The 44,847-nt window shown below is 57.5% G+C and carries 44 protein-coding genes and 2 pseudogenes; 23 read left to right on the forward strand and 23 right to left on the reverse strand.

What is annotated here, in order from left to right; genetic code table 11:
* Nucleotides 1–100: 100 nt before the first annotated feature.
* On the forward strand, nt 101–2,620 hold the full coding sequence (gene ligD, locus QCE73_RS36975) for a DNA ligase D (protein ID WP_309885795.1): 2,520 nt from the start codon (nt 101–103) through the stop codon (nt 2,618–2,620).
* A gap of 39 nt (nt 2,621–2,659) precedes the next feature.
* Here the strand turns inward: ligD and QCE73_RS36980 are convergent, their stop codons facing one another.
* A complete protein-coding gene (locus tag QCE73_RS36980) occupies nt 2,660–2,869 on the reverse strand; it encodes a dodecin (RefSeq protein WP_309885796.1) in 210 nt (69 codons plus the stop codon).
* A 299-nt stretch (nt 2,870–3,168) separates the two neighbouring features.
* Between QCE73_RS36980 and QCE73_RS36985 the strand changes: the two genes are divergently transcribed.
* Together QCE73_RS36985 and QCE73_RS36990 are read left to right on the forward strand one after the other, a co-directional pair.
* The gene (locus QCE73_RS36985) at nt 3,169–3,501 is read left to right on the forward strand and encodes a hypothetical protein (protein WP_309885797.1); all 333 of its coding nucleotides are present in this window, start codon (nt 3,169–3,171) and stop codon (nt 3,499–3,501) included.
* 620 nt (nt 3,502–4,121) lie between these two features.
* A complete protein-coding gene (locus QCE73_RS36990; RefSeq protein ID WP_309885798.1) occupies nt 4,122–4,592 on the forward strand; it encodes a GNAT family N-acetyltransferase in 471 nt (156 codons plus the stop codon).
* 394 nt (nt 4,593–4,986) lie between these two features.
* Here the strand turns inward: QCE73_RS36990 and QCE73_RS36995 are convergent, their stop codons facing one another.
* The 4 genes from QCE73_RS36995 to imuA (QCE73_RS37010) all read right to left on the reverse strand — a co-directional run bounded on the left by QCE73_RS36995 (nt 4,987) and on the right by imuA (QCE73_RS37010) (nt 10,774).
* Nucleotides 4,987–5,244, reverse strand: a complete 258-nt coding sequence (locus QCE73_RS36995; protein WP_309885799.1) for a hypothetical protein — start codon at nt 5,242–5,244, stop codon at nt 4,987–4,989.
* Between the two features lie 267 nt (nt 5,245–5,511).
* Entirely contained in the window at nt 5,512–8,661 is a 3,150-nt protein-coding gene (locus QCE73_RS37000) for an error-prone DNA polymerase (RefSeq protein WP_309885800.1), read from the reverse strand.
* Between the two features lie 12 nt (nt 8,662–8,673).
* Nucleotides 8,674–10,137: a DNA polymerase Y family protein gene (locus QCE73_RS37005; protein ID WP_309885801.1), complete on the reverse strand. Its 1,464-nt coding sequence runs from the start codon at nt 10,135–10,137 to the stop codon at nt 8,674–8,676.
* Nucleotides 10,061–10,774 (reverse strand): translesion DNA synthesis-associated protein ImuA, encoded by a 714-nt coding sequence (gene imuA / locus QCE73_RS37010; RefSeq protein ID WP_309885802.1) that lies wholly within the window; start codon nt 10,772–10,774, stop codon nt 10,061–10,063. Before imuA (QCE73_RS37010) ends, QCE73_RS37005 begins: the two co-directional genes overlap by 77 nt.
* A gap of 153 nt (nt 10,775–10,927) precedes the next feature.
* Here imuA (QCE73_RS37010) and QCE73_RS37015 point away from each other — a divergent pair, with 153 nt between their 5' ends.
* The 4 genes from QCE73_RS37015 (at nt 10,928) to QCE73_RS37030 (ending at nt 12,983) form a co-directional block, all read left to right on the forward strand.
* On the forward strand, nt 10,928–11,146 hold the full coding sequence (locus QCE73_RS37015; protein ID WP_309885803.1) for a type II toxin-antitoxin system PrlF family antitoxin: 219 nt from the start codon (nt 10,928–10,930) through the stop codon (nt 11,144–11,146).
* Nucleotides 11,134–11,499, forward strand: coding sequence for a hypothetical protein (locus tag QCE73_RS37020; RefSeq protein WP_404989870.1), 366 nt, complete (start codon nt 11,134–11,136; stop codon nt 11,497–11,499). The genes QCE73_RS37015 and QCE73_RS37020 overlap by 13 nt, the downstream gene beginning before the upstream one ends.
* Before the next feature lie 37 nt (nt 11,500–11,536).
* Nucleotides 11,537–12,496 carry an SOS response-associated peptidase family protein gene (locus tag QCE73_RS37025; protein ID WP_309885804.1) on the forward strand — a complete coding sequence of 320 codons (960 nt, stop codon included), beginning with the start codon at nt 11,537–11,539 and terminating at the stop codon, nt 12,494–12,496.
* A 214-nt stretch (nt 12,497–12,710) separates the two neighbouring features.
* Complete coding sequence (locus QCE73_RS37030; protein WP_062253099.1) at nt 12,711–12,983, forward strand: hypothetical protein; 273 nt, start codon at nt 12,711–12,713, stop codon at nt 12,981–12,983.
* Nucleotides 12,984–13,155: 172 nt separating this feature from the next.
* Here QCE73_RS37030 and QCE73_RS37035 read toward each other — a convergent pair whose 3' ends face one another.
* The gene (locus QCE73_RS37035) at nt 13,156–13,347 is read right to left on the reverse strand and encodes a hypothetical protein (protein WP_035505908.1); all 192 of its coding nucleotides are present in this window, start codon (nt 13,345–13,347) and stop codon (nt 13,156–13,158) included.
* A 425-nt stretch (nt 13,348–13,772) separates the two neighbouring features.
* Between QCE73_RS37035 and QCE73_RS37040 the strand changes: the two genes are divergently transcribed.
* From QCE73_RS37040 to QCE73_RS37050, 3 genes are all read left to right on the forward strand, one after another.
* On the forward strand, nt 13,773–14,276 hold the full coding sequence (locus tag QCE73_RS37040; RefSeq protein ID WP_309885805.1) for a hypothetical protein: 504 nt from the start codon (nt 13,773–13,775) through the stop codon (nt 14,274–14,276).
* A gap of 741 nt (nt 14,277–15,017) precedes the next feature.
* Nucleotides 15,018–15,362, forward strand: a complete 345-nt coding sequence (locus QCE73_RS37045; protein ID WP_309885806.1) for a hypothetical protein — start codon at nt 15,018–15,020, stop codon at nt 15,360–15,362.
* 290 nt (nt 15,363–15,652) lie between these two features.
* On the forward strand, nt 15,653–16,075 hold the full coding sequence (locus QCE73_RS37050; RefSeq protein ID WP_309885807.1) for an HU family DNA-binding protein: 423 nt from the start codon (nt 15,653–15,655) through the stop codon (nt 16,073–16,075).
* A 234-nt stretch (nt 16,076–16,309) separates the two neighbouring features.
* On the opposite strand, the gene QCE73_RS37055 is transcribed toward QCE73_RS37050, so the two are convergent.
* Both QCE73_RS37055 and QCE73_RS37060 read right to left on the reverse strand, forming a co-directional pair.
* Nucleotides 16,310–17,092, reverse strand: a complete 783-nt coding sequence (locus tag QCE73_RS37055; RefSeq protein WP_309885808.1) for a MotA/TolQ/ExbB proton channel family protein — start codon at nt 17,090–17,092, stop codon at nt 16,310–16,312.
* Between the two features lie 518 nt (nt 17,093–17,610).
* Nucleotides 17,611–17,943: a hypothetical protein gene (locus QCE73_RS37060; protein WP_309885809.1), complete on the reverse strand. Its 333-nt coding sequence runs from the start codon at nt 17,941–17,943 to the stop codon at nt 17,611–17,613.
* Nucleotides 17,944–19,718: 1,775 nt separating this feature from the next.
* Between QCE73_RS37060 and QCE73_RS37065 the strand changes: the two are divergent.
* From QCE73_RS37065 to QCE73_RS37090, 6 genes and pseudogenes are all read left to right on the forward strand, one after another.
* Nucleotides 19,719–19,853 (forward strand): annotated as a pseudogene (locus QCE73_RS37065) (DNA-binding protein); the annotation flags it as partial.
* 116 nt (nt 19,854–19,969) lie between these two features.
* Nucleotides 19,970–20,473, forward strand: coding sequence for a hypothetical protein (locus QCE73_RS37070; RefSeq protein WP_309885810.1), 504 nt, complete (start codon nt 19,970–19,972; stop codon nt 20,471–20,473).
* 1,399 nt (nt 20,474–21,872) lie between these two features.
* Nucleotides 21,873–22,430: a hypothetical protein gene (locus tag QCE73_RS37075; RefSeq protein WP_309885811.1), complete on the forward strand. Its 558-nt coding sequence runs from the start codon at nt 21,873–21,875 to the stop codon at nt 22,428–22,430.
* Between the two features lie 266 nt (nt 22,431–22,696).
* Nucleotides 22,697–23,143, forward strand: coding sequence for a hypothetical protein (locus QCE73_RS37080; protein ID WP_309885812.1), 447 nt, complete (start codon nt 22,697–22,699; stop codon nt 23,141–23,143).
* An 868-nt stretch (nt 23,144–24,011) separates the two neighbouring features.
* Nucleotides 24,012–25,124 (forward strand): hypothetical protein, encoded by a 1,113-nt coding sequence (locus QCE73_RS37085; protein WP_309885813.1) that lies wholly within the window; start codon nt 24,012–24,014, stop codon nt 25,122–25,124.
* 274 nt (nt 25,125–25,398) lie between these two features.
* Nucleotides 25,399–25,516 (forward strand): annotated as a pseudogene (locus QCE73_RS37090) (DNA-binding protein); the annotation flags it as partial.
* 197 nt (nt 25,517–25,713) lie between these two features.
* On the opposite strand, the gene QCE73_RS37095 reads toward QCE73_RS37090, so the two are convergent.
* The 4 genes from QCE73_RS37095 to QCE73_RS37110 all read right to left on the reverse strand — a co-directional run bounded on the left by QCE73_RS37095 (nt 25,714) and on the right by QCE73_RS37110 (nt 28,561).
* Nucleotides 25,714–26,574: a uracil-DNA glycosylase gene (locus QCE73_RS37095; protein WP_309885814.1), complete on the reverse strand. Its 861-nt coding sequence runs from the start codon at nt 26,572–26,574 to the stop codon at nt 25,714–25,716.
* A gap of 501 nt (nt 26,575–27,075) precedes the next feature.
* The gene (locus tag QCE73_RS37100; RefSeq protein ID WP_309885815.1) at nt 27,076–27,810 is read right to left on the reverse strand and encodes a hypothetical protein; all 735 of its coding nucleotides are present in this window, start codon (nt 27,808–27,810) and stop codon (nt 27,076–27,078) included.
* Nucleotides 27,811–27,821: 11 nt separating this feature from the next.
* Nucleotides 27,822–28,124 (reverse strand): cyclic-phosphate processing receiver domain-containing protein, encoded by a 303-nt coding sequence (locus tag QCE73_RS37105; RefSeq protein ID WP_309885816.1) that lies wholly within the window; start codon nt 28,122–28,124, stop codon nt 27,822–27,824.
* Complete coding sequence (locus QCE73_RS37110; protein ID WP_309885817.1) at nt 28,121–28,561, reverse strand: hypothetical protein; 441 nt, start codon at nt 28,559–28,561, stop codon at nt 28,121–28,123. Before QCE73_RS37110 ends, QCE73_RS37105 begins: the two co-directional genes overlap by 4 nt.
* 708 nt (nt 28,562–29,269) lie before the next feature.
* Between QCE73_RS37110 and QCE73_RS37115 the strand changes: the two genes are divergently transcribed.
* The 3 genes from QCE73_RS37115 to QCE73_RS37125 all read left to right on the forward strand — a co-directional run bounded on the left by QCE73_RS37115 (nt 29,270) and on the right by QCE73_RS37125 (nt 32,017).
* On the forward strand, nt 29,270–30,574 hold the full coding sequence (locus QCE73_RS37115; RefSeq protein ID WP_309885818.1) for a hypothetical protein: 1,305 nt from the start codon (nt 29,270–29,272) through the stop codon (nt 30,572–30,574).
* Between the two features lie 205 nt (nt 30,575–30,779).
* On the forward strand, nt 30,780–31,241 hold the full coding sequence (locus QCE73_RS37120) for a response regulator (protein WP_309885819.1): 462 nt from the start codon (nt 30,780–30,782) through the stop codon (nt 31,239–31,241).
* 302 nt (nt 31,242–31,543) lie between these two features.
* Nucleotides 31,544–32,017, forward strand: coding sequence for a response regulator (locus tag QCE73_RS37125; protein WP_309885820.1), 474 nt, complete (start codon nt 31,544–31,546; stop codon nt 32,015–32,017).
* Between the two features lie 36 nt (nt 32,018–32,053).
* On the opposite strand, the gene QCE73_RS37130 is transcribed toward QCE73_RS37125, so the two are convergent.
* From QCE73_RS37130 to imuA (QCE73_RS37140), 3 genes are all read right to left on the reverse strand, one after another.
* Nucleotides 32,054–32,443 carry a response regulator gene (locus QCE73_RS37130; RefSeq protein ID WP_309885821.1) on the reverse strand — a complete coding sequence of 130 codons (390 nt, stop codon included), beginning with the start codon at nt 32,441–32,443 and terminating at the stop codon, nt 32,054–32,056.
* Nucleotides 32,444–33,169: 726 nt separating this feature from the next.
* Nucleotides 33,170–33,364, reverse strand: coding sequence for a hypothetical protein (locus QCE73_RS37135; RefSeq protein WP_309885822.1), 195 nt, complete (start codon nt 33,362–33,364; stop codon nt 33,170–33,172).
* A 324-nt stretch (nt 33,365–33,688) separates the two neighbouring features.
* On the reverse strand, nt 33,689–34,405 hold the full coding sequence (gene imuA / locus QCE73_RS37140; RefSeq protein WP_309885823.1) for a translesion DNA synthesis-associated protein ImuA: 717 nt from the start codon (nt 34,403–34,405) through the stop codon (nt 33,689–33,691).
* Between the two features lie 448 nt (nt 34,406–34,853).
* Here imuA (QCE73_RS37140) and QCE73_RS37145 point away from each other — a divergent pair, with 448 nt between their 5' ends.
* The 3 genes from QCE73_RS37145 (at nt 34,854) to QCE73_RS37155 (ending at nt 36,532) form a co-directional block, all read left to right on the forward strand.
* Nucleotides 34,854–35,204: a hypothetical protein gene (locus QCE73_RS37145; protein ID WP_309885824.1), complete on the forward strand. Its 351-nt coding sequence runs from the start codon at nt 34,854–34,856 to the stop codon at nt 35,202–35,204.
* Between the two features lie 280 nt (nt 35,205–35,484).
* Nucleotides 35,485–35,907: an HU family DNA-binding protein gene (locus QCE73_RS37150; RefSeq protein ID WP_309885825.1), complete on the forward strand. Its 423-nt coding sequence runs from the start codon at nt 35,485–35,487 to the stop codon at nt 35,905–35,907.
* Nucleotides 35,908–36,028: 121 nt separating this feature from the next.
* Nucleotides 36,029–36,532, forward strand: a complete 504-nt coding sequence (locus QCE73_RS37155) for a hypothetical protein (RefSeq protein ID WP_309885826.1) — start codon at nt 36,029–36,031, stop codon at nt 36,530–36,532.
* 292 nt (nt 36,533–36,824) lie between these two features.
* On the opposite strand, the gene QCE73_RS37160 is transcribed toward QCE73_RS37155, so the two are convergent.
* The 8 genes from QCE73_RS37160 to QCE73_RS37195 all read right to left on the reverse strand — a co-directional run bounded on the left by QCE73_RS37160 (nt 36,825) and on the right by QCE73_RS37195 (nt 43,500).
* The gene (locus tag QCE73_RS37160) at nt 36,825–37,001 is read right to left on the reverse strand and encodes a hypothetical protein (RefSeq protein ID WP_309885827.1); all 177 of its coding nucleotides are present in this window, start codon (nt 36,999–37,001) and stop codon (nt 36,825–36,827) included.
* Nucleotides 37,002–37,532: 531 nt separating this feature from the next.
* The gene (locus QCE73_RS37165; protein ID WP_029672599.1) at nt 37,533–38,441 is read right to left on the reverse strand and encodes a LysR substrate-binding domain-containing protein; all 909 of its coding nucleotides are present in this window, start codon (nt 38,439–38,441) and stop codon (nt 37,533–37,535) included.
* A gap of 98 nt (nt 38,442–38,539) precedes the next feature.
* The gene (gene iolG, locus QCE73_RS37170) at nt 38,540–39,532 is read right to left on the reverse strand and encodes an inositol 2-dehydrogenase (RefSeq protein ID WP_309885828.1); all 993 of its coding nucleotides are present in this window, start codon (nt 39,530–39,532) and stop codon (nt 38,540–38,542) included.
* 415 nt (nt 39,533–39,947) lie between these two features.
* Nucleotides 39,948–40,751, reverse strand: a complete 804-nt coding sequence (locus QCE73_RS37175; protein WP_029672619.1) for an SDR family oxidoreductase — start codon at nt 40,749–40,751, stop codon at nt 39,948–39,950.
* 146 nt (nt 40,752–40,897) lie between these two features.
* The gene (locus QCE73_RS37180; protein WP_029672618.1) at nt 40,898–41,182 is read right to left on the reverse strand and encodes a YciI family protein; all 285 of its coding nucleotides are present in this window, start codon (nt 41,180–41,182) and stop codon (nt 40,898–40,900) included.
* A 26-nt stretch (nt 41,183–41,208) separates the two neighbouring features.
* The gene (locus QCE73_RS37185) at nt 41,209–42,285 is read right to left on the reverse strand and encodes a maleylacetate reductase (RefSeq protein ID WP_238294199.1); all 1,077 of its coding nucleotides are present in this window, start codon (nt 42,283–42,285) and stop codon (nt 41,209–41,211) included.
* The gene (locus QCE73_RS37190) at nt 42,272–42,622 is read right to left on the reverse strand and encodes a Dabb family protein (protein WP_238294198.1); all 351 of its coding nucleotides are present in this window, start codon (nt 42,620–42,622) and stop codon (nt 42,272–42,274) included. The genes QCE73_RS37185 and QCE73_RS37190 overlap by 14 nt, the downstream gene beginning before the upstream one ends.
* Nucleotides 42,619–43,500 (reverse strand): intradiol ring-cleavage dioxygenase, encoded by an 882-nt coding sequence (locus QCE73_RS37195; RefSeq protein ID WP_238294196.1) that lies wholly within the window; start codon nt 43,498–43,500, stop codon nt 42,619–42,621. Before QCE73_RS37195 ends, QCE73_RS37190 begins: the two co-directional genes overlap by 4 nt.
* A 293-nt stretch (nt 43,501–43,793) precedes the next feature.
* Here QCE73_RS37195 and QCE73_RS37200 point away from each other — a divergent pair, with 293 nt between their 5' ends.
* On the forward strand, nt 43,794–44,717 hold the full coding sequence (locus tag QCE73_RS37200) for a LysR family transcriptional regulator (RefSeq protein WP_309885829.1): 924 nt from the start codon (nt 43,794–43,796) through the stop codon (nt 44,715–44,717).
* The last annotated feature ends 130 nt before the right edge of the window (nt 44,718–44,847 follow it).

Below are 44,847 nucleotides of genomic sequence, written 5' to 3' on the forward strand. Positions count from 1 at the left end.
ATGGAGAAGCGACAACTATGAACTAGCCAGCGACAATTACACCCGTCGACCGGCCAGAATAGTTGTCGCTGACCGGCCGTGCCGCTTGACGCTGTCTACGATGGTTTCATCCAGCAAAACTGCAGCGGCGACGTCACTCAAGCGCTATCGCGATAAGCGCGACTTTGGCGCCACACCTGAGCCGTCTGCATCGAAGGAGTATGTGGCAAACAGAACGCCGACTCAGGGCAGCAGCTTTGTTGTGCAGAAGCATTGGGCCAGTCGCCTCCACTATGACTTCCGGCTCGAACACAACGGCGTGCTGCTGTCATGGGCTGTTCCCAAAGGGCCGTGCTTCGACCCTGCGAAGAAGCAGATGGCGGTGCACGTTGAAGACCACCCTATCGATTACGCGAGCTTCGAGGGAACCATCCCTCCCAAGCAATATGGCGCAGGCACGGTCATTGTGTGGGACCGTGGGACGTGGGAGCCGGTCGGAGATGCTGACAAGGGTATGGAAGCAGGAAAATTGATTTTTCGTCTGCACGGTGAAAAACTCGCCGGCTTGTGGGAGCTGGTGCGGATATCAAAGCCTGGAGACAAGGCCGACCAGTGGATGATGTTCAAGAAACGCGATGAGTGGTCGCGTCCGCTCGCCGAATACGACGTCATCAAGGCACTCCCCGACAGTGTCATCGCGAATCCCCTTGGACCTGTCGAAGAACGCGAACCGCGCACTCCCCGAAGTCCGCGCGCCGAAGCTCCGGAGATTGACCTCTCAGCTGCGGTGACGGCGTCACTGCCGGCCAAGCTTGAACCGCAACTTGCGACGCTCGCGCCCTCACTGCCAGCAGGCGGCGAGTGGATAGTGGAGTCCAAGCTCGATGGGTACCGCCTGTTAGCGCGAGTCGAAAAGAAGAGAGTGAAGCTCCTTACCCGCAACGGTCATGATTGGACGACTCGATTCCCGCTTCTCGTTGCCGAGCTTAAAACGCTCCAGCTATCCAGCGCATGGCTGGATGGCGAAATCGTCGTGTTAAAAAACGGGATTCCAAGTTTCTCCGCGCTTCAGAACGCGGTTGATGGGCAATCGAACAAGGACATCCTCTACTTCCTTTTCGACGTGATGTTCCTTGACGGCAAGGACCTCCGCAAAGTGCCGCTGTGGTCAAGGCGTGCGTTGCTTGAACCTCTTGTTGAAAACACAGGAGAGCGGCTGCTGTACAGCCAGGACTTTGACGCTCCGCCAGCGCAGATATTCGAAGCTGCGACAGGCCTTGGTTTGGAAGGACTGATGCTCAAGCGGCGCAATGCAGTCTATGAGTCGGGGCGTACGCAAACTTGGCTGAAAGCGAAAGCTCGGCTGAGACAGGAACTCGTCATCTGTGGCATGACCGCGCGTGGCGGCAACGACGGAGAGGTCGGTAGCTTGCTGCTCGGCTATTACGTGGGAAGCAAGCTTCATGACGCAGGGAGTGTCGGAACCGGTTGGGATTCGAAGACTGCGCGGAACCTCTGGAAGCAACTTACGCCGCTCGAAGTCGACGCAACACCCTTCAACACGCCCCTCAAGAAACCGGGTCGATGGTCAAAGCGCGCAGCGGGGAGTGAGAGATGGGTAAAGCCTATCCTAGTCGCGGAGGTCGAGTTCACTGAGTGGACCGCCGATGAAGTGATTCGTCAAGCGTCGTTCATAGGCTTGCGTCTCGATAAGGACGCTCGTGGCGTAGTCCGAGAAGGCGGAACGACGCAGGCCTCTGAGCCTTTTCCTCAACTGAAGATAACGCACCCTGAGCGCGTAATTGACGCATCAGCGTCGGTCACGAAGGCCGACCTTGTCCGGTTCTACGCCAGCGTCGCAGAGCGGATATTGCCCCACCTGAAAGACAGGCCCGTTGCCCTCGTGCGCGCGCCTGATGGTGTCGCCGGCCATCTGTTCTTCCAGAAGCACGCTGAACGCACCGCGATGCCCGGGCTTAAAGCGCACGACCGAGAATTGTGGCCAAATCATCCACCGTTGCTGACGGTCGACACCGTCGACGCGCTGCTGTCCGCCGCGCAGATGAATACCGTCGAATTTCATACATGGAACTCGGTAGTCCGGCGCCTCGATGCGCCCGACCGGGTCATCTTCGACCTCGACCCGGGCGAAGGCGTTAAATGGAGTCACGTCCAGGAAGCCGCTCAACTTGTCCGCTTGCTGCTATCGGAGTTGGGCTTGCAAGCGTGGTTGAAGACAAGCGGCGGTAAGGGCCTACATGTGGTCGTGCCGCTTGCTCCGCGGTTGGACTATGCGACAGTCAAGGCATTCTCAAAGACATTCGTTGCGCATCTCGCGAAGACGATTCCCGAACGCTTCTCTGCGATTTCTGGACCGTCGAATCGGCTTGGAAGAATCTATGTCGACTACTTGCGCAACGGGAAGGGGCAGACAACTGCTGCTGCCTTCTCTGCTCGCGCTCGACCAGGCATGGGCGTCTCGATGCCAGTTGCTTGGGAACAACTTGCTGACCTCAAGAACGGCGCTCAGTGGACCGTGCAAACGGCGCGCGAGTATCTGAGCTTCCAATCTAGCGACCCATGGGCCGAATACTGGTCGACAAAACAGTCGCTGACCCAAGCGATGAAGCGACTGCCGTAGACTTGTTTCAGCTGGTCGCTTCGTACCTACGACGGCACGTCAGTTGTCCACGCGAAACCCTGCTTTCAGGGTTACCTGCCAATGCGCAATCCTGCCACCTTCCACATGACCTCGCGTTTCCGTCACCTGAAACCACTCAATGTTCTTCACGGTCACCGATGCTTTCTCAAGCGCAACCTCGACTGCTTTATCGGATGACTCGGGTGAAGAGCCGGTGATTTCGAGCAGTTTGTAAATATGGTCAGACATACGAACTCCCAAGACAATATCTGTCTTCAATAGTTGATGGTTGGTGGTGAAATCGACGTGAATCCGGGCTCTCGCGCTTCGGCGCGTGTGCTCGGAGGTACTTTCACGTGCTCGCCTGGTTTGTATGCAGTGTCGCCGGCCGCGGTCGCTCCTCGCGTAGATGATGAGCGCTTGACAGCAACTACCGTACCTTTGCTGCGGGGGTTGGATTCGGATTCATGCAGAGTGGCCCCTGACGTTCCTATAAAAGCGGTCGCGGCACCGCCAGGTGCCTCGAGTTTGCCGTAGCAGATGCCGTGATGTCGAGCGACAAAAGAAGGCGCAAGCGCGCCACGACGAGCAGCATGCAAACGTCCTGCCGAGGCGAACGCGTCTTAATCGACGATTTGTACTTCCATTCCTTGGCGCAGCCGGGCCGCGAGCCAGACGGCCTCTTCCTCATCCTTCGCGAATGTGATGAATTGGTCGCCCGGCCGTTCGGCGTGAGGCAACGCGATGCTCCAGACGCCACTGCTTTCTTTGCGGACAACGACGCATGGGAAGGCTTGCTGATTTTTTATGGCCATCGTGCGCCCTCGAAAGCGCCAAACGCCGTCGCGATGTTTGACGGGTCTGCCAGTAATTTGGCCTAATCGGAAGGAAGGACGGATTTTCTTTCGCGACCCGGGCCCGTAGTGCATCTGCCTCGGAAAAAGCGCCAGAGCTCCTGTCGCTGCTCACCGAACTTGCCGCGCTTACAAGAAGGAAGTAAGTGCGGAAGACTGTAGTCGCCGGGCACGTTTCAACGCGATAGGTCTCGGGCTAAAGACAGCAACCGATGCTCCCGGCATTGCGAGGAGATTCGATGCGCAGCCGCCGATATCGCAAGTGCGAATGACTTGCAACGTCGTGCGCGCCCTAAGTGTTCGCACGATTTCTACGCTCTTGACCTGGATGCCGGCTCCGTGTGTTCATTGTTGCACGCAAAACCTCGCCCATACGAGTTTAAAAATCATTTCCATACTTTCCGACCACGACCGGTGTATTTGACCGAAAAGTCTAAAAGCAAATGCTTGGATTCGGCCATTGTGCTCGCATGGTTACCGCATTGAATTCGACCGGCCGAAAGAGGCGTTGTCCGGCCCAGTTCGACTCGCACTCGGAGTCACGTCAGGCGCCGTCCGAACAAGAGAAACCTGAAATTCTCCTGCTGACAGGTGTCTGTGGCTCTCTTCTTGCTGTTTGACGGGAACAACCGCCACTGGACATTCGTATGACATCTGCTTCCCTCACTGTGCTCGTTCAACGAGAAGGCATATGGTCCTACGACGGCCGTGTGCTACTCGACGAAATGGCAGCAATGCAAGCCCTCTATTCGGGCGCCAGCGCAAAGTCACGCTTCTCGCAAAGTGAAATAAGCTCCGCCCGAGGGCGTTTTCTTATTGCTCGAACCGTGAAGGGTGAGGCTATTGGTTGTGGGGCATACAGGCGGCTCGATTTCGGTGTCGCTGAGCTCGTCTGCATATATAGTCGAATGCCAAACGCTGGCATCGGAAGAGCTGTGTTGGCGGGATTGGAGTCGAATGCCGCAGAAGCCGGCTACCATACTCTCATGGTCGAAATGTCGAGAACGAACCGGTCGGGGAAGCGGTTCTTCTGGCGCACGGGATTCGAGCCGGCTATTTCCACCAGCGCGGACCTCGACCCGGAGCAGCGCCTTTTTCTCGGGAAAAACGTGGTGTAGCCACGCTAGCTTCCCGTGCAGCAGTTTCAGGCACAGGTCCTCGACCAATCGAACCAGCAAGGGTCGGCTAACGGCCTTCGAAGCAAGCGCCAATCAGGGTTCCGTATTCACTCTCTGATGTGGCGACAATTTTCCGCATCATCGCGTCCAGCCCCGTGTGGTTGGCTAGTTCGCGGACGAACACGCGAGCAGTGCGCAGAGTGATGGAGTCCGTTCGAGCCTCGGTACCGTCGTCCTCTACGAGAAAGTGGAAACAGTGCGACTCTTTGTCCCCACTCTCCGCGGCAGTGTGGGCTGTAATAGTTATTTTCATGGTCAGCCTTCGAGAACGAGAGCTAACCACATTCAGCATGACGCGAGCCTGATGCCATAGAAAACCTTTCATGCGGTTCTTCTACGCAAAATCATCAGTTCCTCGTCGCTTGTTCGGGAGGGGCAACTCATCATTCAGCGTTTCTGAGGATTCTTCCGCAGGCAGGAGACGAATTTGAGCCTTCGGGCTTAATTGCCGTGCAAGCGACAACGCTTCGTCCTGGTCGTTTGCTTCCTTGACAAAGACGCCGCCTTTACGAGGAACCTCTACACGCCAGACCCCACCTGCGGCAGGTCGAATGATGATTTCGGCGTCATCAGCGCCCTCATTCGTCAACATGTTAACCCCACCTTCTCCATCCCACCGGTCGGCTATTTTCCCATGCCAAAAGGGTAAAGTTGATGACTTTTCCGGAGCAAGGTGACGTCGGAGATATACAAAGCAAGTTTGACCGACTTTTGTCGATTGCGCCGGCGCACTTAGAGGGCGCGCGGGAGCTTGCAAGCACAATCTTGCTCGGCAGCTCAAAAATTTTGGAAGAGGCGCAGCTGCACGCAGTCGGGCGTTGTCCAGTTGCCATAAACCGCTTGATTACGCCAGTATGTGTCAGCAGAAATTGCGGCTCACCGTAGTGAGCCCGCCGAGCAAGTGAGACATGTCGACGAGTCTCTGCGCAACGAGATGTCGTACTTCGCCTTCGCACTGCCACGTCCCGTACACCGCAAGTAGCGCCGCACCGAGCGCTTCACGCCGAAACTTCTCGAGCAGAGAAGGCCAAACGATTACGTTCACGTTTCCTGTCTCGTCTTCGATAGTCACGAACATAACGCCCTTTGCCGTACCTGGCCGTTGACGCACAGTAACGAGTCCGCATCCGCGAGCGAGCCGGCCATTCGGATAAGTCATAAGCGTTGACGCAGGCATGAGACGTTGTTCAAGAAGAGTTGGCCGCAAGAGCGAAAGCGGGTGACGGCCGAGCGTGAGACTCATTGAGTTGAAGTCAGCAATGATGTCTTCCGCTTCGGACGGTGCGCCGAGCGCGGGCGTTCCATCATCTACCCGCGCATCGAGGAGAAGGTCGCGGTCTGGCACAGCGGCGACCGACTGCCAGAGCGCTTCGCGGCGATTGCCAGCCAGTGATGAAAGTGCATTCGCGGCCGCAAGAACCTCGAGGTCTTTCCTGTCCAGCTGAGCGCGTTTTGCCAAATCACTGACGCTTGAGAACACCTGAACTGCTCTTGCGGCTTCGATGCGCTCGGCGGCGCCATCCTTCATTCCCTTTAGCAGAGACAGACCGAGTCTAACTGCTGGCTTCGCTCGAGCATCATGGCACTCGAGAACCGAATCCCAGCCGCAGATTGTGACGTCTGCTGGAAGGACCTTTACGCCGTGTCGTTGCGCATCCTGGATGAGCTGCGAAGCCGAGTAAAACCCAAGCGGCATGCTATTCAGCATCGCGGCGAGGAATGCCTCCGGCTCGTGGCATTTCAGCCAGCTGCTCGCGTAGACGAGCAACGCGAAGGATGCAGCATGACTCTCAGGGAAGCCATACTCGCCGAAGCCATGAATCTGCTGAAAGATTGACTCAGCAAAATCACGTTCATACCCTCGCTCCATCATGCCGTTGACGATGCGGTCGTAGTAGCGGTCGAGGCCACCCTTGCGTTTCCATGCTGCCATGGCTCGGCGGAGCTGGTCCGCTTCGCCGGGCGTGAAGCCAGCGGCCAGGATGGCGACTTGCATGACCTGCTCTTGAAAGATGGGCACGCCGAGTGTTCGACCGAGGGCGACCTTCAACGCTTCGCTTGGATATGTGACCGGTTCGATTCCTTGCCGGCGTCGCAGATAGGGATGCACTGCACCGCCCTGAATCGGGCCCGGTCGCACGATGGCCACTTCAATGACCAGGTCGTAGAACTCTCGCGGTTTCATGCGAGGGAGCATGCTCATCTGTGCGCGTGACTCAATCTGGAAGACGCCCACCGTATCGGCGCGCGAAATCATGTCGTACGTTGCCTTGTCCTCTGCCGGAATGTCCTGCATCTCGAAGCGTTCGCCGCGTTGCTCTGAGATGATGTCAAGGGTGCGGCGAATCGCCGACAGCATACCCAGCGCGAGCACGTCAATCTTCAGAAGACCGAGCGCCTCCAGGTCATCCTTGTCCCATTGAATCGCCGACCTGTCCGCCATCGCCGCATTCTCGACGGGTACAAGACGCGTGAGTTTTCCGCGACTGATGACGAAGCCGCCGGAGTGCTGCGACAGATGGCGCGGAAAGTTGAGGATTTGCGCTGCCAACGTCGCCCACAATCCGATGAGCGGGTTTTCGGGGTCCAGGCCTGACTCCGCGAATCGTCGAAGAAGGTCCTGCGAATGGTCGAACCACTGATGCGACTTTGCAACCTTGTCGACGATTTGTGGGTCGATGCCGAGCGCTTTGCCGGTTTCGCGAAGCGCGCCGCGCGGACGATACGTCGAAACCGCCGCCGCAATCGCGGCTCGGTCGCGCCCATACTTCCGGTAGATGTATTGAATGACCTCCTCACGCCGTTGATGCTCGAAATCCACGTCGATGTCCGGCGGTTCACCACGCTCCTTCGAGATGAATCGCTCGAACAGCATATTGCCGCGCGACGGGTCGACTTCGGTTACGCCGAGGCAATAACAAACAGCGCTATTCGCAGCTGACCCGCGGCCCTGACAGAGGATGTGCTGACTACGAGCGAAGCGGACGATGTCGTAGACCGTGAGGAAGTAGGCCTCGTACTGAAGCTCGCGAATAAGCTGTAACTCATGCTCGATTTGCTCTTGAACAGCATGAGGAATGCCGCCAGGAAACCGGCGATGGGCCCCGATGTAGGTCTCCTGCCTCAGATACGCTTCGTGAGTGAACCCATCCGGCACGAGTTCATCCGGATACTCGTATCGAAGTTCGTCCAGAGAGAAGTTGCATCGCTCAAGAATGTTGAGCGTCTCCGAGAGCGTGTGCGGCGGATACAGATTTGCAAGACGCAGTCGCGACCGAAGATGTCCTTCCGCGTTCGGCGCGAGGTCGTAGCCACAATCTGCGACGGGCTTTCCGATTCGAATCGCCGTCATCGTATCCTGCAGTGGCTTCCTTGAACGCACGTGCATGACGACGTTTCCTGTCGCTACAACGGGTACTCGGTACTGGTCCGCCACGAACTCCACGGCACCGCGATGAATGTCGTCCATTGCGCGTTGATGCAGCGTGAGCCCTACCCAGGCACGTTCAGAAAAAACGTCGGTCATCCACTCGAGTTGCACAGCGAGCGCGTCTTCTTTTGCAGGGAAGTCGGGCACCAGGATAGCGAGGCAGTCCGGCATGCCTCTCAAGTGCGCATGTTCTCTCTCGGGCCTTGAGATGTCATGCGGCGTCAGAAGGTACTCGCCCTTGGCTGCGCGCATGCGCCCTAACGTGATGAGCTCGGAAAGATTGCCGTAGCCGTTGCGATTCTGGGCAAGCAGGATGAGTCCAAACGCTGGACTCTTGTCCGCGTTCACAAGCTGAAAGAATGACCCGATGATGAGCGGAAGCTTTTCCTCCTTCGCCTGGACATGAGCGCGGACTACGCCGGCCAGCGAACACTCATCGGTGACGGCAAGACCCGAGTAACCGAGTTGCGACGCACGCAACACCAGTTCCTCGCCATGGGAGGCGCCGCGGAGGAAAGAGAAGTTGGTGAACGCGAATAGCTCCGCGTAATCCGGCAACGCCAACGAGGGGAAGTCCACGACGACACCTGCTTACCCAAACAGACCGTGGAGGAACCAGCGCACTTCTTCCGACGTCACGCTCGGCCGTTCGCGATAAATCCAGTAGCAGCTCTTGTCGGCCGCTTCGGCGACGTAATAGTCGCGGGTAACCAGTTCGCGGTCATGCCAACCTGCTTCAATGCGCTCGCCAGTTGAAACGAGTTTAAGCGGCGAACCATAGAACGGCCGATGGTTCTTCACCATGAGGCGAACGGGCTCGTCGAGCAACCAGGTTGGACGCGGCAGTCCTACCGGCGGTATGGTCGGCTTCGCCTCATCCTGAACCGGCACCCAACGATTTGCGTGTTCCGGCCGGTGGTCGGAGGTCGGCGCCGGCCGCAACACGTTCTCGGCACCGAGTCTCGCAACGAGGAGTTCGATGAGGCGGTTGTGGTCTTCGGAAGACCCGCCTGGGTCAGGAAACAGCGAGTCGCTCGGCGGCTCGGCCGGCTCTACTTTGGAGGCCGTCAGTCGAACCGCAAGCACAGCAGCCGGCAGTTCAGTGCGTCCGAGCCGCTCCTTGAGCAAGCGCACGAGATGCTCTTCATGCCAGGTCGGCTCAGCAAGAGCGATTTCAAGAGTGGTGGGCTCAACGGCTTGTCGGCCGCGTTCGTGCTCGAGGGATACAGTGGCGTGTGTCAGCGCGAGTTGCTGCGCGCTCAACCAGCCACAAAGCTGCACGATGAGCCGTCGCGCGGAGAAAAGCACGGCTTCGGCGTGTTCGACACGGTCCGGCAGTTCGGCTCGGGCGCTGAAGGTTGGCGGAACCTCAAGCCACTGATACAGCTCTGGCGAAAGACCGTAGGCGCGGTCGAGAGAATCAAGCAAGTCCACACCGCACCTCTTTTTTAGCCCTGCGCGCGGAAGGCGCCGGATGTCACTCAAAGCTCGGCAACCGAGACCTTGAAACCAATCCGCGTAGGCGCGAACCTCTTGCACGACCATGAACGGAAGCGCATCGAGATTTCGCTCGAGCGAGCGCATCTTGAGGACGCGGCATCGGCCACGCTTGGCCAGCAGCCATGCGCCTTGCCCTGTCGGCGCGACGCTCGTGCGGGCCGTCACGCCTATCGACTTGACGACGTTTCGTAGCTGCGAACAGATACTGCGGATGCCGCCAAACAGACGCAGGCTCGCCGTCACGTCGACTACGATGGTTTCTTCGTCGCAAACGGCAACCTGCGGCGAGAAGCGCAATAAGCCGAGAGCGACTTCGCGCTGCATCTCCCGCTCGCGTTCTACACTTCTGTCGTAGACCGCCGCGTCAGGCGAAAGCGTTGTCACTCCGCCTTGCTTCATTCCTGGGACCACCCCAGCTTCTCGCGCTACTGAGTCCATCACAATCACCTTGTCGCGCTCCAGCACGACGCACCCGTGCTCAGTCGGCGGTGACCACCGCGGACGGAACACCTCCACCGAAAGCCGGGGCAGGAAGATGGCGACGAACACGGCCATAAGGGCTGAGCAGAATCGGTGACGGTTGCAGGGTGACGGACAATGTTTCGCTTCGTATCGGGCCTCGTCGCTTTACAACATCGACGACGAGGCCGCCGTCAGCGGGCCTGACTCCCAGCCGGAGCGTCGCCGGCGATGCGTCTTGGGCGCTGGCCAGTGGTCGGATTAGCACCAGCAAGGTTTCCGTTGCCTGCGCCGCAAGGTGAAGCCGTCTCAGTGCCTCAGCCCGGATGTGCTGCTGCCAGAACACGAGGGCGCCGCAGGTCTTTGCCTGAAGCACGCGCTCGGCGCACCAGAGCGCGTCCGCAGTCTTCGGCGCTCGCAGTCTCATCAGCCTGTTCATTGGCAGCCCGAGAAACGAGAACGCCAACGCGTTAGGAACGTGCGGAGGCTGCAAAAGCACCACCGGTCGGGCGCTCAATTCGGAGAGCGCCGGCCTCAACAACCGCATCTCGCCTATCCCTGGCTGCTGGACGAGCAACTCCACCAACGCTCCCAGTGGCCAGCCGCCGCCGGGCAGCTCGGCGCTCAGGGCCGCATATCCCGTGTCGACCGTCTTGCCGTACGCACGGGCGAGCTGAGACCCGCGCCAGAGGCTCGGATGAATCGACTCGATGTGTTGGGGCAAGGCAGCCATTTCGCGATAATACTGTATATTTATACAGTATCGTAACTCAAAATCCGAAGCAGTGAATTGCCCCTTTTAGGTCGTCACTGGACGCGCCAGGGGTTATGCTGACCGCCAATGCCAGTGCTTATCCCTCGGAGATGCAAGATTTGGAGCGGTGTTATGGCTGAATCCACAATTTCATCCAGGGGCCGAACAACCGTCCCTGCTCAAGTCAGAAAGGTGCTCAACACCAAGCCAGGTACGCGCTTACGCTGGCACGTCACGCCCGACGGTGAGGTGCTCGTCAGAGCGAAAACCCTGTCGATTAGGGAATTAGCCGGGTCGGTCAAGGTCAGTAAGAGCGTTGATATTGACGACATGGACCCTTGGCGCAGCTGACATTGAAAATGGACAGACTCGACATTGATGAACTTCCAGGCGCGCGCGCCGACCTTCTCTGCTTCCTGGTTGCAACCGTCGCCGCGTCGCACACACTGACGTACGAGTGGCGAATCGACCATCTTGTCGAAAGCTGCCGAATCTGGCTCGCGCGAAACGCCGTAGCGATGGTTTGGCTCGACCGAGTGCTCCTCGGGCAGCTTGCGCTGAAAATTGCGAAGCGCGAGTTGCAGGACGCCGGCATCGCGGTTCGGCAGTGCAATGTGCCGGCACTGTTCACCGGCGAAATGACGCTCAACCGCGCGAGCACGGTGGTCCAGAAGATGATGAAGCTGTGCAAGGAATCGCTCTGAGCTGGCCAGCCAGCGAATCGACTAAGGAAGACCACGCATGTGCTACTCGGCCCAAATCCAGGCGGACTATCGCAAGTACGTGAAGACTTTCGGTGCACACATGGACATCGAGGAATTTGCGCGCCTTTACTTCGAACGAGCCGAGGGCAGCAAAGCGAAGATTCCGAAGGCTGTCGACGACAGTTTTCGCGAACCGCAGACTGATGCAGAGCGACAGATAAAAGCGTCTATCGACCGGTTCAACGCCGAACAGACGACGAAGCTCGAGCAAGAGGTCTTTAAGCAGCGAACCCGCCTCGCATATGCCGAGCGCACGTTGCAGTCGAAGGTGACGAAGGCCGCCTCCGAGAGTAAACGCATCGCGATTGACAAAATCGAAGCTTCGCTGCGCCGCCTTGAGGACATCAGCCGGACCGATGCCAAGCCGCGCGACTCACGGATTTTTCCTGGAACCTACGCACCTGTGCTTGTCATGGAGAACGGCAAGTACGTGGTCAAGCCGATGCGTTACCAGTGCCGAATTGCCGGCAAACCGGCGAACTACGACGTGAAGTATCCAGGCACCTACAACGCACGACGCGACAACCTCGAAGGATTCTGGAAGCCGTGTTTCGGCTACACGCATGGCGTGATACTTGTTGATGTCTTCTACGAGAACGTCAGCAAAGCAAAGATGGAAGGCACGTTGCTGGAGACTCATGAGAAAGACGAGAATGTCGTCCTCGAGTTTCGTCCGAACAACGGCCAACTGATGCACGTTGCTTGCCTATGGTCGAGATGGACCGCGCCAGGGCAACCCGACCTGCTATCGTTCGCCGCAATCACCGACGAACCGCCGGCCGAAGTTGAAGCTGCGGGCCACGACAGATGCATCGTCCCAATCAAACCTGAAAATATCGAAGCGTGGTTGAACCCAGAAGCTTCGGATTTGAAGGCAATGTATGCGATTCTTGATGATAGAGACAGGCCGTACTATGAGCACCGGCTTGCAGCGTAACCACGCATCGGGCGAACGAAGGTGTTGGTATCGGTGCCAGCGCATCGAGGTCGAGCCATTGGCTGCCTCGACACCGTAATGCCCGCGCTTTGATTTGGCGATGCTCCCTGACCCACTAATCGAGCGATTTCTGAAGGCAAGCCGCAAATCGACCCTGGGTCGCCGAACACCCCCAATGCGCTAGACTGGCTTAGATTCTCGACAGGAGACTCGGGTGATACGCAAGACGCTTAATGCTTCGCGGCTTCAGCAAGAGGTCGACCGTCGAATTCATCGACTGCAAGAAGTCGTCGAGGATGGAGTGAAGATTCGTGTGCCGCGGCCCCTGTTGCAAGAGCCGGATAAAACAGGCTGCAACTGGAACATGACCAACTTCGGGAACGCAGTCGGCTTCGAGCGTGACATCGAGCGCGTGCTCAAAGCTGCGCGCGCGGAGTACAACCTCAGTACCGAAACGAAAGACGCTAGCAACCCGTTTGAGGACTAGCCACAAAGGCCATCGGTTCTTAAATTTGCCGGTTTCATGTTTTTCCCCGGGTTCATGCCTTCGCCGTGCAACTTCGCGTGCAAGCGCCACGTGACGTAGCGGTGCAGACGCTACGCCACGCGGGACGCATTTCCTCGAAGAAATAGGCCCATGCCTTCTCAAGGCTCGATAGTTACAGTTTCATCGACACGTGACCGGGAGCCGGGTCGGGCGTGTTCTCCAAAGTGTTCATCGAGTTGATAACGCCGTAGAGTTCAACGAGCGCTTTTTCTTTTTCCACATCATGCCCACCGACAACGCGGGCCATCTCAGTACGAGACAGTTCTTCCTCGTGATGCAGGTCAACAATAGTCAGTGTGCTCATTTCGATTCACCCTAAAAGTAGTGTGGGGCAAGGGACGGATTTTGATTGAGCGGTTCGAATTTTCGCTCGCTTAACCATATCCACGTTCTGTGCCAAGCGCAGCTCCGACACTACCGAGGGCCTAACTTTATGTTTACATGGAACAATTCTGGATTTCTCCTTTCTAGGATGTCGAGTCGCGGCGGCGACGTGTGTGATTGATTGCGACACACGACAAAGCTTCTGTTGGTCACGTTGAAACATTCCGGCCGTGTCTGTCAGAAAGTGAGAGCCGCCCAACCCAGCGAGTCGCTGGGCACGGTCTGCACGCTACTCTCGGGTATGCGTGACGAATCTGAAATCTCCTCGTCGGGCTCGCAGCACGCTGTTGGTACCATTACGTCGTCGCACATCATTACAACCGACAAAGGGCATATAGGCGAGAAATGGACATCTTTTTCTATTGGCAGAAGTTCGAGCAGGACTTGAAGAGCGGCCAGCTCGGCTACTTCGGCTCCAACAGCGCCAAGATTGCTGAACTCAAGGAGCGTTTGCCCATGCGCCTATGGGTTTTCAAAACGCCAAAGGGCATGAAGGGCTCTGTCCAACTGCTCGGCTCATTGCTAGTCAGTGACGAGCCCAAAGTTGCAGTGAACACCGAGTATCCGAACTTGATTTACTACGACCCGTTCTCACCTGAGTCGGTTCTGTTTGCTGACTCGGATGCGCCCGGACGAGTTGAGGGCGTAACCCGCCTCCTTCAACATCGTCTCCTCCACGCATTCAAATCGAATTTTCAAGGTGACGCAGGGCTGCAGGCACTGGAATCAAATGTCGTCCGCGAGTTGGAAGCAATGACGGCGGACTGGGCAAAGGTTCAGGTGCTCGAGCGGGTGAAAGACGGGACGAAGGTTCAGCCTATCAACCCCTTCGCGCAATCGTCACGTTGAACGCGGACACGCTCTATTGATAAAAATCCCCGCCGCGAACGGCGGGACAAGAGAGGGCGCGCTCCATGCAAAAAACCCAAGAACGCGCGGACAATATAGAGCTTCGCACCTGGCGTTCTCAAGCCACGCGTTGAAACGGTGCATTTCAAAGAGCGGAGCGTGCCGAGATGCGAGACGAAGACGCCTGTCGTTGCATTTGACGTCACGCTCAGAGCACACGCTGCTCGCGCATCCAATCGTCGCTCTAGGCGCCACCCGACGACCCTTTCGCCACAAGCAGCGCGTCGAACTCTTCGCGTGCTGACTGCAACTCAGACATCGCCGCTGCCAACCTTGCCAACATCAAGGTCGGTGCCGGCCCTCCTTCCGCGTCGCGGAAATGCTGCTCCAATGCGCCTGAAGCAGACTGCACCTCGCGTGCGGCTGCCGCGACACGTGCAATCGCTGCGGCCTCCGCCGCCCTTCGTTCAACTGGTTCCATCCGTTCTGCCTTCAAAATCGCGCACAGGCGTCGAGCGGCACCGTTTCGTAGATGCTACGCCACACTGGCGGCATTTTCTCGAAGTGGTTAGCTGCATAGGGACGAATGCGTAGGCCCGTCATTGCATCCCGCGCGCGTTCGTGCGAAATCCTTCGAGATGCGCATACGGCCACGTTGGCCGATTGCCCTTCGCGTCAGCGAACACATCCGTGCGCGCGACCGGAAGACACAGTGGATAAACGGCATGGCTACACGGGTGCATGAGCCAATCCGAAAACCACATCAAACCGACTCGCCAGCAACCATGCGCATCCACCGCGATGGTTGGCCAGCTTCTCGACCTTCTTCTGACCGACGCGATGACCGACATCGAGGTTGTCGCACGAGAATTGAACCTACGAGATGGGATGCTTGAATTGCTCCGTCGCTCATTGGACCGGTTGGCTTGCGCTCAAAGCGTCGTGGAAGCCGTTTGCAGTGGATTTGCCTGCAATGAGGAACTACCGATGGACCGGGTCATTCGAACAATAGAAGCACTCGCATATGCATGGCCGCAAGACTACTGTGTTGATGCGGTCAAATGGCTCTTACTCGACGAGCGCTGATTCAAGGTCGAGCCTGTCCGACGCTGATGCCAATCAATGCGGCCTTTGCGGGTCCGAAAACCTGTCGAACTGCGTCGCGCACCCTCCTCTGCTTCTCGGCGTCACGTTTTGGCGTTGTGTTCGAGAGATAAACGCAGAAAAAGCCCATGTTTCAAGCGTTTTTCCGATTGCGCACCGGATAAACCGTTGCTACGCTAGCCGACAGCTTACGACGGTGCATGTGCCGAGCGCTCGACGCTGCGGGGTGCTTCGTCTTAAGCATCTCTCAATCTACGACGACGAGGATGCACATGGCAACAAAGACCGCGAAACCTGCAGTCAAGAAAGCTGCAGCCAAGACTGCAGCGAAGAAGGCCGTAGCACCGGCGAAGAAGGCAGCGGCGGCCGGCGCAACGCTCAAGCCGGTGAAGGACCAGTTCACTAAGGCGTCGCTGACCACGTACGTCGCAGAACAAGCAGGCGTCGAGCCGAAGAAAGTGAAGGCCGTGCTGGCAGCGCTCGAAGACACGATTCTGGGTTCTGTGCACAAGAAGGGACTCGGCGAGTTCACACTGTCGGGCCTGCTAAAAATCAACGTTCAGAAAGTGGAAGCAAAGAAGCGTCGCTTCGGCAAGGACCCGTTTACGGGCCAGGAGCGTTGGTTTGATGCCAAGCCGGCGACGGTGAAACTGAAGGTACGTGCTCTCAAGAAGCTGAAGGACGTTGCCGCCTAAGGTCCGGTCCTCATGTTGACAAGAAGCCCGCTTCGTGCGGGCTTTTTCGTAGTCTTGGCGGCGGGTGTCCTCTCATCCTCCAGCCGCCGTCGACTGAATGAGACGGCCTAAACTCAATTCGGAAAACGACACGTTCGCTTAGGGCGGACTCACTGCGTCTCCTTCATGACGAGTCTCCAAACTTTACGCGCCTCCCGTTGGCCCAGAGAGGCGCGCCAAGCGGATATGTCTGTGTCAGTTGCTCAAGCCGTTCAGGGGCTCCTGATTGCCGTGGGCAACAGGCACGTCAAGACCCGAACTGGAGTCGATGAGTGCGCCGCTGACGATGATTGCATCGCCACCTTCGTTCGAAGACTCCACGAGGGTCTCCTCGCCGGCACCCGCCTTGTAGAGCTTGTCGATTTCAATTGCGAGCTCCTCGCTCTTCTTATAGAGGCTGGCTAGCAGCCATTTTTCCAGCAGCGTGATAATCATCGCGCAGGCAATTGCGCCGGCGGAGACAGCAAACGCTTCGGAGACGGAGCCGAGCAGCCCTTTTAAGCTATCGCGGACTTGTGCAGCGTCTGCGCTCACGTTGAACGCGTCCAGACCGTGCAGGATGCCAAAGAACGTTCCGATAATCCCGATGCCCGTAAGGATGCCGGGAACATGTTTGAAAAATTCAGCTCCGACATAAGAGTCCACGGTCGATTGGGTGTTAAAGAACATCTCAGCCGGGACCGTTGAGCGCTTTCTATCGAAGACGTAGTCGCGCTGTTCTGAATCGAACCGCTCCTGCTTAAAGAGCGTCTCGTCGTACTCGCTCCACAGGTGCGCGAGGTCCTTATGCTTTTCGAAAAGCGGCGCAGGGTCCGCCCCGGCTTCGAGTTGCACCAATCCGGCAATGATACGTTTGAGCGCAATACCGCGCAGAACGGCTCTCGGAATAAACCAGCAGACGAAGTAGGCGAAAAGCACAAGGATGGCGAGCGCGCACAGCTTCGCAATGACCGGCGCATGAACGAAGGTCTGGTACATGGTGTGTGGTCTTTAGTTTTGTTGTTGAGTCGGTTCTGCGGGCACCTCGATACCCTTTTGACGGCAGAACTCGAATATGAGCGTCTCAAGTAGGTTGGCCTGGCTTCGATTCTCGTGTGCTGCGGCGAGCGTAAGCGCGGCCTTAAAGCGCGCAGAGGCTCGGAAGCTTATGGGCGTGTCTTTACGTTCTCTCATTTAGCTTCCCCGATAGCTATCTCGCTTTTTTGTATGGTAGTTGTATTGCGTGCGACATTGCAATATCGGTGACCGTCCGGGGCGCGTCGATATGTGAGTTGGATGACAAAGACTCCGAAAATTTGGCATCGCCCGACTTGGTTTTGACTCGACCGATGGAAGACCAACAATCCAACAATCGACCTATACCAGGGCATTCATCATTCGGCGCTGCCACGAAGCCACGCGTGTTCAGTGGCGCAATACGTCGGTCACAACCTATGCTGGGTTTCTCCTGCCAAGTCTTTCACCTTCTGGTCCGCACCTCGGACCTGAATTCACATTCAATAGATGACGTTCTCGCCTGGGTGTACATGGTCGGATAACCGTTCTAACAAGGCTTTCGCGTCGTGCTGAATGGCGAGAGCTTGCTCCTGATATGACAGAGCCTGGTCTTGAATCGAGAGGACTTGTTCCAACGCACGCCGCAGCTCAAGACTCGTCGTTTCTACCGCACGCTCTCGCTCGCGAATGCAGTCGAGCAACACTTGCACTGACATGAGACCGCTCTCACTCAGTTGACTGACCTGCTCCACATATCGAGAAGAGGATGGCTCCGCGGCGAGGGAACGAATCTGTTCCAGCGTATGGGCGATACTAAAAACTGCTCGTCCCAAGGCTGTCTCGTGAAAAGGAAGTATCGACATATTCAGACCCTAAGTTACGTACTCGCGCGACGTCCGGTGGACGTCCGGGCGCGACCAGCCGCAGATTTTCTTCCCATTCGGTAACCTCGTCGATTGCAATAACGACACGAACGAAGAAAAATTGAGCAAGTGCGACTACCGCTTGTCCTGCGTTCAGTGGTCACATTTATTACGATTCACTTTCGCACCATGACGGCGAGGCGTTGCGAGCGACGGCGGCAACCATAGTCCGGTCAGCGACAGGCACTCTGACCGGGCTCGGAGGCGCGTTTACAAATATGGTGCGAGCCAAAACCTTTCTGTGAGCTTCGGTGCACTCTGCCTTGGCCGATTGGGGCGGTTCGTGTTTCCGCGGCTCCCACCGCCAACTCATGCGCTTGCGAGGCGCCAAGCCGGGCTATCTCGTCAACCACAGCGCGCTCACTGTCGACATTGGCGGCGCTTTTGCGAGTTCGGCGCCGGCCCCATTCAGAAGTCCAATTTCTGATGCACCGGCCCCCGGGATTGAGTTTTTTGGCGGGAAGCCCCGTTCACGCCGTCAAAGCGTGGGTCTAACCGACCGCCTCGGCTATGATTTCGCTCGAATCCGATAACGGCAGCACTGCTCCAAACTTGAGGATAGTCCAGACCCGGACAACAGCTCACCGAACGCATATCGGTGCCTCTTGGACCACTGCAGGAAGTGATGTCAATCTCGGAGGAAGCGGTCGCTTACGAGAAAGGTGTTGCTCGCAAGCCAAGCGCCCGGAGGGCTGAGAGAGAAAATTCGTGCTTTCGGCGGGTCAATTAAAGCTAGCTGGGCGGCGCCGCTGGAGCAGCCACTTCGCCTCCTAGACAGCGAAACACGCAGGGCCCGCAGGGCAAAGTGCTGGTCGGCAGGGTCTATGCAGACAGCGATGAAGCCGATGAGATTCGCGAGGTCGTCATCCCGCGGGACGCGTGGACGTATGACAGCGGGCCGTATGCTGGCCGGGAGTATTTGGTGCGCTACCCAGGTCTTCCTGCGCAAAGGGATACTGGGTACGGTGACGTAACACAGGTGTCCGAACGCGTCGTCGTTCTGTCCAGGGCCGACCAATCTGCGATTCGACCCACACGTGCGTAACCAACAGCTCGACTGAGTCGCTGCTCGGGAAGGCGAAGCAAGAGCGAGTGTCGCGCGCTAGACCGGGCGTGACTGTTGATGAACCACCAGGACGGAAGAATAGGCCGTCCTCTATTTCGGGGCACCGGTATAAACGGCTTCCCTACACGGGCTCCTGAATGAGATTATCGACGGACTTTGCCGGCCGTCCTGCCGCGACCAAGTTTCGGGCTACATCACCGTCGGCTTCTTCAACTTCTGATGGCAGGCGTCGCGACGGACGCCAGGGTCGTCCCACGCCAGTTCGGTGCTCACGACCAGAGGCACGCACGACTGCAATGTGCGCTAGACCGACTCGAATGCGCGCCGAAAATTTCGGAAGCATCAGTCGATGACATACCTGGACGCGAAGACCGTCGAGGTGCGTCGGAGACGACACACCGGCTCGGTCGCAGCAATTCGAAGACGCCGGGCGCGGCCACGAAGCGACCATGATGCGCATCTTAGGCGCGCCTGAAATGCTCGCAAAGTGTTGGGCGCAAGACTATCCTCACGCTTACGTTGCGAATTCACCGATAGCTCCAAAAAAGCCTTATTTTAAGGGGTTCCCTTGTTGCTACCCTCAGAACCGTTGCTACGCTAGCCGACAGCTTACGACGTGCAGAAAGTGGAAGCGAAGAAGCGTCGCTTCGGCAAGGACCCGTTTACGGGCCAGGAGCGTTGGTTTGATGCCAAGCCTGCGACGGTCAAGCTGAAAGTGCGTGCGCTGAAGAAGTTGAAGGACGCGGCGGCCTAACGCCCATTCCTAGTTGACAAGAAGCCCGCTTCGGCGGGCTTCTTCACATTGGCTTGGTAAGATGACGTTGGCGCGCGAGGAGCGACGCAGACAACGAGGCATGCGCGGGCAGGCGAATGGATATCTTCTTTTACTGGCAAAAACTCGAGCAGGACCTGAAGAACGGCCAGGTTGGCTACTTTGGTTCCAACAACACGAAAATTCTTGAACTCAAGGAGCGGCTTCCCAAACGGGTGTGGGTTTTCAAAACGCCCAAGGGCATGAAAGGCTCGGTCCAGCTGCTTGGCTCGCTGCTCATCAGTGACGAGCCGAAGGTCGCGGTGAACAGCGATTATCCCAACCGGATTTACTACGACCCGTTTTCACCGCATTCGGTGATGTTCACCGAATCGAACACGCAAGAGCGAATCGAGAACGTAACCCGCCTCCTTCAGCACCGTCTCCTCCATGCGTTCAAATCGAATTTTCAGGGCGATGCTGGCTTGCAAGCACTGGAATCAAACGTCGTCCGCGAATTGGAAGCATTGACGGCAGTTTGGAACAAGGTGCAGTTCCTGGAGCGAGTGCCGAACGCAGACAAGGTGCGCCTAATCAATCCCTTTGCGCATCAGCCGCACTGAAGGTTTGTGACGTCGTGGGGGCTCGACTGACGGTGCACGTGCGTCGCGCCGACAGCACCGTGAGGGATGATGCGAGCTTGACCGTCCTGCAATTGTCGTGGCGAGTCCCAGTACGATTTGCAGGCGGGCGCACTGCCTGCATTGGCCCAGCCGATAGTTCAGGACGTATCGGACCGAATTAAGAGGCGTTCCACCAGTGTCGGAGTACGCTCAACCTGCGAGTGACTGAGAGAATGAGCGAATGAATTGCAACGCTACCCGAGTAGTTCAATGCCATCATCCGCAGGTCGTCAGCGGCGGGTAGATTATCCCGGCGTAAGTCGATATTGAATCTCGGGACAGTGCGGGCGCAGCGCCCACAAACCTTCCTAAACGAACGCATTTCGATTTCCGCGTTGTCGTCTCAAGCGACGCGCAACGCTCGCGCGTGACTTCTTGCAAGACCTCATATTTATTCAAGCACTGAATTCACTGATTCAGGTTACCTAACTATATTCTTGAATTCGCTATCCAGGGTGACTATCCTTTGACGAAGTCTTCCTGAGGGCAGGTCCTTCGTTTCATTGTCGGGACCGCTTCTTCCTGTCGGTTGTTGGTGCCGCGCTCCTGCACGAGAAGCCGGATTCCGCGCGGTCTTCGCCATCTGGTGCCCCTCTGGAACGTCAAGGAGCAAATGATGCGTTACCTACTGGTGTTGGCGCTACTTTTTGGTGCTGTGTCGACCTACGCCGGCGACGCAGACCGCCATACCGGAAGAGACCGCGACGACCGAGGAGGGCCACCAAGGGTCTATGACGCACAGGGTAAGTACGTCGGTCGACTTGCGAGCTACCAATATCAAGAAGGCGTTTTTTTGACAATAAACGGCGCCGTTAGTTTTGCAGGTATCGAACGCCGCGGCGTCGGTAATGGGACGGAGTATTCCTCGACTCAATATCAATGGTCCGCTGCAAATCTCATTATCTACCCTTCCTCTGACTGCAGTGGTCCGCCGATAATTTACTCGCCCGTCCTCTACGCACCGAGGCCATCCACGGCCGTCAGGCTAGGTGGCGACGTTGTCCTTTATGTCGCAGGCGAAGCCAACGCAACGACGGTCCATGGGTCTGCGGACCGAGGGTATCCGGACATCAACGTGTGCGCGCCAATCTCGAGGAACTTTGAGAAGTCGTTTATCTCGGAAACCAGCTATCCCCTCCAGCGGCAGCATCCTGAGCCACTCACGATACGACCGTGAGGAGCACACCGTGCCAACGCGCCGACGGCGGCAGGTTCTATCGGAGCTAGCGCGACTGACCCGCTTCTTTTCGGTGTTGATTGTTGATTGGCTCCGTCTACAGCCGCCCGGTGCCGCGCGCCCTTTGTACGTGTATTGCGTCACTGAAATGCCGCGGAGGAAATGATGCGTTATCTACTCGTGTTGGCGTTGCTTTGCGCCGCTGTATCGACCTATGCCGGCGACTCGCACGACCAAGGGGCCGGCCGGCATGGCGGCGAACGGCAGGGACCTAAGGTCTACGATGCGCAAGGCAAGTACGTCGGACTTCTGGTGGGAAGCGCTTCCGGCGACGGCGTCTATTTGACAATCAATGGCGCCGCTACCTTTGTGGGTATCAACCGGGTGTCGGACAACACGACCGCATCCGCGACTCAGTTCCAGTGGTGGGGCGGGAATTTCGCCGCGTACGCGTCTTCTGATTGCAGTGGGCCCGCAATAATTCAATCCTACGATGCGCTTGGCCGGCCATCTACGGCCGTCAGAGTAGGCACCGATGTTGTGCTTTACGTTGCTGGCGGAGCCGACAGCACAACACTGCAGGCGCGTTCTCAGCGAGTTCCTAGAAACCTCGATGTGCTGTGCGCTTCCTTGGACGTCCAGTTCGACCGGGTGTTTGCCACGGAGGCCACCTATCCCCTCTCACAGGAATATCCCGAGCCACTGACGATACGTCCATGAGTGGCAGGCCGTGACAACTGCCTTGGTGGCTGCGTCCACCGCATTACCACATCTTGTGCGATTGTTTCTGTCGTTGATTGATGAATGGCTCCGTCTAGAGATACCCGACACCGCGCGCGCCTTGCTACCTAGGTTTGCGTAACTGAACCGTCACGGAGGAAATGATGCGTTGTCTACTCGTATTGGTGTCGCTTTTCGTGGCTATACCTGCCTACGCCGGCGACTCGCGCGACCAAAGTTCCGGCACGCACGGGCACGAACGACAGATGCCGAAGGTCTACGATGCCCAAGGCAAGTACGTTGGTCACTTGAGCAACCTCGGAAATGGCGTCTATTTAACCATTGACGGCGCCGTTGCATTTGTGAGTATCGAACGGGTGAGAGATAGCGCGACTTCATCCGCTACTCAGTTCCGGTGGGCATCTGCAAATATCGTCTACTATGCGTCGTCTGATTGCAGTGGGCCACCAATAATTGACGCGTCCAATGGGGCTCGGCCGGCGACGGCTGTCAGAGTAGGCGCCGACGTCGTCCTCTATGTGGCGGGTGACGCCGACAGCACAACACTTCATGCGGGCTCGAAGCGACAAGCTCCGAACCTCAACGTGTGCGGCCAAATCACTCAGAACGGGGACATTAAAAAGGCGTTTTCCTCGGAAAGCACTTTCCCCCTCACACAGGAATATCCTGAGCCGCTCACGATAGAACCGTGACGCCTGCCTGACATGTATTAGCATCGTCGCCAAGGCTCCCCTTCGGGAGCAGGTATGGACCGTGTCGCCATCCTCACGCTCCGACAGCAAGTTGCGCCCTCTCGACGAGCGAGGAACTTGTCGGTCTGCAGCGGATTCGGACGACGTCATTCCCCCGCGCTGCCCGTTCAGGCATCTGACATCGATTCGGATGACTTACAGGAACATTACTCTCACGCCGTGGGGTCGTGCATTTGGCCAGCTAGGATGCCTAAGACAAGCGCATCGACTGTGAATCGGGCATATCGGCAAGAAACGTAGCAGGCCAATGGCGCGCTCCGTTTTGCGCGGAGCGCTCCCTTCACAGAGTGTTCGAAGCGCTGCGGCGCTGCTTCACCACCGGATATCGCGTCACCCCGCATCGGCCTTTGCCAAACAAGAATACGAAACGTTTCCATGGTTAAGAATCATTTCAGCTTGACGAACGCCGACTCCATTTCTAGATTTCATATCTACTCCAACCAAGAATATAACGCGATGTTTGCTAACTCCAGGGACGCACGCGTTTCACCGCCTCTATGTCGTTTGCATACCTTACTATAACCAAGGAGGGTAGAAGTGAACTTCTCACCGATAACGCTTCTGCTGGGGGTCGAGATGAAAGACTTGGACATCACGCTGAGACGAATCTTGATATCGACATTCGCGCTACTCGTCGCCACAACATTGACCGCATGCGGCGGGGACAGCAACTCAGGTCCTGCCGGAACTGTCGACCATTCGAACTCTAGCCGGTCAGCCGAAGGTTAGTGGTGTTTTCGAGTTGCTGCTCCGGCTACCTCACGCGCTTGTTGCCACACCAAGTAGTAAAAACAAATGGAGGCACCAAATGATTGCATTTTCCGTCGGTTTTTCGCGCCCTGTCTGCCTGCATGCAAGTCGTCCGTCAATCGAAGGAGCATTGCGCTCCGTGCTGCTCTCGGCGGTGATTGGGTTAGGTGGACTGTTGATTGGGCATTCGTCCAACGCACAAGCATTGTTCGTCGGTGACGCCGTAGATAGCTCCGTCAAGCAATTTGATGTTGCGACCGGGACCTACGCGGGCGCCTTTGTTCCGGCGGGCGCTAATGGGCTGAACGGGCCCATGGGGATGATTTTCACAAACGGGCAGTTCTTGCTTGTCAACCAGAACGTCAACTCCAATTCGACTGGAGAGATTTTGCGTTTCGACGGCGCGACGGGCGCGCATCTCACTAATCTTGTTTCCGCCAATACCCCGAACGCACCGTTCGCGCCTCGTGGCATCGTGCGCGGCGGACCGGACAACTCGTACTATGTGGCGGATATGGTCGGCGAGTCATCATGTGCTAACGGCAGCGTGAAACGGTATGACGACGCTGGCACCTTTTTGGGCAACTTAGACCTCGGCACGTTCACCGACGTCTTTCACCCACGAGGCGTCGTTTTCGGACCAGACGGCGACTTGTATGTCTCGTCGGCTGGATGCCTTGACCCAAATGATGCGCATTTTGACCCGCTCAAAGGAAACATTTTGCGGTTTGATAGGACCACCGGAAGATTTGTCAAACTCATCGCATCGAATGGCACGGTCACAGACTTGCACCGTCCGGAGGGACTGGTTTTCGATAATGCGGGCAAACTGTGGGTCACGAGCTTTCAGGCCGACCCGAAAGATACCGACAAAGTCCTCAAGCTCGACGCCACAACTGGCGGTCTACTTGACAAATTACCGCTATCGAAGCAAAACGCGACGCCTAGGTCGTATGCTCAGGCAATCATCTTCGGACCGGGCGGAAAGCTGTACATTCCCATCACCGGGACTGACAAGAAAACGACTGGCGAGGTCCGTCGGTGCGACACGACGACCAAGCTGTGCGATGTCGTGATTCCGACTATCAAGGCAGGGGGCGCCATCGGGTCGGGGTGGTACCTAATTTTCAAGAACAGCGACCCCGCGACGCTGAACTATCGCAACAACTAGCAGGACAGGGAAGGAAGCGGCCGGTCTAGCTGCTAGCCGGCCCTGCGTCTTACCTGCGGGCCACGAAAGCATAGACGTGCACGCAGTAGGTCTCTTCATCAACGCCGCGATTGACGCGACGATAAAGGTTCTGGGAATCTAGCCCGCGAGTGTGTGGAGTTAGAGGCAGTACCGAACACACGAGATAGAGAGTCAACCGGATTGTGAGCGCGGAGTCCTAGCCGGGGAAGATGGTTATCCAAGCTCTAGCCCAACTCAAGGGGCGTTGTCTTGGAAGCGTCGCTTCGGCAAGGACCCGTTCACGAGTCAGGAGCGCTGGTTTGACGCGAAGCCGGCAGCCGTGCGGCGCAAGCTGCGCGCCGCTGACGAAGCTGATGGACACGGCGGCGTAGGCGTTCGTTGTCGCCGTGGCAAACGGCCCGCTTCGTGCTGGCTTCTTCGTATCTGCTTCTCGGACTGACGCCTTGGGGCCGCGTATTGCACTGCGCGGTATGGTTGCAAAGGCGTCCCATTAGGATGACGCACTGCGTCATTGTTTTAGATACAGCACAGGCTGTTTTAGCCCGCCGGTCCACCAATGTGGTTCTCACTAGATGCGTACGTCAACGCCTAGAAGATTCAAGGCCCGTTCCAGGACGGCAATCTCCCGCGCAAAAGACGGACTGGTGGTGTGGGTCACCTGCCCGTCCTTCTCCGCATTTTTCAGAGATTGAAGCACCTGCGCGATTTGCTGGGCAACTTGCTCTTCGCGCGTCAACGGCTGCAGCGCCACGGGGGCGGGCCGCGGGGGCTGAGCTACGAAAAGCGATGGGCTGGGCAACTGGTCCAGAAAAGCCGCGGCTTCTCGAAGTACACCAAGAATGGCTTCACGATTTCCTGGTCGTGTATTGAGGACCTTCGGACTCGGGTGGGCACACGGGAACAACCTCAAATCAGGCCGGAGAGCGGCGACCTGCGACTGCGCCTGCTGAGCGTTTTTGCCCATGAAGACAATCGCCCGAAGATTCGGCAACATCTGGATGAGACGTGGAAGCGGCTTGAGCCCTTGTTCCAAGTCTTGCGGCGTCGCAGCGCGAATTCGAGCCCCGTCGCCTATGTACCACGGCACCACGTTCCAGAGAAGTGAGCGGGTGCGAGGGATATCCGCATCCTGGTGAAGGAGAAACATGTTCTTTGCCGTCTCGTCAGGATTATTGCGGGAGACGAACGTCGACGCTACGGCGCGAGCACCCGGTGCCTCCAGAAGGAACAAAATCTCGGCGCGCACTCCGGCGTCCCATGGGTCGAAGTCTGGTATTTGTGCCCCGGGGCCTGCCTCTAGACGTAATTCCTCGACGTATGCCGTGAGAGGTGCGACGTGAGGTTCATGCAACTGCCCGATGCGGGCACCTTTGACCGCGGGGTCTCCGAGAGATTTTGGTCGGTCGACGCTTTCCCAAAGTTGTTCCATCGCGCGTTCTCGTCGTGTTGTTGTTCGAAGCCGTCCGCTATTAGGCCATAGTGCTGCGCCGGTATGTGTGCAAGTCGATGACCACCACACGACTCCGCTTGCCCGTCGCAGGAGTCGGCACGTGCCGTAATCCGTGGGAGTTCGAGACGCGCCCTTCCTCGTTAGCCACGCTTCATTTGCATTTCACTGCGGCAAACCCACTGCGAAGCGCAGATTCAGTGGAGAGGTTTCCGAGCCAGAAAGTGCGTCGAGTGCATCGCGCGCTGCCTGAAGTTCAAAGATGGCTGCAGTCAGGCGAGCGAGCAGCAATGTCCGGCTAGCAGCTTCCGTCCCTACATGAACTGGTTTTCGAGAGCCTGCGATGCCAGCTGGACTTCTCGAGCCGCGTTCGCAACGCGTTCGACCGCAGCAGCTTCGCTGCTCTTCTGCTCAGACTTCTCCATCTGCTTTCGCCTACCGATATCGCGAGACGTTCCGACGGGCACTTGATGTAGCCGTGCCCTAAGCGGCCGCTGTTGAAGGAAGTTGCGCTAAGATGTGTGCCTCGGCGAGCGGCCGAGCGTCGGCGAACTCCCAGTCGAGCCCATCTCGAACTACCGGCGCCCACTTCCGCCAGCTGAAGAAGCTGCTCGGATGCCGAACGAACAAAAGCTTCACCGCCCTTCCGCTCTTCGTGTGGACCAATGCAGAGCGAGCACAGAATCGGCCAACTTTCGTCGGATGTCGCTCGCCGCTGAAGTGCAGCCCTTCTTCGCGCGAGGCCAGCCGAAGTGCGTTGAGTGACTCTACTCCGAAGACCAAGCACTGCTCCACGCCCATAACGTCGAACAAGTCTAACGCGGCGGTCCATCCCGCTTGATATTGCTCCTCCGTCGGCCGACGCTTTACCGACTTCATAAAATCGAGCACTAGGTTATGGTAAGCAACGGATAACCAAAGCGATTGCTTCTGGGTATCGCTTGGGTTGCGCCTCTGGAATATTGCGCGTTCGATGTTGCGGACGTAGCGTGAGTCCCGGTCGAACTTCAGTGCATGGTTCTTATGAGTAACGCGCAGACCCGAAGTTAGTGCGTAACGCTTGTCGAACGCTTCGCCTTCGGTCCATCGGTACACGCTCTCGCCAAGTATCATTGTTTTGACAGCAGACTTTGAGAATTCGCTGCCTACCCAAGGCCACCATTTGATTTGCTGGCGGGTTTCAAACAGGTGGTCAAACGACAAATCGAGGTGGTCCATAGCAGTAGTTGTTATCTGTTTTGTTTGAGTACAAGGCGTTCGATGGCGAGTACGCCTGATTCCATTTTCGTGCGCGCCGAACTGTTCGCAGAGTGTACGAAGATTTTGGGCGGCTGGAAACCTCGAAGCGCGACGGCTTCTTCAATCCACAAAACGACGTCGTAGCCGGTGCCGCGCTCGTCATCGCCCAAGTCGTGGTCAAGACTCAGTTCTTCGACGGCTCCGGTCTCGAGCAACCTGATTGCCTCGCTTGGCCAGTAGACGCGAGTCCAGCCCTCGGGCGTGACCCGCTCGTCGTCGAGGAAGACCTTCATACAGCCACACCCAACTCCGACTCATCAAAAGTGTCCGATGTGTGCCGAGGCTTTGCGCAACTATGGCAGTAGACAGCCAGTTCACGTTCTTCAACAACTCGCGCAGAAACGAGCCACGGCTCCGAAGCGTCTTCGGATTGCGTCATGGTTACAGAGACATGCGGTGCCGTTCGGTCGACGGGGCGCAGGCAGAGCGAACAAGGCACCGTCTTGGCAGCAGTCGGATATGCCGACGTCAACGTCGAGGAAATCGCTGCCTCGGCGTAATCAGCGCATGCTTGGCTGCAAAAATCTGTGAGCAAGTCGTCATCTGACACCAAGACGGCGCCGGCTTCGCCGACGGTCATAGTTTGGCTACGCTTCGACAGGCTGAAGTAGTTGTGGGGAAGTTTATGCTCGCAAACGCCGCAGTAACGACCTTGGTAAGAAGTTGCCATGCTCATTCATCTCCTTGATGCCGCGGCGCCAACCGCTGGTGCACTGAATGAACGCAGTCTAGTCGCCGACCGAGACAGGGCGCGTCCCGATTCGTCGCAGCAGTCAAATTCCGGGAGCGTAGCTTTCAACAATCGCATTCAGGCGCAATTCGGGGAGATACTCCGTTCCCGCCGAATCGCTCGGCGGGACGCTCCGTCACCCTTGAGAAAGCTTGCAAAAGCGGACGTTGACCGGCGGAAGGTCAGGAGCAGTATCCGCCCTTGTGATGAGAGCCAGTACCACCGTGAGGATGTTCACCCTTAGGACAAGCATGGGCGACGTTGGCGACGCACAGCAAAGCAACGATGACCGCAGCGATTCTTTTCATAGAGTCTCCGAATTGTCGTTCGTCAGCACATGTGTGCCGACGGCCACACCGTGGCAACCCAGTTAACGGCAATCGACCTGTTCGCTTAAGTGCTACTTCATCCCACTTTCGGTCGGAGCCGGACCCCACTCGTCTGAACGAACAAATCAGTTGAGCCTTGTAGTGGAAAGAACCCAACACACGACGCCAGAAAGGAGCGCCACGCCACACATCAACGAAAAACGTCTGACGGCTCCAACGGCTTGCTCTTACTATCGTTCACGAACTGCCAGACTGACGGTTCACGGAGACTCCGCCCAACGGAGCACGATAGACGAATAAAAGTTAGGAGGGGAGTCCTGTGAAAGTCAAGGCATCCGTATTGGCGCTTGGATTCATGGCGTTCACGTCAAGCAACGTAATGGCGGAGGACGCACCGGCGAGCTCTCAGTCAATTGGCGAGCAAGCCGCAGTCACACAGACTGGCGACCGCAACAGGGCGACGGTCGACCAACAAGCTTCATCCTATGACGCTGTTTCGGTCTTCCAGTCGAGCAACGGCGCGGTGGCGAAGGTCACGTCGAAGGCAGGCGGGGGCAACTGGACTTCAATCGTGCAAACGGCGCTGCCAGATGCTGGTGGCCAGTCAGCATCCACGGCCACCGTCACCCAGGATAGGGCATTCGACACGAAGAATGCTGTGCTGCAGGTTGGCGACAACCACCAAGCGGCGGTCACGCAGAGTGACGCCAAGGACGATTCGAGTCGGATTGGTCAAGTCGGTGCTGGCAATACTGCGACCATCACTCAGACTCGCACTTCCGGCAACTTCGTTGGTATTGACCAAGGCACATCGCGCTCTGCAGGGCAGGTGTCAGGCGCTCGCGCGGAGGTCATGGAGACCGAAACTGTCGGCAATGGCGTGCAAATTAGCCAAGGCTTGAGCAACGGCTACGCGTACGTTGAAATCAATCGCTTTGGCGGCAATAACATCGCCATCCAGCAGACCGGCGGCTCGACCGACGCCCGCGTGTATCACTCGGCGGAGACCGGCGACATCATCAACATATACCAGAGCGGGACGGAGTCGGCAGTTGTTCATGCGAACAACGGCGGATACAACCGCACGAACATTTCTCAGGTTGGCGCCGGCGAGTTCAATGTTGCCTTCGTTAATCAAGACAATGCCTTCAGCAACCGCGTAAGCATCGGTCAAACGGGATTCGGTTCAAACGTTGCGTACGTTTTCCAGGTAGACGGCGAGTCGAATGCCCACACCCTCGTCAACCAGGGTGGCTGGATGAATCGCCTCACATCCTTGCAAGATGGCGGCAACAATAACGCGTTAAGGTCCATCCAGACCGGAACCAACAACGTCGCGAATTTTACGCAAACCACATCTTCCTCCTCGACTTTCGGTTCGCTGCAAGACGGGACCTCGAACTCGGTGACGGCATCGCAAAGCGGATTCGAAGAGAGTTTGTTGCTGTCCCAGAACGGAACGAGCAACAACGTCGAGTCTATACAGTCGGGTTCCGGCAATCGCGCATACCTGAACCAACTCGGTACTTCAAACATCGCCAGCGTCAATCAGGTTGGCACGGGTAATTTCGCCGCCGTGAGCCAGTCAGGCAGTGCCAACAGTGTCATTGTGAAGCAACGGTGAGAGACGCCGACGTGGTCGAGGCCTACTCCAAGCGTCACCGCTCGACGTCCGCCTCAGTAGCCGTAGAAGTGAGCGCCTGATAGGTTACGCGCGGAAACGTTGATGCGGCCTGAACCCTTGCACTCGTGCGGACAGTCAATTCCGATGCGAGGGCCGGTCCGGTTCTTGCGCGGACGTGAACACATCCGCTCGATACAGACAAAAGATGGAACGCCCCATTTTGGTCGTGGACGACAGCAGTGCTGATGTCGAACTGCTACAGGCCGCGCTTGAGCGCTGCCACAACAGGTTGCCAGTGATGGTGGTTCACGACGGGCAGCAGGCCCTCAGCTATTTGAAGTACGAAGGCGAATTCCACGACCGCGATGAGCGGGACCCACTATTCGTGTTGTTAGATTTGAAGTTGCCACGTGTATCAGGCTTGGAGATGCTTGAGTCTTTGAGAGCAACGCCCGAGCTTCGAAAGTTACCAGTCGTCGTGCTTACCTCGTCACGGCTTGCACAGGACTTGGAACGCGCTTACGAGCTTGGCGCGAATGCCTTCGTTCAAAAGCCGACCTCCTTCGAGGAGTTGAAACACGACGTTGGCAACATACTGTCGGTCTGGGGCCGGCTCAACAAACAGCCTCCGAGATTCCCAACTGCGCAAGTCGGTGGAGTGGCATAGAGCCGACGCAAAGCGTACGGGACGGCAGCCGGTTCACAAGACATAAATTGACCGTCGGCGACGAACGATTGTCATCGCCACTTGCAAAACGAGTTGCACCGAACGACTTTCCGCGCCCTCCGTTTCCGGCAGCCATGTTCGCGCGATAGTAAAAATTGCACGTGCGAACAATTTTCACTGCGTGCACAATGTGCTCGACCGTCGCATCCATTCGCGCGCCGCTGGATGCAGACACTCTTGAACGAGGCATGCGTCTTTTGCGCCCCCTCTGCGAGCGACCGCCGCCAGCTAGACAAAAAAGAATGGAAAACAGTACGAATCGCCCGATAGTCGTCGTCGAAGATGATGAGAGTGACCTGGAGTTACTTCAGATTGCCTTCGAGAGGGCAAATACGACGCAACCCGTCGTCGCATTGAGAGACGGTCAGCAGGCACTCGATTATCTTCTCCGTGAATGGGAATTTGCAGGTCGTGTGGGGCACGACCCAGAATTTGTGCTACTTGATATAAAAATGCCGCGCGTCACCGGGCTCGAGGTCCTGAAAGCGATGCGCGAAAGCGACGCACTCCGCGACATACCGGTCGTCGCCTTCACGTCTTCGGTCCAAGAACAAGACGTGGTTCGAGCGTACGACCTTGGTATCAGTGCGTACGTCGTCAAGCCGACAGATTTCACTGAGTACACGCGAAACATCGCGAATATCAAGGCCGTCTGGGGCTCTTTGAATGAGAGCCCGCCCGAGTTCCGACAGCGAGTTCACAAATCCGAATCGTGAGGTGACGGCTTTGACAGCAGCGTCGTTCAGGTGGCGCTAACTGCGGCCTCGGAGGGCTACGGCGTGGATATGCTCGATGAACTGCTCTGTGTCGACCGGCTTTTCGACGACCAAGTCTGCCAGGCCCTTGCCGTCAATGCCCCTCGCCGCAGACCATAGCACTATCGATGCTTTCTGAAGGGCGTCCTCTGCTCTAATGGCGGCGCAGACTTCTAGCCCGTTCATGCCGGGCATCATGAAGTCACAGATGACAACGTCCGGGCTGCAAGACTTCGCTTTCATTAACCCGTCTAGCCCGTTAGGCGCGGTTACTACAGTCATACCCTCCATCTCCAGAACCATCGACCAAACAGCGCATATGTCCACCTCGTCGTCGATGAGGAGGACCGTGAGTTTCTTAGCTTGATTTGGAGGCAGGGCGGACATGGTTGATACCATCAGGTTGCGTCTCGACTCAGCCGCTGACCGCAACGGCCGTGCCACAAAAGATGCGCCGAAAGCGCTGTTTTTAAGTGGGTTTCCCCTGCGTATCGCTGACGCGCGGCCAGCCTGTGACACTGCTAAGCGACGCATGCTATCTTGATTTGACGGCATACTCTGCTTGGGCGAAGGGATACGGCGTAGTTCGACTTGGGAGGTCTCAATGTCAGGTGGGAAGAAGACGGCTGTGGATGGTCGCCCAGAGAGTCCCGAAGCGCTTCGAACGCTTGCAGAATGTCTCGAGCGCGCGCTCGACGTGGCGACAAGTGTGGTCCTAATTCGGCACGTTCCCGAGGTGTGTACTGTCTATCTTGGCGACCCCTCCGAGGCGCGTGAAAAACTACGCAAGGTGGGGACGATTCCACGTGCGCTCACGGACGAAATGTTAATGCTGACGTCCTCCGGGCTGAATCAAATCCAGATTGGCGACCAGCGATACCGCTTTGTCCGCACATTCACGCAAGTCGAGAAAGTTCCAGCCGTGGTGTTCGCGGCTTAAGCGTAACGCCGCAGGGTCGCGCGGCAATGGGCAGAAAATAGGCCTCGTGAGATTAGCGCGCCAGCAGCATCACTCGCCGGTCGGCCCCTCGAGAGAAGCGGTCGCGTCCTTCGAGACGGGCGACCGCTCCGGTTGCTGAGAACGTATGACTCACGGTCTCGGTCGTGCCGAGACTACAGTTTCATCCCAACGTGAGGGGGGGCGGGGTCCGGCTCATTCTCCAGTGCGTTCATCGAGGCGATGACGCGATAGGCTTCGACAAGTGCCTTCTCCTTCTCGATATCGTGCCCGCCGACGACGTGCGCCATCTCGGCGCGAGTCAGTTCTCTTTCCTGGCACGGCAGGTCGACAATCGTTAGTGTGCTCATTTCGGTTCACCATGAACGTGGGTTGCGGCAAAGGGCCGAGTTTCGGATGAAAGCGGTTGACAGCGCCGCTCGCTGAGTCCTAGTCACGTTCTGTGCCCACGTCCCAATTAGACATCCTTGATGGCGTAACCTGTTGTTTTGCAGCGAAAAACTCGGGGGCCGTGCGCTCTGGGTCATCCGGTCGTGCTAGCAATGTGTCGGATGGACGGCGACACTCGATATGGTTTCTGTTGCTACTGACAATGCGGTTCGTGCAAATACGCAAGAATGCTCGCAGCATTTGGCCCGCCGCTAAGGCTGAAGACGAAGAATCGGAGGAACTTTTTAGCGAGCCGCCGCGCTGTCTGCTGAAAGCTTCGCCGCCGCAATGTCCGAAGCGGGAGCGTGGCGGCGTGCGCGGCGATGGGGACTGAGAAGCACAGGCGATGGCTGAAGCGGAACGAATAGGTTCTCGCTTCGCGTAGGCCCTCTTCGCTTGACGACATTGACATCGACTCCGCCGTCGGCGGGCCTGACCGCAAGTCGCAAAGTAGCCGGCGACGCGTCCTGCGCGCACGCAAGTGGCCTGATGAGCACGAACAACGTCTCGGTCGACTGAGCCGCGAGGTGAAGTCGTCGGAGCGATTCCGGTCGGATGTGTTGCTGCCAAAACAACAATGCCCCGCAAGTACCGGCACTCAGTACGCGTTCGGCCGACCAGAGGGCGTCAGCGGTTTTAGGCGCTCGGAGCCGCATGAATTTGTCCGCAGGGAGACCGAAGTATGCGAGCGCGAGAACATTGGGGACATGCGGAGGTTGAAGCAAGACGAGTGGTCGCGTGCTGACAGCAACAAGAGCTGGACGAAGCAGCCGTACTTCGCCGACGCCGGGCTGTTGAACGAGCAGTTCGACGAGTGAACCGACGGGCCAGCCACCGCCGGGTAGCTCCGCCGAAAGCTTGGAGTAGCCGGTCTCGACAGTCTTTCCATAGGCGCGGGCAAGTTGTGACCCCCGCCACAGCGATGGGTGAAGCTCCTCTATGTTTTTTCGAAGGGCCGGCATAGATTGCAAGCGCTATTGAGAATCGCGGTGGATTTCCGTTGAAGGCCGACAGTTCGTAGCTGTCGGTCGAGCGTCACTTCTTTGCGCAAGAAAGCGCCGGGTCGCCAATCCCTCGCGGCACCCACACAACGCAAATCATGTTCTCGGTTTGAAACTCGCGTGAGCGGCTCTCGGGATGCGCCATCACGTAGCTCCATGACCCGTCATCCTCTCCGCGACTACACGACGCAACGAGCAGCAGCAGCCCAATTGTTGCCAACATTCTCATTTCCACTCTCCCCTGTTTCGACCAATTTGCCGGCGTCGCCGTAACGCTCTTTGCCGCCAAGGGCGAATTTAGTTGGGCATTGGGACGCCGCGCGTCTCAATGCCCAACTCGATGTTGGCAAGACCCGTCAGCGGCTCGGCCGGTCTGCGCGCATATAAATGACGCTCGCTATCTGGTTGCATGGATGACTTTCATGAAAACCGAGACGCGGTGTCGGACGGCGGTCCCGCGGGTGGATTGCCGGAAAGGCTGCTGAAGCTTTTGCAGCTTCTCTTGGCAGATGCGGCGAGCGACGTTGAAGTGGTCGCACGAGAGCTCGGGCTCAGCGATGCGATGAGGGAGCGACTCCGGCGAGCGCTGGACCAGTTGGTTTGCGCGCAGAGTACCCTTGAAGCTCTGCACGGTGGAATTCCCTGCAACGAGGGACTGCCGATAACGCCGGCCAGACAGGCAGTGGAGACACTCGCATCCACATGGCCGCGTGACTACACTGCTGATGTAGTCGAATGGCTCTTGCTTGACGAGCGGTGATGTAAGGTCGAGCGCGCACAACGTTGGCGTCAATCATTGCAGGCTTTCTGGGTCCGAAAACCGGTCGAACTGCGTCGCGTGCGCTCCTCCGGTCACGTCTTGACGTTGTATTCGAGACATAAGCGCAGAAAAGCCCTTGTTTTAAGCGCTTTTCAGATTGCATAGCGCACGAACCGTTGCTACGCTTGCCGACAGCTTAAGACGACGTATGTGCCGGGCGCTCGATGCTGCGGGGTGCTTCGTCTTAAGCGTCTCTCAGACTACGACATAGAGGATGCACATGGCAACGAAGACCGCAAAACCTACAGCCAAGAAAGCTGCAACAAAGACCGCAGCGAAGAAGTCAGCAGCACCTGCGAAGAAGGCAGCGGCGGCCGGCGCAACACTTAAGCCGGTGAAAGACACCTTCACCAAAGCGTCGCTCATCACTCATGTGGCTGCGCAAGCCGGCGTCGAGCCGAAGCAGGCGAAGGCGGTGTTGGCAGCGCTCGAAGACACGATTCTGGGCGCTGTAAACAAGAAAGGGCTGGGCGAGTTCACGCTGTCCGGGCTGCTCAAAATCAACGCGCAGAAAGTGGAAGCAAAGAAGCGTCGCTTTGGTAAGGACCCGTTCACAGGTCAGGACAGGTGGTTTGATGCCAAGCCGGCCACAGTGAAGTTGAAGGTGCGTGCGTTGAAGAAACTGAAGGACGCCGCTGCCTAACGCTCATTCGTCTTGTTGACTAGAAGCCCGCTCCGTGCGGGCTTCTTCGCATTGGCTTGGTTACATTATGTCGGCACGCGACGAGCGACGCAGACAGTGAGGCATGTACAGGCGGAATCGAATGGATATTTTCTATTATTGGCAGAAGCTGGAACAGAACCTAAGGGATGGGCAGGTCGGCTACTTTGGTTCCAATAACACAAAGATTCTCGAACTCAAGGACCGGCTACCCAAACGGGTATGGGTGTTCAAAACTCCCAAGGGCATGAAGGGCTCGGTTCAACTGCTTGGCGCATTGCTAGTCAGTGATGAGCCCAAGGTTGCCGTGAACAGCGAGTATTCCCATCTGCTTTACTACGACCCGTTCTCGCCGCAGTCGACGATGTTTACCGATTCGGACACGCAAGAGCGAATCGGGGGCGTAACCCGCCTCCTTCAACATCGACTCCTCCATGCATTCAAATCGAACTTCCAAGGTGATGCTGGCTTGCAGGCCTTGGAATCAAATGTCGTCCGTGAGCTGGAAGCATTGACGGCAGACTGGGCAAAGGTTCAGATGCTCGAGCGCGTGAAAGACGGCGACAAGGTTCAGCCTATCAACCCTTTCGCGCGTTCTGCACGGTAACATGTCGCACTTTGCAAGAGCTTTGAAAAATGCCCGCCGCGGACGACGGGCCAAGAGAGGGCACGTCCCTCACTAGGGGCGCATGGTCAATATAGAGGTATCTCGGTGCACGACTCAAGCGACAAATTGAAATGGAGCTTTTCGAAGTCGAGCCGATAGTGGGCGCAGGTCAAACGCAGACCGTCGCCGTTGCATTTGTCATCGCGCTTTGCACGGTCGAGGTGCTCGCGTCCGATTAAGCGCCGCTCCGCTCGGCCGGAGTTTCCGACCGTTCTGCTGACCTCGCAACGCCCTACCCGCCGCGCTTTTTAAACAGCATCTCGTGCATCCACCCGTCATTCGTCGCAACAAGCACTGCCTTATCCGCGGCGGTCGGAGCAAGGGCGGTCACTAAGTTCGGGAACTGCGCTTGAAGAGACGAACCCTTCGTCCACGCCGGCACGCCGTCTACTTCGTAGGTGTAGTTCACCTGCGATATTTTTTCCCCAAACATATCTGCGGGCTCTGTGAAGTTTTCGACTTCCCTGACCTTATATTTGCCGCCGCAGAAATCGTCCCAGTTGCCTAAAGCCTAATCGTTGCCGCTCCGACCGATTCCTTACGGCCGGTGAGCCCCTTTTTCGCCGTGACCGATGTCCGACAGCACGAGAGAAAAGTTGGCGGCTGTCTATGCAAAGGCGAAGGCTGCAGTCTCAGACCAGACAGCGCCGCTTGTGAAGGGCCTAGAGTTTGAACACGTCGTCATCACGCATGATGCCCGTACCTCTCGGCAAAACTGATACGTGGCGCTGACGCACGCGAGTCGTTCCGTGAAAGTGCTATCGCCGAAGGCGCGCTTCACCATCTGAGTTGTCAAAGAGACTTCTTCTTGGGTTACGGATAAGGCGTTGTAATCGGAAAGAAGCTCTTTTCTCTTCTGTAGCGTAGGAGATTTAAATGTGACCGGTTCCTGGCGGAGATGCCATCCCCTGCATTTGCGTACCCGAAGAGTAATGGGCCGTTAGTCCAATCGGCCCCGTTCGCCCAGTTCCACGAGCGTGTCGACCACATGACGTACCTTGGGCCGCAAATGCGCCACCTTCGGCCAAACGGCATGCACGTCAATGAGTTCGCTTGAGATGTCGTCAAGCACTGAGCGCAGCGCCCCTGTTTCCAAGTGCGGCCGGAGCAGCGACATCGGCATCTGGCAGAGCCCCATGCCAGCAAGTGCCGCCTCTATGATAGAGTCGCCATCGCTTATTTGATGGGTTCCTGGGGGCGAGATACGCTTTGCCTCCCCACCGATGTGTACTCGCCATGAAAGGGGTTGCCCTCGTCGATACCCGACGATGCAAGAGTGCTTATCGATGTCCTCAAGCTGGACTGGCGTCCCATGCTGTGCGAGATAGTCGGGCGATGCCGCAATGACCATGCGTTGGCTGGAAAGTCGACGTGCGACGAGGCCGCTTGAACTTTGGAGTTCGCCGAAACGGACAACAAGGTCGACGCCTTCCTCAATCGGGTCGATGAGGTGGTCCGAAAACGTCATCTTGAACTGCAGGTCGGGATTCTTCCGCGCGATGTCGAGCAGGATTGGAACGAGTATGCGGCGCCCGAATGCTGCCGGCATGTCGATGCGTAGCCGACCGACAGGACGATGAAGTTCCGGTCCGAGCGCGGTTTCTGCCGTTGAAATTTCGTCGAGCGCGGAGGCGCACGCGGCGAAGTAGGCCTCACCATCGGCAGTGAGGGAAATGCTCCGGGTTGTGCGATGGAACAGCTGAGCGCCCAGGCGCTCCTCCAGCTTCGCTATCGCTTTTCCTACAGCGGATTTTGTCAGCCCAAGTTGCTCGGCAGCGTCCGTGAAACTGCGCGAACGTGCCGCCGTGACGAAGATAACAATCCCACTGAAACTGTCGACCTGCGCCATGACCAGCCCTATTGAAGAGTTTTATTCCTCGTATAAGGCAGCAAGCCGGTCATTGTCAACCCGGTGCGGCCGAAAGGCCAAGTGAAGCGGCCGGATTGTCAGATTTTAACTGCGCAACCGGAATTGGCTGCCTCGATAGCCGCGTTCGCAATGCGCAGTGCGCGGATACCGTCCCTGGGCGTTGCCGGCATTGGTGCGTTCTGCTCGAGCGCCGTCAGGAAACGGTCGAGCTCGACTCTGTATGAGTCAGCGTGTCGCTCGAGGAAAAAGTTGAGGAGCGGCTCGCGCGCCTCCGTCCTTTCGCTCGTCCAGCGACGCAGGCTCGATGGGCGATGATTCTCGTTCAGTAGCATGCCCTTCGAACCGAAGACTTCAACACGCTGGTCGAAGCCGTACACAGCCTGACGCGAACCGTTGATATGGCACTGCTTGCCCGACGCCGTACGAAGCAACACCATCACGCTGTCGTAATCCGGAAGCTCTTCAAGGCCCGGGTCGACCAGACGGATACCCATTGCCATCACCTCGACTGGGTCCTCGCCGAGCATCCAGCGAGCCGTATCGAAATCGTGGATGGTCATGTCGCGGAAGATGCCGCCGGAGTGGCGAAGATATTCGCGCGGAGCAAGACCCGGGTCGCGGCTGGTGATGATGACCTGACGGACATCACCGACTTCGCCTTCATCGATAGCCTGCTTCAGGCGCATTGCGTCCGGGTCAAATCGACGGTTGAAGGCGAGCATGACCCGACCATCGAGGCGCTCAATTTCCTCGACAGCCGCCAGTGCGCGGTTGATATCGAGGTCGATGGGCTTTTCGCAAAGCACGGGCTTGCCCAGCCGGCCGGCCTGCAATGTCAGGTCGATATGGGTGTCGGTGGGGGTCCCCACAATGACGGCATCGACGTCCTCGCGGTCAACGACGGACTTGCAATCGAGCGAAGCATCGCAACCGAGGTCAGCCGCAAGCGCCTCGACACCATCCTTGTACGGGTCTGCAACGACGACAAGCTTCGCTCGACGGTCGGCAGCAACGTTAGCGGCGTGGATTTTTCCGATGCGGCCTGCACCGAGAACGGCAATTCGTAGCATTTGAGTCTCCAATTATTCGTCGACGCATCAACGTGCTCCGACTGTTCAAACTTGCTTTAAGAAGCCTAGGACGTCCGTCGTCGACTTGTATTTGCCCGTGTCTTCACCGGTGCCGGTGCTCCCAACCAATTCTCGTGTGGGTCAGAACCAGCGCCGTCAGCGAGTTGTCTGCTTAGACGAAGGATGTCGTCGAGGCCGAAGTCCTGGACATCGGGAAGCCGGTCGCCGCGCGCCGCGGCCACCGCTGTTGCAATGCGCAACGCGTTGGAGCGCTCACGCATCAACAATTCCAGCGCTTCAACGAGAAACGCTCGCTCTTTGGGCGACACATTAGAAGCAAGAAAGCGGTCATGGGCCGACATACGCTTGTCCTCTGGGCAGTTCGTACGAGAAGGCCGTTCGCTATCCGGCCCGTTCAAATAAGGCTGCGGATACTGCCGCCGTCGACACCCCACACCGCAGAAGTGACGAACGACGCGAGGTCTGAGGCCATGAACACAATCACGTTGGCCACTTCATCGGGCTGCCCCAGACGGTTGAGCGGCAAGTGTCGCAAGGACAGCTCATGCTCGACCGCGTCCTTGGGCGCCATGCCGTGGAACTTGCCCATCGTATCTGCGAAGCCGCCTTCCTTCGTCCAGAAAGGCGTCCAGACCGGTCCCGGTGCGACAGCGTTCACGCGAATCTTCGGCGCCTCGGCACGAGCAAGGCCTTTTGTCAGCGCAAGCACCGCAGCCTTGGACGCCGAATAGTCAATCGGTACCGGCTCAGGCTGCCGTGCAAGGTCCGATGCGTTGTTGATGATGACCGCCTTTTCACGGTTTCGCAGCACGGGCAGCAAGTAACGACACGTCCGCACGTAGCTCATGAAGTTGAGATTCATCGTGAAATCCCAGTCTTCATCCGAGAGTTCTTCGAATGTGCGGACCTTCCCGGCGCCGACATTGTTGACGAGCACGTCGACCTGGCCGTTGTAGGACTTCAGGGCAGTATCGATACCGCCTTTGACCCCCTCTGCGGTCGACAAATCCGCCCGTGCAATCGTCACATTCGTGCCAAGCGCTCTGAGTTCGGACTCGGCTTCTTTCAGCGCGTTGCCATCGATGTCGATAAGGCAAAGCCGTGCGCCTTCGCGCGCAAACCCGAGTGCCGTAGCTCGTCCGATGCCCTGCGCTGCACCCGTGATGAGCACAATCTTCCCGTCGAGGCCTGTCTGCATGATGTCTCCGTCCTGATGTTATGTGTCGGTGCGAACGCTAGAAAATTTGAGAGCGTCGCTATCCGGTTTGCCCTTCTTCGAGGACGAACGCTCCCCGCTCCTGGCTTACGGCGAGGAGCACTTTGACAAGCAATGAAGCAATGGTCTTAGCGGTTGTCTACCCGCTTGATGAATGGCCTGATATCGACCGAGGCCCAGATTCTTGCTTTGTTGAACGGGTCTGTATCGACGAAATTCTGGATTTCTTCGATGCCATCGGCCTCGTAAAGGAAGAAGCTGCCAATCATCGTTTGCCCATCCGACTTCGTCAGCGGACCGGAGATGAGTGTCTTCACCGGCGCTGTCTGCAGATACGCCTTGTGGGCATCGTAATTTTCAAGGCGACGCTCGACCATATTCGGATGGTCGAGGCAATAGACGGTGAAATGCATGTTGTCTCCTTGCTTCGGTTCTTGGGTCAGGCCGATGTCGCACTCGGAGCGACACCGTCAAACGCATCTTGCAATAGACCGAGCAGCGCGTCGTGCTCAATCGGCCGCGGATTCCAATACGGGTTTGAGCTGGCTATGTCTGCGGCCTTCGAAACGTCCTCAGCCGACATGCCGACATCTTTGAGCGCGAGCGGTGCGCCGCAGCGTTTCGCGAGTTCGTAGATACCCGTCGCGGCGTCGTCTGAACCCAGCGCGCGTGCAATGCGTTTCATTGCTTCGGGTGCCGCTTGCCGGTTGTACGCGAGCGCGTGCGGCAGGACGATAGTGTGCGTCGGCGCGTGAGGAAGGTTGAAGCTGCCACCGAGCGTGTGACACAACTTGTGATGAAGGGCCATTCCAACGCTGCCCAATACCGTTCCACAGAGCCAGGCACCATATTGCGCGTCGGCGCGAGCTTCAACGTCTCGCGAGTCGGCGACGATTGCCGGCAACGCGCGGGCAAGAGCGGCAATGCCTTCTTCTGCCATCAAGCTGGTCACGGGGTTTGCATCACGGGAATACAACGCTTCGGCTGCGTGAGCGATTGCGTTGATTCCACTGGTGACCGACAGGGCGACCGGGAGCGACATCGTCAGGTCGGCATCGTAAATCACGGTCTTCGGTAGAACCCTCAGGTCTGTACCGGTTTTCTTTAATCCTCCGTCGGTGATGCCATAGATGGGCGTCATCTCGCTGCCGGCGTAGGTCGTCGGCACCGCAAGAATTGGCAGGTCGGACTCCAACGCGATTGCCTTGCCAAGCCCAATGGTCGAGCCGCCACCAACAGCGATTGCGCAATCTGCCTTTAGTTCGCGCGCCAGCGCGCGAGCTTCCTTTGCCAACTCGAGCGGCACGTGCATGACCGCCCGGTCGAATACTCCAGCGGCCCGTGCACCTAGACGAGCCGCCACGGCTTCGCCAGTTTCTTTCTGCTCCGGGCTACACAATATGAGCGCCCGCTCCGATTTCAGCTCCAGCACCTCACGCTCAAGGTGCTGCAAACTGCCCGGTCCGAATACCACTCGACCGGCTCGTGCTTGATAAATAAACTCACGCTTTTGCATGAAAAAACTCCGCTGTACGCTCACCGCTCAGGCCAGCGTCTGCTTGGTAGTCAACCTGGAATCGCGCGGTGCGCAAATCGCCGAGTTCATTGCGTACGCGCAGATGCTCTGGATGAGACGCATATGCTTCTAACGATTCTTGGGAATCGAACTCGGTGACGAGAACGGCATCGCAGGCGTAATCGACTCGGCTATGGTCAAGGCCGACTTCGAGGTAGAGCATTCCTGGGATGCGACCGCGCAAATCTTCAAATTTGGTTTTGACCAGATTTGACGCGGCGAGCCGTTCCGCCTGCGTGTCACCAGCAACACGCCACATGACGATGTGCCGAATCATGCACGCACCTCCGAAGGGTTGAGCACGAAGTCATAATCGAGCGAGTACCACGGAACATCAATCCGCCGCCCGTCGGGGGCTAGGCCAGGCTCATGACGCTTCCACTCTGATATCAGCGACGAGCGCACTCCGAACACGACGTCCGAATCGAGATACTGGTCACCGTCCCGGAACACGTGAGTGATGAGCGTCTCGTAGCCGGGCGCTTCAATCATGAAATGCAGATGCGCAGGGCGCCAAGGATGGCGACCGACCGCCGACAGCATGCGGCCGACAGGCCCATCATGAGGAATGGGATACGCCTCAGCCAGAATCGAACGAAAGTTGAAGAAGCCTTCCGCGTCCGTTCTCAACCGACCTCGCGCGCTATGGACTACATTGCCAGCTTCATCTTGGTTCTGCACGTCATAGAAGCCGTCTTCGTCCGATTGCCAAACATCGAGAAGCGCGTTTCCAATGGCTTCGCCACCTGCGCCACGCACCTGGCCGCTTACATAGCAGGGAGCGCCTTTCGCTCCGTTCGAGATGTCGTCGCCGTTACTGTAGAGCGGCGCGCCCTCGACGAAGAAAGGCCCGAAGACCGTCGCTTCCGTGCAGTTCGCAGGCTTGCGATTGTTCTGGGACATGACGAGCATTGAGAGTCCCAACGTGTCGGACAACAGGATGAACTCCTGCCTCTTGTCGTCGGTGATATGACCGACTTCTGTCAGAAATTTGATTGCTTTGAACCACTCGTCCTCGGTGAGTTGGACGTCGCGGGCGAAGGCATGGAGATGTTGAACCAGACTCGTCATGACGGTCCTCAGTCTTCCGTTTTTGCAGTCGGCGAATGAGGCGATAACGGCTTGGGTAATGGTGTCTTCGTTGATGTTGCGCATCGTGCGTGTCTCCGTTGTGCGCTCAGGCGTATGAAGACGAAAGGTAAAGCGTCACCCGCGTAAATAAAATGCCCCCAAGTGAAATGACATTTCCTCTCGCCGGAAGAATAGGCGCGTCGCGTGTCTGACGCGCCTCACGGCCGCACTCTGCACTCCGCGAATTGTAGAAATTGATTCTACAAATTGGCGATTTCGCGTCGGTTTATCTATTCAAGTCCGTGGGGCATATTGGCCCGCAACGGGTGGAAGAATCCTGTTCGATTCTTCCACCAGCACCAGACGAGAGAGATACGATGGACCGCTGGACGCAATTGCAGCTGTTTGTGCTCACCGCCGACCTGGGTAGCTTGTCGAAAGCTGCTGAGCAGCTCGACATGTCTAATGCCGCAGCCAGCAGAACCTTGAGCTCGTTGGAGGAACATCTCGGCGCCAGATTGATTGAACGTACAACGCGGCGCATGTGGCTTACCGATGCGGGCCGCGAATACCATCGTCGATGCACGGCCGTTATATCTGAACTCGCTGAAGCTGACTCAATCGCGTCCGAAGAGGCCGTCAGCCCAAGAGGCGTCCTGCGGGTCACCAGCTCCGTGTCGTTCGCGATGATGCACATCGCTCCGGCGCTTCCCGAGTTCCTCAAGCGATATCCGAATCTCTCGGTACAAATCGTCGCGGCGAATCAGTATCAAAACTTCATCGAAGCCGGGATAGACATCGCCATTCGCACGAAGGAACACGAAGGAGACTCAGGCATCACCATCCGGCGGCTCGCCGAGACGCGACGGATATTGGCAGCGTCACCCGCCTATCTGGCCGAGCACGGTCGCCCTCAGAGCCCCGAGGACCTCGAGCAACACAAGATGCTCGTTTACAACTTGGCCGTCGACCCTTATCTGCTCCATCTGCGTCGCAGAGAGGAAGAACGCAATATAGCCATCACCAGTGCCTTGGATTCAAACGAAGGCCAAGTCATCGTCGCGGCAGGTCGTGCGGGACTTGGCATCGTTGTTCAGCCTCTCTACATCATTCACGACGACATCGTGTCAGGGCGTCTCGTCCCAGTGCTCGAGGATTGGCAGCTACCACGTCTGACCATCAATTTGGCGTATCAGAGCCGGCGTTACCAGCCGGCAAAAATTAGAGTTTTCACTGACTTCCTTATTGAGCGCGTGAAAAGCCTCAATCTTGAGGAACGCTGGATGACCTTTTCAACTTGAAGGAGGCTCACCGCGTGGGGTTCGGCGCATCACCTGGGCAGCGACAATTGTTTTGGCCGGTCGTTGACGATCGTTTTGGCCGGTGGTGAGGAGTCGAAGGGCGGCGCAGTCGCCGTAGACGATGAGCCAC

Source organism: Caballeronia sp. LZ029, assembly GCF_031451275.1.
Classification (GTDB): Bacteria; Pseudomonadota; Gammaproteobacteria; order Burkholderiales; family Burkholderiaceae; genus Caballeronia; species Caballeronia jiangsuensis.

Coding starts and splice junctions, on each gene's coding strand:
- ligD (WP_309885795.1), top strand. CDS start 101: ATGGTTTCATCCAGCAAAACTGCAGCGGCGACGTCACTCAAGCGCTAT.
- QCE73_RS36980 (WP_309885796.1), bottom strand. CDS start 2,869: ATGTCTGACCATATTTACAAACTGCTCGAAATCACCGGCTCTTCACCC.
- QCE73_RS36985 (WP_309885797.1), top strand. CDS start 3,169: ATGTCGAGCGACAAAAGAAGGCGCAAGCGCGCCACGACGAGCAGCATG.
- QCE73_RS36990 (WP_309885798.1), top strand. CDS start 4,122: ATGACATCTGCTTCCCTCACTGTGCTCGTTCAACGAGAAGGCATATGG.
- QCE73_RS36995 (WP_309885799.1), bottom strand. CDS start 5,244: ATGTTGACGAATGAGGGCGCTGATGACGCCGAAATCATCATTCGACCT.
- QCE73_RS37005 (WP_309885801.1), bottom strand. CDS start 10,137: ATGGCCGTGTTCGTCGCCATCTTCCTGCCCCGGCTTTCGGTGGAGGTG.
- imuA (WP_309885802.1), bottom strand. CDS start 10,774: ATGGCTGCCTTGCCCCAACACATCGAGTCGATTCATCCGAGCCTCTGG.
- QCE73_RS37015 (WP_309885803.1), top strand. CDS start 10,928: ATGGCTGAATCCACAATTTCATCCAGGGGCCGAACAACCGTCCCTGCT.
- QCE73_RS37025 (WP_309885804.1), top strand. CDS start 11,537: ATGTGCTACTCGGCCCAAATCCAGGCGGACTATCGCAAGTACGTGAAG.
- QCE73_RS37035 (WP_035505908.1), bottom strand. CDS start 13,347: ATGAGCACACTGACTATTGTTGACCTGCATCACGAGGAAGAACTGTCT.
- QCE73_RS37040 (WP_309885805.1), top strand. CDS start 13,773: ATGGACATCTTTTTCTATTGGCAGAAGTTCGAGCAGGACTTGAAGAGC.
- QCE73_RS37045 (WP_309885806.1), top strand. CDS start 15,018: ATGAGCCAATCCGAAAACCACATCAAACCGACTCGCCAGCAACCATGC.
- QCE73_RS37050 (WP_309885807.1), top strand. CDS start 15,653: ATGGCAACAAAGACCGCGAAACCTGCAGTCAAGAAAGCTGCAGCCAAG.
- QCE73_RS37055 (WP_309885808.1), bottom strand. CDS start 17,092: ATGTACCAGACCTTCGTTCATGCGCCGGTCATTGCGAAGCTGTGCGCG.
- QCE73_RS37070 (WP_309885810.1), top strand. CDS start 19,970: ATGGATATCTTCTTTTACTGGCAAAAACTCGAGCAGGACCTGAAGAAC.
- QCE73_RS37075 (WP_309885811.1), top strand. CDS start 21,873: ATGATGCGTTATCTACTCGTGTTGGCGTTGCTTTGCGCCGCTGTATCG.
- QCE73_RS37080 (WP_309885812.1), top strand. CDS start 22,697: ATGCCGAAGGTCTACGATGCCCAAGGCAAGTACGTTGGTCACTTGAGC.
- QCE73_RS37085 (WP_309885813.1), top strand. CDS start 24,012: ATGATTGCATTTTCCGTCGGTTTTTCGCGCCCTGTCTGCCTGCATGCA.
- QCE73_RS37095 (WP_309885814.1), bottom strand. CDS start 26,574: ATGGAACAACTTTGGGAAAGCGTCGACCGACCAAAATCTCTCGGAGAC.
- QCE73_RS37100 (WP_309885815.1), bottom strand. CDS start 27,810: ATGGACCACCTCGATTTGTCGTTTGACCACCTGTTTGAAACCCGCCAG.
- QCE73_RS37105 (WP_309885816.1), bottom strand. CDS start 28,124: ATGAAGGTCTTCCTCGACGACGAGCGGGTCACGCCCGAGGGCTGGACT.
- QCE73_RS37110 (WP_309885817.1), bottom strand. CDS start 28,561: ATGGCAACTTCTTACCAAGGTCGTTACTGCGGCGTTTGCGAGCATAAA.
- QCE73_RS37120 (WP_309885819.1), top strand. CDS start 30,780: ATGGAACGCCCCATTTTGGTCGTGGACGACAGCAGTGCTGATGTCGAA.
- QCE73_RS37125 (WP_309885820.1), top strand. CDS start 31,544: ATGGAAAACAGTACGAATCGCCCGATAGTCGTCGTCGAAGATGATGAG.
- QCE73_RS37130 (WP_309885821.1), bottom strand. CDS start 32,443: ATGTCCGCCCTGCCTCCAAATCAAGCTAAGAAACTCACGGTCCTCCTC.
- QCE73_RS37135 (WP_309885822.1), bottom strand. CDS start 33,364: ATGAGCACACTAACGATTGTCGACCTGCCGTGCCAGGAAAGAGAACTG.
- imuA (WP_309885823.1), bottom strand. CDS start 34,405: ATGCCGGCCCTTCGAAAAAACATAGAGGAGCTTCACCCATCGCTGTGG.
- QCE73_RS37145 (WP_309885824.1), top strand. CDS start 34,854: ATGGATGACTTTCATGAAAACCGAGACGCGGTGTCGGACGGCGGTCCC.
- QCE73_RS37150 (WP_309885825.1), top strand. CDS start 35,485: ATGGCAACGAAGACCGCAAAACCTACAGCCAAGAAAGCTGCAACAAAG.
- QCE73_RS37155 (WP_309885826.1), top strand. CDS start 36,029: ATGGATATTTTCTATTATTGGCAGAAGCTGGAACAGAACCTAAGGGAT.
- QCE73_RS37165 (WP_029672599.1), bottom strand. CDS start 38,441: ATGGCGCAGGTCGACAGTTTCAGTGGGATTGTTATCTTCGTCACGGCG.
- iolG (WP_309885828.1), bottom strand. CDS start 39,532: ATGCTACGAATTGCCGTTCTCGGTGCAGGCCGCATCGGAAAAATCCAC.
- QCE73_RS37175 (WP_029672619.1), bottom strand. CDS start 40,751: ATGCAGACAGGCCTCGACGGGAAGATTGTGCTCATCACGGGTGCAGCG.
- QCE73_RS37180 (WP_029672618.1), bottom strand. CDS start 41,182: ATGCATTTCACCGTCTATTGCCTCGACCATCCGAATATGGTCGAGCGT.
- QCE73_RS37185 (WP_238294199.1), bottom strand. CDS start 42,285: ATGCAAAAGCGTGAGTTTATTTATCAAGCACGAGCCGGTCGAGTGGTA.
- QCE73_RS37190 (WP_238294198.1), bottom strand. CDS start 42,622: ATGATTCGGCACATCGTCATGTGGCGTGTTGCTGGTGACACGCAGGCG.
- QCE73_RS37195 (WP_238294196.1), bottom strand. CDS start 43,500: ATGCGCAACATCAACGAAGACACCATTACCCAAGCCGTTATCGCCTCA.
- QCE73_RS37200 (WP_309885829.1), top strand. CDS start 43,794: ATGGACCGCTGGACGCAATTGCAGCTGTTTGTGCTCACCGCCGACCTG.